Source organism: Thermococcus paralvinellae, from assembly GCF_000517445.1.
Lineage (GTDB): Archaea > Methanobacteriota_B > Thermococci > Thermococcales > Thermococcaceae > Thermococcus_B > Thermococcus_B paralvinellae.
Window position 1 is genome coordinate 223,694 of the sequence record NZ_CP006965.1, and the last position, 56,376, is coordinate 280,069.

The window sequence follows — 56,376 nt, forward strand, 5'->3', positions numbered from 1 at the left end:
CTCTGTTGTCTTTGATGCGGCAACAAAAGCTCCAGTCAGGGCAGAAAAGATCGTTGAAATTGTCAGAGCAATAGCAAGGGCAGGTATTGAGATATGTGAGGGACAGGCTCTTGATCTTGAGTTTGAGACAAGAGAAATAGTCACAATTGATGAGTATCTCAGAATGATTGACGGTAAAACAGCAGCTCTCTTTGATGCATCTGCAAAGATTGGAGGAATAATTGGAACAGACAACCAAGAATATATTCAGGCTCTGTCTAGATATGGAAGAAACGTAGGACTGGCATTCCAAGTTTGGGATGATGTCCTTGACTTAATTGCCGATGAGGAGAAGCTTGGAAAGCCAGTTGGAAGCGACATAAGGAAGGGGAAGAAAACGCTTATAGTTGCTCACTTCTTCCAGCATGCGAGCGAAGATGATAAAGCTGAATTCTTGAAGGTGTTCGGCAAATACGCTGGAGATGTTAAGGGCAGAGGTATAATCGAGGAAGACATCAGAGAAGAAGTCAGAAAGGCGATTGAACTGCTCAAGAAGTACGGGAGCATTGAATATGCCTCGAGATTTGCCAAAGACTTAGTAAAGGAAGCTAAAGAAGCTTTGAAAATCCTTCCAGAAAGTGAAGCAAGGAAAAATCTTGAGTTATTAGCTGATTTCGTAGTGGAGAGGGAGTATTAGTGGATGCTCCTTACTCCCTTCGCTTGAATGATTACGAGGGGGAAATAATTTCGCTGGCTTTCATTTTATTTGTTTTATCTGGTTTAGTTTTGAGTCCGCTGAATTTCAGCATTAACTTTGCATCTTTTTGGAGTGTTTTACACTATTTGCTCCTTCCGTTAATTTTTGTTGTTCTAGCTCATGAAGGACTTCATGCTCTAGCTGCAAAGCTCTTTGGAGCTAGGATTGGATTTGGTATTTCAGTTTTTGGAAAAATAAATTTGGCTCCATATACTGCCGTGAGAACTCCTCTAAGAAAGAGGGAGTGGATTTATACCATAGTTTCACCTATTTTGCTGTCTATCATCGCTTACATTCTCGCCTTCACCTTGCAAAGCTCATGGTGGGGAATTGTTTTTGTTTTTAACACCTCTGGCCTAGCTGGTGATTTGTTAGTTTTGCTAATTATTAGTAAAATGCCTGATGACGCTTTAATTGTTGATGAAGGAGTCGTGATGAGGTCCACACATGAATTCCCAAGAATTTCGAGGAGAGTTTCCATGATTATCAAGATTTTTGCTTTAGCTTTGCTGCTCTATATCATTTTGAACTTTAGGGTTGAGGTTGTTGTGGAAAAGTGAATTAGTAGTGTGTTATTTAATATTGCGTTATTAACTGCTGAGTATCTTGCATCCAAGTTAATGATTCTTGGTTTTATCTCCCCAATAATTTGGGTCTCTAAATAAGAAAGAAAAGGATTGGTGTAAAGAACATAAAGCTCACTCAATAAACACCGCAGGCTTCATTGGCATTGCCTGTTTAGCTTTTCCACCTTTGTCTTCCTCTGGATTAATGATTATTTCTAAGCCAAGCTCCTTTTCGATGAAGTCTTTTGCTTCTCTCAATGCTTTCTCCTCATCAATGCGCTTTATCTCAAAAGCCCTCTCTTTTATCAGCTTGTTCACTAAGTTTGCCACTTCTTTGCCCTTCTTTCTCATCTCTGGGTCTTTCATAACTTCGCTCATTACGGCCTTAAAGTCTCTCTTCTCTGCGACAATCTCAGCAACTTTCCACTTCCACTCTGGGGCAGTGTAGATGTAAGCCCTCTCTGCATCTTCCAGCTTTGCAACCTTTATTATCTCCTTGATGTCCTCAATCAGCGACTTGATATACTCCTCTTCTAGCTCTATTATCTCGTTCCACCACTCTGGATTTGGCTCAGGCCATTTAGCCAAGCTGACAAATCCATCTCCACCTAGCTTTTCCCACAGCTCCTCACAGATGTGCGGTGTAAACGGTGCCATTAAGCGAACCCATATATCTGCTAGTGTTCTCAAGACATAGCGCTTTGCTTCGTCGTCTCTGCCTTCAGTTCTCCTCATGTACCATCTCAAGTCGTTCAATATGCTGTAGAATGCCCACTGCACTGCTGTTCTCGTCCTAAACTCTTCCAAGGCTTTAGTTGCTCCCTCAATTGCCTTATTTAGGCGGTGCAGCATCCACTTGTCAATGTCTTTCAGCTCGGCTGGCTTTGCCTCATATTCAGCAAATTCGCTTATTAGCTCATAGAATCTCTCTAGCTGTCCTCTTAGCTTAGATACTTCCTTACTTCTCCAGTCAAAGTCGCTGTCATGCTCGGCCAAGCTCATTATGTACAGCCTTACGACATCAGCTCCATTCTCGTTTATTGCATCAATGAAGTTCAGCACGTTTCCTTTGCTCTTGCTCATCTTCTTGCCTTCCAGCGTTCCATAGCCGTTGACGGCTATTCCCTTTGGCCAGTGCTCTCTTCTGAACAGTGCTACGTGGTTGAAGACGAAGAACGTCAGGTGGTTTGGAATCAGGTCTTTGGCAGAGCATCTCCAGTCCAGTGGATACCAGTACTCAAACTCATCTTTCATTTCCTTGATGACCTCTGTTGGAATTCCAGTCTTTTCGCTTAGCTCTCTCTCTTTCTTCTCGTTCCTCTCCTCTAGGAATATGTAATCGAATAGCTCTGGAATCAGCTGCTCCCCTTTGATGCCGTACTTGTTAATAGCTCTTGAGATTGTGTAGTATGCCATGTAAATCGTCGAATCGCTCAAGCTCTCAATTACCCATTCTGGGTCCCATGGCAGGGGAGTTCCTAACCCAATCTTTCTTGCACATGCTTTCTTCTCTATCCAATCAAACACCGCTCTAAACTGGGCTCTTCTTGACTCTGGAATTATCTTCATCTGCTCCAAGCACTCAAAAGCCTTGGCTTTCCACTCTGGGTTTCCATAGTCAATGAACCACTGGTCGTGGATTATCTTAACCACAGCTCTGTTTCCAAACCTTGAAATGACGTTCTTTTCAGCAAATTCATACATGATGTCGGCGATTCCTTTCTTCTTCATGTCTTCAGCGACTAAATCCTTAACTTTGCTCACTGGAATGCCCTTATATGGCTCAATCTTGAAGATTCCCTTGTGATACTCAGCTTTGTATATTGTCTTTGTTGCCTGTTCCAGCTTTTCTTTGTCATCTTGGCTCTTCACTCCCAACTTTTCTACTTCCTCAACTGCGGGGAACTCGCCGTAACCTTCTAGCTCAATCAGCGAGATATACGTAATGTTCTCGACGATTCTTGGGTCAATATCGTATTTCAGCAGAATCTCTGTGTTTCTCTTTAAATCTTCCAAAGCAGCATGATCAAATGGTGCATGCGCTGGAACACTCATAACAACACCGGTTGCGTTGTCTGGGTCAACGAAATCTGCTGGCAGAATTATTATCTCATCTCCAGTAACTGGGTTCTTTACGTATTTGCCTATTAGCTTCTCCCCCTTGAACTCCTCCAAGACTTCAATCTCTTTATCTTGGAAGCTCAGCTTATATGCTGCCTCTTTGCTGACTACCCATATCTCTTCCTTTCCTTTGTACCTAACCTTTGCTTTTACATATGTGGCGTTTGGATTCAGCCACATGTTAGTTACTCCATAAACTGTCTCTGGCCTTAGCGTTGCTGCTGGCAGGTAGATAATCTCTCCGTTCTCCTCCAAGATGAACTTAATCAGAATGTACTCTAAAATTGGAACATCTTCTCCATCCATCAAATCGTGGTCGCCAAGAGGTGTTCCGACAACTGGATCCCATCTAACCCTGTGGGCTCCTTTAACTATCAGCCCTTTCTCTTTTAGCCTCAAGAACTGCCAAGTTATAAAAGCATTGAACTGCGGATGCAGTGAAGTTGTGTGAAATTCTCTGCTCCAATCAACGCTGAATCCAGCCCTGATGAAGGTTTCTTTTGCTGCTTTCATGAAGTATTTGACGATGTTTATTGGATCTTCAAAAGTCCACAGAATTTCTTCTGGCACTTTGTAAACATCCCTGTAAACGAAAATCGTCTGAGGATCCCTATTCTTAATTCTTTCAGCAATTCCAACTATTGGAGAACCTGTGATGTGCCATGCCATTGGGAACAAAACATTGTAACCCTGCATTCTCTTGAATCTCGCTATAACATCTGGGATTGTGTACGTCCTTGCGTGTCCAACGTGCAGATGTCCTGATAGGTATGGGAAAGCAACTGTGATGTAGAACTTTGGCTTATTTTTATCTATCTTTGGCTCAAAGATTTTCTCTTCGTTCCACCTCTTCTGCCACTTTTCCTCAATAGTCCTAAAATCTACCATACTCTGACCTCCTTATGGTTGTTTGAACATCAAAAAGAGCATGCACAGAGAATTTTTGAGAATGCCAAATAGGGGGATTATCGAAGAAATACTCAGCCTTGATAGTTGAGAACTCGATCCCGTTCTGGAATTTTCCCTTCCAGCCTCCCGTCTTCATTGGCTGGCTTTCGGGGGGAACGGAGACTCCCCACATCTTCAGGGCTTTTAAACGAATATTCCAACTCCCAATAACATCTCTATTGGTTTTCAAACCACAATTTGAACACTCTAGAATACGGTGTCCTTTCGGGCTTAGTTTGTTCCCACATATCGGACACCGTGAGGAGGTGTAGGAAGGATTAACAAAGACGACTTTAATCCCATTTAGCTTGGCTTTATACTCAATGATTGATTGAAGTTTCCTAAAACTCCAGCGGTGAAGCCTGCCATTCATTTTAGCAGAATACATAATCGACTCCCTAATTTCAGTCAAATCCTCTAAGGTGATTCCACCATAACGTTTTGCAAATTCAACGATTACATTAGCAATTTTGTGGTAAAGGTCATTAAGCCTGTTCTTCTCCCGCTCTCCATATTTTTGCAGTAACGCTTTCCTTCTTTTACCTGTTCTAATCTTCTTTTGAATCTTTCTCCTCTTTACAAAGTAACCAGTCCTAATTTCTCTTTCGTGAGTTATTATTTGAACAAACTCCCCATTTGGAATGCTGAGTGTAACATTATTTTCGTTCAAATCAATACCAATGAAGGATTTAGGCTCTCCAATTTCAATCTCTTTGGAAAAAACTATGTTGATGAAAACACCCTTTGGCGTCCTAACCAGCCAAGCTTGACCAACTCTCCAATCCTTGAACTTCTCGTGGTATTTAGCTGGATAAAACTCTAAAGAAATCCTCCCATTTGGAGTAGACAGCCTTATTATTCCATTCTCAAGGTCGAGTTTGAACAAGTGATCGTCCAGCATTATAACATCTTTCTTGAAAACTGGTTTTCCCTTAGCTTTCCCTTTTCTTCTTTTCTTACGGTATGATTTAAAGATGGAAGTTGCCATCTGACATGCTGTGTAGATATAGTGTGATGGTAGATATAGGTATCTGTTTCTTAGCTCTTTATACTTCGCATTTTTAAGCCTATAAAAGCTTGTAATGTTCCTGTCATAAACGTACGATATCAACTCATTAACAATCTGCTTATAAATTAAGAAAAGCTCATCTAGCTCAATAGGGATTTCTTTTAACCTGAACTTCGACGTAATTTTTATTGTTTCTTGACTGGAGAAGGTACTCCCCCCTCATTGGCATCGCCATAGATTTGGAATTGGAGTATTTAAAAGTTGTGGTCGTTCTCAGTTTGAACAGAAGGAATCGCAACTTTTAAAAACTCAAACTCTAAACTCACCTCGACTAGGCGGGGGAACCCGCGGGATGTTCCGCTCTGCGGAGAACCACAAACAGCGAAAGCGAGGTGGAAAGAATGGGAATGTACAAATACATTAGGGAAGCTTGGAAAAGCCCAAAGAAGAGCTATGTTGGACAGCTTTTGAAGGTTAGAATGATTAAGTGGAGAAGGGAGCCAAGCGTTGTTAGGATTGAGAGACCAACAAGACTTGACAGAGCAAGGAGCTTGGGCTATCAGGCAAAGCAGGGTTATGTAATCGTTAGGGTTAGAGTTAGGAGAGGAGGAAGAAAGAGACCCAGGTGGAGGGGCGGTAGAAAGCCCTCAAAGATGGGTATGGTAAAGTACTCACCCAAAAAGAGCCTCCAGTGGATTGCCGAGGAAAAGGCAGCAAGAAAGTTCCCCAACCTTGAAGTTCTCAACTCCTACTGGGTTGGCGAGGATGGAATGTACAAGTGGTTTGAGGTTATAATGGTTGACCCACACCACCCAGTTATTAAGTCCGATCCTAAGATAGCTTGGATTGCAATGAAGGTTCACAAGGGTAGAGTCTTTAGAGGTCTCACAAGTGCGGGTAAGAAGTCAAGAGGACTTAGAAACAAAGGTAAGGGCGCTGAGAAAGTCAGACCAAGCATTAGAGCAAACAAGGGTAAGGGTAAGTGATTTGCTTTTCTTATTCTCTTTTACTTGGATTAGCCTCTTTTAGCGTGCATTTCTAATGATTTTTCTCCAATAGGTTCAAATTCGTGAATTTGACGATTTTGAGGAAAATGCTTAAATTTTATGACCAATATATTTTAAAGTGAGAGCGTGAAAAATGTTTGAGGTGAGAGCTATGGTAAAGCTTCAAGCTCATAGTGTAAAAATTAGGACATTCATTCACGCAACTGAAGACCCTGAGAAGGTGCTAGAGGCATTAGAAACCTTATTTCCTGAGGATTTATCTCCTCGAGATGTCGACTTCGAGATAATTGAGACAGAGGGTTACTTTGGAAATCCAATCCTTGTCATGGACGCAGAAATTAAGAGAAGCAAAAACGTAAGAAAATTCCTTGAGAACCTCAAAGCTCTGCTTAGTGAAGAGGATAAAGCCTATCTCATGGAGCATGCTGAAGAGAAAGTCGACGAGACTGGAACCTTCTATATCCGCTTTGATAAGCAGAGAGCATACTTAGGAGAAGTCAAGGTTACGGAAGGTGAAGATGTAATCCATGTAAGAATTAAGGTCAAGGCATTCCCAATGAAGAAAGAAAGCGTCGTAAAATCAGTTAAGGAGTGGCTGAGCGAATGAAGTTCATCGAGATGGATGTGAGAGATGAGAAGGCTTATGAATTAGCTGAGGAATGGTATGATGATATTGTCTTTACAAAAAAGCTCCCATTAGACGGCAGTCCAGATTATGAAAAGCTGAAAGAGGAAATCAGAGAGCTCAGAGAAAAGTATGGAAAAGTAGCCCTTCTCGTAATCACAAACAAACCCTCGCTAATCAGAGAACTCAAAAACCGGAACCTCAAGGCTTTAATTTATGTTCAGGGGGGCAATATGAAAGTTAACCGCTTTGCTCTTGAAATTGGAGTTGATGCTCTTATAAGCCCAGAATTTGGAAGGAGAGATAATGGATTTGACCATGTTCTTGCAAAAATTGCCGCAAAGAATGACGTTGCAATTGGCTTTTCTTTATCCCAGCTTTTGAGGGCAAACCCATATGAGAGAGCCAATATTTTGAAGTTCATGATGAAAAACTGGCAACTTGTTGAGAAGTATAAAGTGCCAAGATTTCTCACATCCTCGGCAGAAAGTAAGTGGGAAGTTAGAGCTCCGAGGGATTTAATGAGTTTAGGAATTGCCTTAGGAATGGAAATTCCTCAAGCAAAGGCTTCAGTTAGTTTTTATCCTGAAAAAATTCTCGATAAAAAGCTTTGATAGACTTGTAGGTTAATGAAGCTTACTTTATGTTGTTGGGTTTGTTATTTTTCAGGCTCATTTTTAGTTCTAGGGTTAGATTATATAATTTTCTTGGTTTTTTATGTTACTATCTCAAGTTTTATAACTACTGCGACTATTTAATACCAAAAAATATGTCGAAAAATATATAAACATTATATCCAAACCTTGGCGAGGAGGTGATTGAGCTTAGAGACGTCAACTTTAATGCTCTCCACATGCCAATTTATCAGACTGTCGTCTTCAGACAGCCGGGGATAACACAAACTTCTGATAGAGGATTTGAGCTAAAGTACTCTCGCGAAGAGAATCCAACAGTCAGAGAGCTGGAATTAATGTTAGCAGAGCTTGAAAAAGGCAAAGATGCTTTAGCCTTTAATAGTGGAATGGCTTCAATATCGGCTTTATACTTAAGCTTGCTAAGAGCAGGTGATGAAATTGTGCTCTCAATGGAGGGATATGGAACTACAATTCAGCTTGCCCAAGAGTTTAAAAAATTTGGCATCAGAGTAAAGCTCGCTTATCCTGATGCTGACAGTATTGTAGGGACAATAACAGAAAATACGAGGCTTGTTTTTCTTGAAACAATGACAAATCCAACCTTAAAAGTTATAGATGTTCCTGAAGTAATAAACCGGGCAAAGGAAACTGGTGCTCTTGTTGCTGTTGATAATACCTTTACAACACCACTCCTCTATAATCCCCTTGAAGATAAAGCTGACTTCGTAATTCACAGCCTCACAAAATACATAGCAGGTCATAATGACGTTCTTGGGGGTAGCATAATATGGAAAAAGAGCGAATTCAGCGAAATGCTGTGGCACTGGAGGAGAAGGCTTGGGGGGATAATACAACCTCTTGAGGCTTGGCTTATAAAGAGAGGGTTAAAAACCCTCGAAGTGCGTTTTGAAAAGCAGAGCAAAAGTGCCTTGGCTATAGCAGAATTTCTGTGTGAGCATCCAAAGGTTGAGCGTGTTATGTATCCTGGCTTAAAGAATGATCCCTATCACTCAACAGCAGTAAAACTCTTCAAAAGAAAACTCTTTGGAGGGGTAGTCACCTTTGAAATAAAGGGAGATACTAGAAAGTTCTTGTCATCTCTTCGCGTAATATTTCCATCTCCTTCTCTTGGAGGAACTGAGAGTCTTGCAAGTTGTCCAGTGATAAGCGCCGCCAAAACAATGAGTGAGGAGCAAAGAAAAATTCTAGGCATTACACCAAGGCTAATACGGCTGTCTGTTGGTTTGGAGGATGTTGATAAATTGATTGAAGATTTAGACAAAGCCCTAGGAGGTGGTTGAACTCAGGATTTTTGGGTGTCCTAAGTCACTCTTGAATGGTCCGTGTGGTGGAGCATTTAACGGAAAGTGTGAAGTAAATGAGAATCACTGTCCATGGCTGGGGGTACTTGAAAGAGTTCACTACCTCGATGGAGCAGTGTTATTCAATGAACATCCTATACTTATGGAAATAGAAAAGATACCCAGCAGAGACGTCAAGCCAAAGAATTCAAACTTCTGGAGTCAGGTCGAGAAAGGCAAAGCACTGAGCGTTGAATTTCCAATAGCGGCTGTTAGGGATGAAGTGGAGATAGCGAGGGTTATAGCAAAAACAAATTCAGATCTTTACACAATCCCCGATAATCCCCTCGGTTGTCCTCACTTCTCTTCAACAGCTTTTGCAACACATTTAAAGCACTTTGGAATTGAAGTTATGCCACATCTAACAGCAAAGGACAGAAATCTAACGGCCTTAACAGCAGAACTTAAAACAGCTGTCCTTTTCAACTTTGAGGTAGTTCTCTTGACTACAGGAGACTGGCCGAGTCTTGCTTTGCCTAGTAGGCCAGTATTTGACCTCGATTCTGCAAACATGATACGTCTAGCTAGACTCATTTTTAATGGAGTTTTACCAACAAAGGAAACTTTTGAAGTAGAGGAGAGGCCAAGAGTTGCAGGTGCAATGAATCCCCACTATAGACCTAGAGTGGAGGCACAAAGGATTGCTAGAAAGCTCATAGCTGGAGCTGAGCTGTTTTTTACCCAAGTGGTAGCAACCAAAGAAAGTGTCACTAGGATTAAAGAAACATTCATTGAGCTGAAAAAATACATTAATGCTGAGGTTCCAGTGATGGTTTCTCTCCTATATCCGATAAGTGACGATATTAAGCCTCTCCTCAGAAAAATGGGCACCCAAACTGGAGATGATACCTTTGAGGAAGTCCTTGAGGAAGTAAAAGCTCTTGATGTTGCTGGAGGTGTTAACTTAATCATCCTATCGAGAAATCTCGATGTTTGGTTAAAGCCTCTGGAGAGAAGCGTATGAAAAGATTAAGGAGGTGCTTAGATGAGAATTATTCCTGCTTTAATTGGAAGCTTGCCAAGACCACTTGGATTGGCAAAAAAGATTGAGCTATACAATATTGGAAGACTAAGTGAGGAAAAGCTTGAGGAGGCATATAGAGACTATACTAGAAAGGCATTTGGGAAATTAAAGAAGGCTGGAATCAAAGTAGTCACTGATGGTATGTATAGGTGGTGATGACATCTTTAATCCCCTAATAAGATATGTAGATGGGATTGAGGTGAATGGCCTCTTCAAGTTTTATGAAAACAACTTCTTCTACCGCTCACCTGTTGTTAAGGGTGAAGTTAACTTGCTTGATAATCCAATTCCAAAATGGGTAAGCATTGCAAAGGAAATCCTTGAGGAAGTCTACCCAGAGGCGACCTTAAAAGCTGTCCTTCCGGGCCCAGTAACTTTGGCATATCATTCTCTAAATGAGTACTACGAGAACCTTGAGGCACTTGCTAGAGATTATGCCGAGAGAGTTCTCACACCACTCATAAAGGAGCTTGAAGTTGAAATTGTAGAACTTCAAGAGCCAGCTTTGGCATCGGAGCTTTCAAGAGCAACGAGGGAAGATGAAGTTCATATACGTAGGGAAGTTGCAAAGGCTACTATTGAAGAATTAGGCAAAGTCAAGAAGCTGTGGGTAGTCACGTACTTTGGAACTCCACAAGTGATACCTGAAGGGGTAATTCTCAATGTAGATCTTGTGGAGGGTTCACTGCCTGATGGAGTGAGCGGTGGAATAGGTCTTGGTGTTGTTAACGCTAGAGAGACAAAAATGGAGAGGGCAGATAGGATTAGAGACAGACTTCTTAAATTCTCGGGGAATTTCTCGAGAATCTATGTAACTCCGAGTACTTTGCTTGATTTTCTCCCAGAAAGTGTAGCCTGGAGAAAGCTGAGACTTTTAGGGAGGTTAGGAGGTGAATAAAGTGGAACTTCCAATACTCCCTACAAGTGTTATCGGTAGTTATCCGAAGCCAAGATGGCTTCTAAGACAATACAAACTTTATGAGTTTGGAAAGATTCCCGAAGAAGATTTTAAAGAAGCCGTTAGGGATGCCAGCATTGCAGTGCTCAGGGAACATGAGAGAGCGGGAATCGATATCCCATGGGATGGAGAAATGGGCAGGAGTGAGATGACGGAATATTTTACATCTAAGATACATGGGTTTAGGTTCTATGGGCCAATTAGAGTTTGGGGTAACTTCTACTTCAACAAGGCATCTGCGGTTAGCAAACTTGAGTATAGAGAACCTCTTGTGCTCGATGAATTTAAATTTATCCAATCAGTTACAATAAAAGAAATAGTTAAAGTTCCCATTACCGGCCCATACACCCTGGCAGAATGGAGTTTCAACGAATATTATGACACCAAGGAAGATTTTGCCATGGACTTAGCAAAAATTCTCAACAAAGAATTCAAGCTTCTCGAGAAAGAAGGTGCGAAGTTCATTCAAATAGACGAACCAGCAATCCTAAATCACCCAGATGAAGTGGAATGGGCTGTTGACGTTGTAAATAGGGCAGTTAAGGGTCTGAAGATTAAAGTAGGTATGCACGTTTGTTATAGTAACTATTATCTTCTCGCGGATTACTTTGATGACCTTAATGTCACCCAGTTTGCCTTAGAGTTTGCTAACAGGAACTTCAGAGATATTGATTTCCTCAAAAAGCTTACTCATCAAGAGCTTGGCTTCGGTGTTGTGGATGTTCACAATCCACGCATTGAGAGCCCTGAGGAAGTTGCAAGAGCCATAAGGAAGGTCTTCAAGTACATAGAGCCTGAAAGACTTTACATAAATCCTGATTGTGGCTTAAAGTTGCTTTCGAGGGATATAGCATACAGAAAACTTGTCAATATGGTCAAGGGTGTCGAGATAGTGAGAAAGGAGCTTGAGAGGGAAGGGAAAACCAGCATACCCCTTAGAACCCTAAAGGACATTTGAGGTGTCATTAATGAGAGTTGTTGTAAAATTCGGAGGCAGTTCATTGAGATACGACTTTTATGATGCAGTTCAGTTTGTAAAGATGCTGGAAGATGAAAATGAGGTTGCAGTAGTTGTTTCAGCACTCAAGGGAGTCACAGACAAGCTTGAATTACTATATAAAACTGGGGACAAGAAGATTCTTGGAGATATATTGCTTGATTATATAAATTTTGCAAAAAAACACGGTATCAGCATAGATGCTATTAAACTACTAGCGGAGGAATTATCCTCCGCACTTAGCTTAAATTTTCCAAATGACAAAGTTAAGAGGGATTTTCTCCTGTCTTTTGGTGAGCTCTTTTCAGCTTCCATTTTTGCCCAAGCCATAGATGGTGTATTGATAGAACCCTGGGATATTATAGTAACTGATGGGAACTTTGGGAACGCAGAAGTTGACATTACCAAAACAAGAAACCTTTTTGCCTGCGTTAGAGACCTTATGGAAGATGGAAAGGTTCCAGTAATTCCAGGATTTATTGGAGGTTTTCGAGGCTTTAGAACAACTCTTGGTAGAGGTGGGAGTGACTATACAGCAGTTGTAGCGGGAATTTGTATTAAAGCAAAAGCTGTATTGATAATGAGTGACGTTGAGGGGATATACACTGCAGACCCGAAGGTAGTCAGAGAGGCAAAGCCAATTCCCTTTGTTTCTTACGATGAGGCTCTAATTGCCTCAAAGTTTGGCATGAGAGCAATACAATGGAAGGCTGTTAAACTGGCAAGTGAGAATGAAGTTCCCCTTCTTTTTGGCAAGACAAAAGGGTGGTGGATGGGGACATTAGTTTCCAAAGAGAGTTCTGGAATGCCAATAATTGCCTATAGACTTAGGGACACTCATGGCATAGTCGGTGTGGTAAATGCATATCCAAGAGTTCCTTACGAGAGAATTTCTGAAGGAGAAAACTGGGTTGCTTTTAAGGTACCAAAAGATGAAACTGAAAAAGCTGTTAGGGAAATACATAGAGAAATTATGGAAAAGTATTTGCCATTTACTAAAGTTATCAGTGTAATTGGGACTTGATTCTGAGTTTGGATAATGTATATGATTAATAAGGAGCAAATAAGATAAGGCTGAAAAAGTAAAAAGCAAAACTAAATGCTCTTCAAAATTGAAAACTCCTTAGGTTCGTAGTCCTTAAGTCTCCCTTCAAGGAAGTCTTCATATCCTTTAAGGTCAAGCAATCCGTGTCCACTTAAGTTGAAGAGTATAACTTTTTCCTCTCCCTTCTCCTTTGCCTCCAAAGCCAAATCTATTGCCCCTTTAATTGCGTGAGCACTCTCTGGTGCTGGAACGATACCTTCGGTTCTTGCAAATAGAACTGCCGCCTCAAACACTTCTGTCTGGTGATATGCCCTAGGCTTAACTATACCATGGTTTATTAAAATGCTCAGTGTTGGAGCTAAGCCGTGATACCTCAAGCCACCAGCGTGGATTGGGGGGACATAATAGGTGTGCCCTAATGTGTGCATCTTTATCTTTGGCGTTAGCCTTCCGCTGTCTCCGTAGTCATAAGTGTAAACTCCTCTCGTCATTGATGGTGCTGCTCTCGGCTCTATCGCATAGAACTCATATTCTGTTTTGCCCTTCAAAACATCTCTAACGAACGGATAAGCTAAGCCACCAAAGTTGCTTCCACCTCCAACACAGCCAATGATTGTTGTTGGCTCTTCACCAAGCAGCTCCATTTGAAGCCTTGCTTCCTCTCCGATAATTGTCTGATGCATTAAAACGTGATTTAAAACACTACCCAATGAATAGCGGGCATTTTCATCATTCAAAACATCTTCTATAGCTTCACTTATTGCTATTCCTAATCCTCCTGGATGGTTGGGGTCTTGAGCTAAAAACTTCCTTCCGACGTTTGTTCTATCACTTGGCGATGGAAAGATTTCGGCTCCATAAGTCTGCATTAGTATTTTTCTGTAAGGCTTCTGCTGGTAGCTTGCCCTTGCCATGTACACCCTAATCTTCAGTCCAAACAAAGCCCCTGCTAAGGATAAAGCTGTTCCCCACTGACCTGCGCCAGTTTCGGTGACTAATCTTTCAATACCCTGATTTTTAGCGTAATAAGCCTGAGCTAAAGCTGTGTTTATTTTGTGGCTTCCTGTTATCGTTGCTCCTTCATACTTGAAGTAAATCTTTGCTGGTGTTTTGAGAGCTTTTTCCAAGTGTGTTGCTCTAAATAGTGGTGTTGGTCTTCCAATCTTGGCATACATCTCTAAAATTTCCTCTGGTATTTCAATGAACCTTTTACTGCTTATCTCTTGCTTAACTAGCTCTTCAGCAAAAATTCTCTTCAGCTTCTCTGGATTTATTGGCTCGTCTGTCTCTGGGTCTAATGGGGGTGCCAACGGCTCTGGCAAATCGGGCAAAATGTTGTACCACTTCTTTGGCATTTCTTCTGGCTTCAAAACGGCTTTAACTTTCTCCATTTAAAACCACCTCCGTAGTTTTTGTTCAAAAAAAGTCCCAAAAGTGAGGGAATAAGAGTTAGAAAAACTAATCCCGTTAATTGTGTAGGAACGGATAGAGCAAACTAACCTTAAGTTGTTAGATCCAAATAAAAGCTTTCCAAAAACACTCCCTCCAGACTACACTAAAAGACGAGCCAAAAACAATCCCGCTCTTCAGCTATAAAGCTAACCGAGAAACCTAAGAAGCCTTCATTCTCAGCTCCAAAAACAATCACTCCTGACTATCATGGTGCATCGAAGTTTGTAAATGTGTCCCAACTTTAAAAGGTTTTTGGGACCAATTTTGACAGACTGTCCTCTTGATGAGGAGAATATTAGTGCCTTTTTGGCATTTTGCCAAGGACAAAAGCTTTAATATGGTTCTCCCAACTTTCTAACATGAAAGAGAGACCAAAAACTTTACCTCCAACGCTTCGCGACAAACACCGCTACATCGCTTTTCAAGTAATTGGGGAAAGGAATTTCAAAAAAGATGAAATTAAAAAAGCAATTTGGGACGCTTCTCTTAGAGTTCTTGGAGAATTAGGAACTGCAAGGGCAAAGCCTTGGTTCATTAAGTTCAACGAAAAAACTCAAACCGGAATTGTTAGATGTGATAGAAAGTATGTGGAAGAAGTTCGTTTTGCTTTAGCTATGTTAACTGAAATTAGCGGTTCAAAGGCCATAATAAGGACTCTTGGAGTTTCCGGGACAATAAAGCGTTTAAGGATGAAGTTTTTGAAGGAGTTTGGGTGGTAAGACGACAAAGGAGAAAGAACTCCTCTTTCTTGTCCGCATAGAAAAGCTTAATTATCAACTCCAATAACTTATCAATCGGAGAGTATATAAAGCAAAGAGCGGAAGTTTAACTTAATTAAAAGTTACGATAACTCAAGAGGTGATGTAAAATGGCGTTTGTGCCACCGCAGGCTGGGTATGATAGGGCTATAACTGTTTTCAGCCCTGATGGAAGACTTTTCCAGGTACAATACGCAAGAGAAGCTGTTAAAAGAGGTGCAACAGCTGTAGGAGTAAAGTGCAAAGATGGTGTTGTTTTAGCTGTAGAAAAAAGAGTAACAAGCAGATTAATTGAGCCTGAGAGTTATGAAAAGATTTTCCAGATTGATGACCACATTGCAGCTGCTTCAAGTGGTATAATAGCAGATGCGAGGGTGTTGGTTGATAGGGCCCGTTTGGAAGCTCAGATTTACCGCTTAACATATGGTGAGCCAGTTCCACTTACTGTTTTGGTAAAGAAGATTTGTGACCTTAAACAAATGCACACCCAATATGGTGGTGTTAGACCATTTGGTGCTGCTCTTTTAATGGCAGGGGTTAATGAAAAGCCAGAGCTTTTTGAAACAGACCCAAGTGGTGCATACTTTGAATGGAAGGCAGTGGCAATTGGAAGTGGAAGGAACACGGCCATGGCAATCTTTGAAGAAAAATACAGAGATGATATGACACTTGAGGATGCAATAAAGCTAGCTATCTTAGCTTTGGCAAAGACGATGGAAGAACCTTCACCAGATAACATAGAGATTGCAGTGATTACAGTTAAAGAAAAGAAGTTTAAGAAGATAAGTAAAGAGAAAGTGGCAAAGTGCCTTGAGGAGGCTTTGAAAGAAGCTGAAGAAGAGGAGGTTGCAGAGAAGGAGGAAGATTACACTGAATTAGACAGCAACTACTGAGGTGGTGGCTATGCCAATAAGCATTGATAAAGCAGTGATTGCAAGGTTAAAGACACATGGAGAAACATTTGAGATTTTGGTTGACCCTTACCTTGCCAGAGATTTCAAGGAGGGCAAAGATGTTCCAATAGAGGAAATTCTTGCTACTCCCTATGTTTTTAAAGATGCACATAAGGGAGACAAAGCGAGCGAGCATGAAATGGAAAAAATCTTTGGAACAAGCGATCCATATGAGGTTGCAAAGATAATCCTTAAGAAGGGAGAAGTTCAGCTCACAGCCCAGCAGAGGAGAGAAATGTTAGAAGAAAAGAAAAGGCAAATAGCTACAATAATTCACAGGCATGCAGTTGACCCAAGAACAGGATATCCTCACCCAGTTGAAAGAATACTTAAAGCCATGGAAGAGGCTGGGGTTAGGGTAGATATCTTTAAAGATGCTGAAGCCCAGGTTCCAGATGTTATAAAAGCTATTCGCAGATTTTTACCTCTTAAGATTGAGGTCAAAATTATAGCCGTAAAAATACCTGCAGATTACGTAGGAAAAGCTTATGGAGAAGTTAGAAAATTTGGAACAATCAAGAGAGAAGAGTGGGCAAGTGACGGTTCATGGATGTTCCTTATTGAAATCCCCGGTGGAGTTGAAGGGGAATTTTATGAAAAGCTCAATGCCCTTACAAAGGGCAATGTTATAACTAAACTTATAGAGAGGAAGGGACTATGAGAAGGGTTTTTGTACAAAATAGGGAATTAGTGGTTCCAGGAACGCTATTGGCACAGGGACCGTTCAAGAACGGCAGAGGGACTTTTAAAGAGGGGAACAGAATCTACTCAACAGTTGTTGGACTCGTGGACATAAGAAATGACTTCATAAGGGTTATTCCCCTTGAAGGGCCATACATTCCAGAAGTCGGAGACAATGTTATAGGAAAGATAATTGATGTTAAGTTTTCAAGCTGGACTGTAGACATCGGAGCACCTTATCAAGCAACACTAAGAATACAGGATGCTGTTGAAGAGAAAATTGATCTCTTGAAGACAGATTTAAGGAAAATATTCGATATTGGAGACATAATTTATGCGAAAGTGAAAGCTTTCAATGAAGTGAACCAAATTGACCTAACAACTAAGGGAATGCCCTTTAACGGCGGTCCATTAAAGGGTGGACAGATTGTAAAAATAACCCCATCTAAAGTGCCCCGTTTGATTGGTAAGGGCGGTTCTATGATAAATCTAATCAAAAAAATGACCCAGACAAGGATTATTGTTGGACAAAACGGATGGGTATGGGTCAGCGGAAGAAAAGAGGAGCTTGAGAGAGTAGCAATTGAAGCAATACTGAAAGTTGATAGAGAAAGCCATACACAAGGGCTGACTGATAGAGTAAAAGAGCTGCTTTTGACAAGATTGAAAGAGCTCAAAGACCAGGGAATTATTGAGGAAATACCCCAAATAGAAGAGGGTGAAGAAAATGATGGGAAAGCCTGAGAATATAAAGCTTATTGATGAGAATGGAAGGAGAATTGATGGCAGAAAAAAGTATGAGCTCAGACCAATTAAAATGGAAGTTGGTGTTTTGAAAAATGCTGATGGTTCTGCTTATATAGAATGGGGTAAGAATAAAATTCTCGCTGCGGTTTATGGACCAAGAGAAATTCATCCAAAGCACTTACAGAGGCCAGATAGAGCAATATTGAGAGTTAGATACAACATGGCTCCTTTCAGTGTCGAAGAAAGGAAAAAACCCGGACCGGACAGGAGAAGTGTTGAGATAAGTAAGGTCATCAGAGGGGCCCTGGAGCCAGCAATCATACTTGAATTATTCCCAAGGACTGCGATTGATGTTTTTATTGAGGTTCTTCAAGCAGATGCTGGAACAAGAGTTGCTGGAATTACTGCTGCTTCTCTGGCATTGGCAGATGCAGGAATTCCCATGAAAGACTTAGTCTCAGCATGTGCTGCTGGAAAGATTGAAGGGCAGATTGTTCTTGATTTGAACAAGGAGGAGGACAACTATGGAGAAGCAGACGTCCCAGTTGCAATAATGCCAATAAAGAACGACATAACCCTTCTGCAGATGGATGGCTACTTGACAAAAGATGAGTTCCTTGAAGCTGTGAGATTAGCGATAAAGGGAGCAAAAGCAGTCTACCAGAAACAAAGGGAGGCATTGAAGGAGAAATACCTCAAAATAGCTCAAGAGGTAGGTGAGTAAAATGGAAGTTATGGCTTCGATTATGAAAGACCACATCATTGAACTCCTAAAAGAGAAGAAGAGAATTGATGGGAGAGGCTTGGAGGATTTAAGACCTCTTGAAATAAAAGTTAATGTCATTGAAAAGGCTGAGGGCTCAGCATGGGTTAAGCTCGGTAACACTCAAGTTCTCGTTGGAATTAAGCTTGATTTGGGTGAGCCTTTTCCAGACTTGCCAGATAAGGGTGTTATGACAACAAACGTTGAGCTTGTTCCATTGGCTTCACCGACCTTTGAACCGGGCCCTCCAGATGAGAGGGCAATTGAACTGGCTAGAGTTGTTGACAGGGGAATAAGAGAAAGTCAAGCAATTGATCTAGAAAAGCTCGTCATTGTTCCAGGAAAGCTCGTTAGGGTGGTTTTCATTGACGTCCACGTCCTTGACCACGATGGAAATCTTGTAGATGCTGCAGGAATTGGGGCAATTGCAGCTCTGCTTTCAACAAAGATGCCAAAAATTGAATACAACGAAGAGACTGGCGAAGTTGTGATGCTTGATGAGTATGAGCCACTGCCTGTGACTAAGATTCCAATTCCAGTGAGCTTTGCTAAGATTGGAGGAACAATAGTTGTTGACCCAAATCTTGAAGAAGAGCAGGTAATGGATGGAAAATTAACAATAACAACAGACGAGAATGGCCATATCTCAGCAGTGCAGAAGAGCGAAGGTGGAAGCTTCAAGCTTGAGGAAGTCATGTATGCAGTTGATGTTGCATTCAAAAGAGCCCAAGAGATTAGAGAGAAGATTCTTGAAGCTGTAGGAAAGAAGGAGTAGTATTTTTTTGTCTTCTTTTTCTTTTCAGACAAGGAATGCAAGAAAGATTTATAAACTAAATTTTTGTTCTTTAGTTAGGTTTTAGGAAAAGCCTTTTAAATAAAACTCCGCTATACCCTTCAGCTTAAGATCATTAGAGGTGATGCTCATGGCAACTAAAAAGGTTGGTTCGGCTGGAAGATTTGGTCCTAGATATGGTCTCAAGATTAGAAGAAGGGTAGCAGCTGTAGAAGCAAAGATGAAGCAGAAGCACACCTGCCCAGTTTGTGGAAGAAAAGCAGTTAGAAGAATAAGCACTGGAATCTGGCAGTGCCAAAAGTGTGGGGCAACCTTTGCTGGCGGAGCTTATTTGCCAGTCACACCAGCTGGGAAAGTCGCTAAGAGAGTAGTTTCAAGGGCTTGAGCCCTAATAACCCTTTTTTGGTGGGAAAAATGGTTGAAGTTGTTTATAGATGCGCAAAGTGTGGGAAGGAAGTTAAGCTTGATTTGGCTATTACAAGGGAAGTTCGCTGTACATACTGCGGAAGCAAGATACTTTACAAGCCGAGACCTAAAGTTGCAAGAAGAGTAAAAGCAATCTGAACTTTTTTGAAAGTTTCGATTTTTCAAAAAGCTTTTAATTGCTTTGTATTACTTATGAGTGATAGCGATGATGCTGATAACAACCTCACACAGACCTACAAGAAGAACGAGGAGTTTTGGGCATGATTTAGAGAGAGTGTTCCCTAATTCCACCTACCTAACTAGAGGAAAGAAGACAATCCAAGATTTGCTTATGGAGGCTTATGACAGAGGTTATGAGAGACTTTTAATAATAAATGTCTGGAAAGGAAATCCGCTTAAAATGACCTTCATCAAAGTTTCTCCTGACGATTGGGGATATCTCGGCTATCTCTACCTTCATGGAATTAAACTTCAGAGAGAGATTGGTTTTAGAAACATAAGACCAATCCGTGAGGAAATGCCGTTTATTGTTACAACTGCTAAGAGAGTTGGCCTTGACCATATAGCCTTTGCTCAGGCTTTTGCTGAACTTACAAATGGAAAATTCATTCCAAGAGGGGATAAAAGCCTGACTTACATAGCGGACAAATACAACACGGATGTTCTTGGTGTTGTTGAGAGACATCCAAGAGGAATGGCAATCAACTTCTATCGCTTGGATATAACAAAAGAAAGACCAGTTGGACCACTGATTAGTGTGAAAATCTGGATTATGGAAGATGGGAGGAGATGGGATTACAAGGAGGCGTTGGGCATTAAAGTTAAGAGGAGAGAGCGTGAATGAATAGAATAAAGGGAACCATAGAGATTGAGTTCCCAAGTGAAGAAATTGCGAAAATTGTTTACGAGAGCGTTCTTTTTGAGCATTTAAGTGTTCCTTATCGGAGAAGCAAAATTGAATTTAAAAGGGAAGGGAATAGAATTGTTTTACAATTTGTGGCTAAGGATAACTCAGCTCTAAGGGGAACTCTCAATTCCTATTTAAGATGGATTAAAGTTGCTATGGACATTGCTGAGATATAAGTCATATAGTATACCCTTTTTCCTCCAATTCCTTCATTCTCTTAATAACTTCATTCTTCATTTTCAAAAGCTTCTCTTTTAGTTCTTCAATTTCCTGTTCTTCTCTTTCTAACCTTTTCTCCTTTTCATCGAGTTCTTCTTTTTTTCGAAGATATTCCCTAATGAGAGTATTCAAATAGCGTTCTTGGCTCATTAATTCTATCAGCTTCTTGTTTATTTTATCTTCCTCCTCTTTGAGTTTTTTATACTCTTCCTCTATTTTCCTTCTTTCAACTTGTATTTCCTCTAATTTACTATTCAACAACTCTTCTTTTTCACGAAGCACGTTTTCTTTTAGCTTCAATCTTCTAGCCTGCTCTTCTAGTTCTTTTTGAAGCTCTGCTAGCTTTTCTTCTTGGGCTTTTAATTTTTGTTCCATAACCTTTATTTGTTGTTCTTTTTCAGTTATTTCTTCTTTTTTGGCTTGAAGCTCATTCAATTCAACTAATATGGTTTTAACTGTATTTTCAAGCTCGCTTTTTTCCTTGTTTAGTTTTTCGATCTCTGAAATTAGAGCATTTAATTCCTCTTCTTTTTTTATTTTTTCTTTCTTTAACCTCTCTATTTCTTCTTTTAATTTCTCGAATTCCTCTTTTAATGCGTTTTCTTTTTCAATAAGACGCATTCTTTCCTCTTTTAACATGTTCACAACACTCATAAGTTCTTGAGTTGCTTTAATTATTTCAGTATTTGTTGGTTCCAAAGTAGTGGCCATTAAAGCTTCGAGCCTTTCTCTAAGTTTTTCAGCTTGTTTTACATCTTTTTCAATTACATCTATTAAGTTTTCAACCCCTAAGATTGTTTTCTTAAATAGAGTTGACAACTTTCGCTGATTTTCGGAAATCTCAGGTAATAATACTAGGGTTAATTCTTCTTTTGAAAGCTTTTTGCCTTTCTTTATTTTTTCCACAATTTTCTTTATGTCATCTGAATATTCCCCGTATTCTCCTATAAGTTCAATATCAATTTTTTTCATTCTTAACATCCTCCTTACTTCCAACTTTAAGACTGAATTTCAGTGCAGACACTTTACTATCTAGCTCACCAATAAGGCTTAGGAAGTCTGAATATTGTTTTTCAAGAAAACTAGTTAAAAAAAGTAGTTTGTCTAGTTGGATCTCCAAAACCTGCCTCTCTTTTTTAATTTCCTCGGATATTGTGTTAACCATCCTTCTTAAGTCTTGTATTTCAGACCTTAGCTGGGTAATTTCTTTTTGCAGTGTATATATGGTCACTTCATAATTTTCACTTTTTTCTTTAAGCTTATCTTCGGACATGATTTGCTTGGTTTCTGTACTTTCTTTCCTCATTAATTATCACCACACTGGAAAAATATTCCTAGTAAATTTTGGAAGTTTTCTCATTTATGTTTTTTGCTGTTGAGCTAAAGTGGAAAAACTATTTAAATAGTCCAAAAGAGTATAAAGCGAAAATTACGATTATGGAGGTGTTGAAATGCAAAATGTTCCCCCACAAGTTCAGGCTTTATTAGGGCAGCTTGAGAGTTATCAACAGCAGTTACAACTTGTTATCCAGCAAAAGCAGAAAGTTCAGGTTGATTTAAATGATGCCAAGAAAGCTCTTGAGGAGATTGAAAAAGTTGAGGAGAATACTCCGATTTACAAGACTGTTGGAACTCTAATAGTGAAAACCAGCAAGGCTAAAGCTGTTGAAGAACTCAAGGAGAAGATTGAGACCCTTGAGGTTAGGCTAAACGCTCTTACAAGACAAGAACAAAAGCTTAATGAGAAAATCAAAGAACTGACCCAAAAAATACAGTCAATGCTTAGACCAACAGCTGGCTGATTTTCTGCTTAATTTTAATCTTTGTTTGGTGGGTGAGATGACAAAGAGAGTTATTCACATTGGACTACCAGAGCTTAGTGAAGATGAGCTCATCGCTTTAGGAGAGTTAGCTCAAGAGACTGCAATTGAATACATATTTGAGCATCTAACAAGGAGTGAAGTGAAGGACATAGAAGTTACAGCGAGGATAAATAAGGAAGAAACCCTCGATTTGGAACTTGAGATATACCTTGAGGTGCCGATATTTGTGAAGGTTGATGTTGATAAGCTAGTTGAGGAGGCTTTGGAATTAGCCTATGAAAAAGTTGAGGAAAGGTTGAGGGAAATTGCGGGGCAAGATAAAACTTAAGCGATTTTTGGAAGAAGCAAAAGAGAGAAAGTACTCTTTTCTGCTCTTATGTCATCATAATGCTGATCCAGATTCATTGGGTAGTGCAATTGCTTTCTCTAGATATCTCAGCACTATAGGTTTAGATAATCGAATTGGTGTTGCCCAAAGTGTCTCTTCTTATGCCAAGCGTTTGTTATCTTTTGCAGAAGTAGAAAAAGACCCCCAAGTTAAAGAAGACGTGGTTGTTATATTTGATACTTCATCAATTGAACAGCTTGAACCTGTTGAAATTCCAAATGATAAGTTTGTAATTGTAATTGACCATCACATTGAGAAGAAGAATCCAATAAAAGCTCACATAAGAATTGTTGATTCTTCAAGAACATCAACAGCTGAAATAGTGTGGGAGCTCTTAAAATATTTTGACTTTTATGATGAAATTGCAGCAAAAGCAATACTTGCAGGAATAGCGACAGATACGGCTAGTTTTAGATATGCAAATGCAAGGACATTCAAGACTGTAAGCGAAATTCTTGAGCGATTCCCAATCCAAATGGGAGAAATATACAACTTAACAGCTCCAGTAAATGATGAGAACATTGACCAAGCGAAGAGGATGGCCATTTTAAAAGCATGCCAGAGGATGGAAATTAAAAAATTCAGAAAATACGTAATCGTGACATCCAAAGTCTCTGCTTATGAATCTTTAGCATGTAAAGTCTTTCTCCAGCTCGGTGCAGATGTTGCGATAGTGGGGAGTGAGAAAAAGGGTGTTAGGATTTCTGCAAGAGCAAAGGAGCATTTAGTGAAGAAAGGACTCCACTTAGGCAAAATAATGGAAAAAGTTGGCCCAATCATTGAAGGCTCAGGCGGAGGACATGCTGGAGCTGCCGGAGCAAATGGTAAGAGAAATCTTGATGAAGCCATTAAGTTTTTAGTGAAAGAAATTGAGAAATTTTTGAGGGGGATTTAGATGGCGAGATGTCCAATTTGTGGAGAAGCATTAAAATGGGAAGAACTAATTGAGCAGATGCTCGAACTTGAGAACTTTAGTGAGCTGTTGGCTGATAAGGAAGCATTTATTTCTGCATTTGAAGGATTTGTTTTCACATGTCCATATTGTAAGGAGGAATTTTATGGGAAACATCTTGAAATTAAAGAGGCAGAAAAAGTCTTTGAGTTGTTAAATGATTTTAAAGGTGGAATAGATTATGAGAACAGGAAAGTTAAGTTGAAGCTTACCAATCTGCTTGCTCTTGACGTAATGCTTGAGGAGTGGGATAGAAGAGTTAAGCGGTGAATGGAATGGGTGATGTTAGAAAACTCCTTAAAGAGAATAAAATAAAAGATGCTGTAGAAGTCGCTCTTAAGATGGAAAACACTATTTTAAAACTTGAAGTCTTGGCTTATATTCTAAGGTCTGTTGATAACAGAGATTACCAAGAGTTTATTTTTTCTCAAATGTTCGAGGCTGCTGAATCCATGGATAACCTCCAGGATAAAGCAGTTGCCTATGCTATACTGGCGTATTCCGCGTATATCATGGGAAAGGGAAAAGTTGATGAGTCCCTCTTCCAAAAGGCGCTTGATCTTGCTAAGTCTTTGCCTTATCATTCGTGGAGAGCTGAAACTTTAGCTGATATAGCATATTATATGGCAAAAGCAGATTTATTTGAAGAAAGCCTCAGGACATTTCTCTTGGCTTACAATACAATACGAGACTCAAAGGAGCCATATTCCATTGTGGTATCAGTTCTTTCAAATATTGCAAAGCGATTGGTTAGAGTAGGGGATAGTATTTCAAATAGGGTTGCTGTTCAATTCTACAATCTTGCAAAAGAGATTTACTTGTCAATTCGCTTTAGGACTCAGGCAAAGCTAGTTGATGAAAAAATAAAATTCGTTCAGAAGGTTCTTAAACAAAAAAACCTGGCTGTATTAGAATTTCTTGGACAGGGGGATATTGATAAAGCTATTGCTTCAATAAGATATCTCGAACCAAAAGAGAGAACATTGGCTCTTTTAGAAATCTCTCATTGGCTATTTTTGCATGAAAAAGAAAAATTAGCCAGGAGAATATTGTCGGACGCTTTTGAAATGATGCTAACTGGAAAGTTTAAACCCGATGATAGAGAGCTAGTGAAAATTGCTCAGAAATTTATAAGAATAGGACTTTTTGATGATGCATTGATATTAGCCAAAATCATTGAAGATAAAGAGAAAGCTTCAGAAGTTTTGGGTAATATAGCCTTGGCATATGCTCGCTTTGGAAAGAAGGAGAAGGCCCTTTCAATAGCTGAGGGCATTCAAAACGAAATCGTTAAGAACAAAGTCCTAAAAGCTCTGAAAGGTGAAGAAGATGTGGGACACAAGTAAGGATTATCGTTTACTTGTTTCAGAAAAAGCTGTCGAGCTATTCTTAAAGACAATTGAGCATGCTAAATTTAAAGGCAGATGGGATAAGAAGAAGGCAATAAGATTAGCCAAGGAAATGCTCCCTGAACTGCAGGCTATGAGATATTCATACCTTGATCCCAAGGAGCTCATTGATACTCCACAAATGAAGGCCCTTAAAGAGAAAGCTCAGGGGATAATTGAGGCACTTGGCGGTGAAGACTGGCATCACAAGTTCTTAAGCTTAGCTGACAAGAGCGAAAAAGAGAAAGTAGAGGAAGCAGTTGCTAAAGTTAGATTTTTCCTTAACACAATACTCAACTTGGACAAGAGGTTGGCTTTAGGAAAAATCAATGACCCAGTAATTGCTGTAGATATAAAAGTCGGTGAGGTCATGAGCGTTGGAAAGCATCCAAATGCTGACAGGCTTTTGGTTTGTAATGTAAACATTGGTGATAGAGCAATAACAGTTGTTACGAATGATTTGACAGTTAAAGAAGGGAACAGGGTGGCTGTTGCTTTGTTGCCACCAGCAAACTTCAGAGGAATTATCAGCGAAGGAATGTTCCTTGGCGCTGGAGAAGGAGTACTGAAAGATGTAAAAGGAGAAATTGGGGGATTACCTAAGGGAATTCCGCTCGATGCCTTGAAGGAGACGAGGAACTTGGTGGAGGCATTCTTGAAAAGCTAAACACACTCTCTTGCTTTCTTTAAATCTTCTCCACTTAAACGCCATCCCATAGCACCAAAGTTCTCCCTTAGATGTTCCTTATTGCTGGCCTTTGGTATTGCAATTACATTTTCGTGCCAAATTAAATAGTTCAGTGCAACTTGAGTTGCTGTTTTATTGTACTTCTCCCCTATTTTAGCTAAACATCGGTTATATGCTAACCTTCCCTTTTCTAAGGGCGTGTATGCTATCAGAGCTATTTTTTCTTTTTTCATATACTCGAGAAGTCCCGTCTTTTCAACCCACCTGTCCATCAGTGAGTACTTCACTTCATTTGCCACTATCTCGTACTTTCTCATAACCTCTTGACTTCTCTTTAAGAGCTCTAAGTCAAAGTTGCTGACACCGATGTATCGTATGAGACCTTCATCAACCAAATCTTCCAATGCCCAAAGTGTCTCTTTAATTCTCTCAAAATCCTCAATTGGCCAGTGAAGTAAATAGAGGTCAATATATGTTCCAAGTCTCTTTATGCTGTTCTGAGCAGCTTTCTTTGCTTTTTCATAACCAAAATTGGTGGGCCAGACTTTGCTAATTATAAAAATACTCTCCCTTTCATATTTCCTAATGGTCTCTCCAACTATTTCTTCGCTATGTCCAGCACCATAGAATTCGGCAGTGTCGATTAGGTTAATGCCTAAATCCAAACCGTAGCGTAAAGCTTCGACATTTTCTTTGTCTTTTGAATAATCAGCTCTCTCCCTTCCACCTATGCCCCATGTGCCCATTCCTATTGCTGTAACCTTGTCATCTACTATTTTCTTTAAGTCATTAAATGGAATCACTCTCTTCACAATATTCACCTGAAATTAATTTTGTATCAAAGCCTTATTAATCCAATGCTAAAGGTTATATTGAATGATGAATACGGGGCCGTCTGAGTGGTGATGAGATTTCCCCAATGCTGATATTCCAAAATCTATATATTCCTTCATCTTTAACTTTACTGTGGGATGAAAATGGTAAGCTTGTACTTCAAACACATTCTCCTCAAGCTTGGACTTGATGAAGAGAGAATAGAGACTCTAGAAATGAAAGGTGGCATAGTTGAGGATGAATTTGAGGGTTTACGCTATCTTAGGTTTAAAGACTCAGCCAAAGGTCTGAGAAGAGGAACGGTTGTCTTTAACGAATCTGACATTGTTCTTGGATTTCCCCATATAAAGAGAGTTGTCCATCTAAGAAATGGTGTAAAAAGAGTTTTCAAAAGCAAGCCGTTCTATGTGGAGGAGAAAGTTGATGGTTACAACGTTAGAGTCGCTAAGATTGGAGAAAAGATTTTGGCTTTAACAAGAGGTGGTTTTGTTTGTCCGTTCACTACTGAAAGGATTGGGGACTTCATAAACGAGCAATTCTTTAGGGATTACCCTGATTTAGTTCTATGTGGAGAGATGGCTGGTCCAGAGAGTCCATATTTAGTCGAAGGTCCGCCATATGTTGAGGAAGATATTCAGTTTTTCCTCTTTGATATCCAAGAAAAGAGAACTGGAAGGAGCTTACCAGTTGGGGAAAGGTTAAAGCTGGCTGAAGAATACGGCATTCAGAGCGTTGAAGTCTTCGGTCTCTATAGCTATGAAAAGATTGATGAACTTTACGAATTGATTGAGAGACTCAGCAGGGAGGGACGAGAAGGCATAGTCATGAAAAGTCCGGATATGAAGAAAATCGTGAAGTATGTAACGCCCTATGCAAATGTTAACGACATAAAGATTGGCTCAAGGATTTTCTTTGATTTGCCTCACGGCTACTTCATGCAGCGCATAAAGAGGTTAGCATTTTATATTGCAGAGAAGCGCATAAGGGGAGAGGACTTTGATGATTATGCAAAAGCCCTTGGAAAAGCTTTGCTCCAGCCGTTTGTGGAGTCAATATGGGATGTTGCGGCTGGCGAGATGATTGCTGAGATTTTCACGGTTAGGGTAAAAAGAATTGAGACCGCTTATAAGATGATATCTCATTTTGAGAGAATGGGGCTTAACATTCACATTGATGACATTGAGGAACTTGGCAACGGCTACTGGAAAATTACATTCAAGAGGGTTTATGACGACGCAACTAAGGAAATCAGAGAGCTTTGGAATGGACATACTTTTGTGGATTAATGATGAGAAGAGGGGAAGTTTCCATCCTTTTTAACTCTTCCCAACCTTCTCCACAAGCTCATCTAATACCTCCTTGAACTTGGCGGCATCTACCCATTTAATCCCCATTTTTTCAGCCCACGTTAAAATGCCAACATCAGCTGAAACTATTATCGCATCAAGCTCCTTAGCCAACAAAATTAACTCAAAATCCTCCTTACTGTCAACTATCCCCTCACGTAGCGCCTTCCGATAATTTCTGCGAAGTTTTTGGATAATCTTATCAACATTATCTGTATCAAGGACACTTTCTCTTACGGCTTTCTCCGCAACTCTTAATCCCTTATCAATCCTCCTCCGTATATCTTCAATCAGCTCATAGACTACAAAAGCTGGGATTTTAATATCGTGAACATTTGGAGGCTTCTTTACTATGTAAAGCTCAACATCGGGAGAAACTTCACTCTCATCAACAAAGTGCATAACCTCTCTATAAATCCCAGGAGACATATAAAATTCTACTCTACCAAACAGCTTTTCAGCATATTCTAAAAACTTCTTCATAGCTTCAGTTGGTGTTTTGCCAAATTTTGCCCTGACATCTGGGTTGACAAAGATACTTGTATCAAGGACAAATCGAATCATTGCAACCACAAGTTTATTTAGTCCTTTTTGGTTTAAAATCCTTAGGTGATAAAATGAAAGTTGGAGTTATCTTTGGGGTTAGCGAAATTGCAGATCCAAAAAAGTTTGAGAAAAAAGCGTCGCAGTTTTTAACAAAGCTTTCTGAGGAGTTTGAAGTTGTTGGTGGGGCATTTATTTCAACGAAAAAAGAGTTCAAAGACCTCAAGGGGGAAATAGATTTCAATAAAGTCGATGCAATTGTGTTATATCCCTTAACTGGTGGAACTGAGAATCCACTAAAGGAGTTTGCAATTTACAGAAAGCCAGTAATACTCTTTGGAGATTCTTTCAACAACTCAATAGCAGCTGCCGTAGAGATTAGGGAGTATCTCAGGGATAGGCTTATACCTTCAACACTAGTTACGAGCTATGAAGAGCTTAAAGCTGCTCTTCTTGGCTATGAGGACATGAAAGAGATACTAGACAAGTTCCTAAACTTGAGACTAGGTTTGATTGGTAGAATTTCTCCATGGCTTATCAACGAGAAGTTTGAGCTGCCTTATATCCATATAAGCTTAAAGAAGTTCTATGAGTATTACGAAGCCACAACAGAAGCGGAAGGGTGGAAAGCTGTTGAGGACATTATTGCAAAAGCGAGAGAAATTAAAGAGCCTAACAGAGAAGATCTTGTGAAAGCTGGCAGAATTTATGTTGCACTGAAAAGAATTATCGAAGATTACAAGCTTGATGGATTTACTATAGGTTGCTTTGATTTAATCGGGAAGATTAAGGCAACACCCTGCCTAGCATTAGCAATGTTCAATGCCGAAGGAATACCAGCAGCTTGTGAAGGAGAGCTCAATTCTCTACTTGGCATGACAATAGTGAGAAAATTCTTCAATAAACCAGCTTTCATGGGCAACATAGCTGATTATGGGGAGGATTATATAATCCTAGCCCACTGTACAGCCCCTCTAATTGCAGGCTATATATTAAGGTCTCACTTTGAGAGCGGTATGGGAGTTGGTGTTGAAGTTGATCTTCCCAGGAAAAAAGCATCTCTTCTCAAGATACGAGGAAGAAAAGCTGTTGTAGCTAGTGTCACAGTAGCTGAAAGGGAAAGGAGCGAGCAGAGATGTAGAACTCAGCTTAAGCTTAAGATTGAGGATGCTAAAGACTTCGTTGATGGTACATTAGGAAATCATCATCTTTTGGTTTATGTTGACAGTGAAGAACTGGCTGATTTATTAAGTGAGCTTGGCTTTGAAGTCATGCTCTACTGATCTTCTTTTTTTAATTGATCTTTTAGAATTCTTCTTATGTTTGGTGAACTTTATGTTCATTAAAACATGAAAAAAGAGAAAACTAAGAGACAAAATTACGAGGAACTAAAACTTCCTCGCATATATTATGACTCCAACAAGTGAAAGGACTACTAAGGCTACTGGAATTGGATGAAGGGTTGCTCCAATGAGTCCTAATGCACCAAGTATAACTCTTATCTCCTTTCTTATTGGTTTCTTGTAGTAGCCTGTGATTGCTATTGCTAGGAGATACATAATGAGTATTGTTGCTATGAAGTAGTAGAGGACTCTAAGTGCAACTTCAGGTGTCCATTGTTGAACTGTAATAAGGAACATCTCTGGGTGGCTGAAGTATATATATGGTCCAACATAACCTGCTAAAGCATATTTAACTGAATTAGTTGCTGTCTTCCAGAAGTCTCCTCCAGCTAGTGCCGAACCTGCATAAGCTGCCAGAGCAACTGGCGGCGTCAGGTCTGCAAGTATTCCAAAGTAAAACACGAAGAAGTGTGCTGCTAAGAGAGCGATTGGTGTTCCATAGCCCGGGACTGATGCAGAGTAAATTGGATTGTTCGCTACAGCGTTAAAGACTGCTGGAGCTGCAACTAATGATGTAATGACGTAATTTGCCGTTGTTGGCACACCCATACCAAGGATGAGGCTGAATATCATTGCCATCATTAAGAGCAACAGCAGATTTCCTCCTGCCAAATCAACAAGCTTGTATCCGAGAGATGTAACCAATCCAGTCATTGTGAGAACTCCTTGAATCAAACCAGCACTTGCTGCTGCGAGCATGACTGTTGTACTTGTTTTACCAGCGCTTATCATTGATTCATAAGTTGCTGAATACATTGCTTTACCGCCTTCTGTCTTGGATTTGTATCCGACTATAAGGGAGAATATTATTCCAAAGACACCACTCATTAGGAGAATTTCTTCCTTTCTCATGTAGAGAATCTTTCCAAGAGCAATGAGAAAGATAAACAGCATGCTGATATAGAACTTTTCATTGAAGTGCACCATGTCAGTTGCAACTGCCATAATTATGAGAACTAGACCGAGTAGTAGCAATACTATACCGACAGGCTTTGCTATTTCCTTCCCAGTAAACATTAGGAGAGTTGTGATAAGAACTGTTGCTACATAAAGGGACTCATGTCCAGGAATTTCGTCTTTTGAAATCCATGCGACCCAGATTGCAATACCCAATGAAGAAACTGCTGCAATGTGTGGAGCAATTCCCCATACTAACGCAACGGTAATCACAACGATTGGTAACAGTATATATAGTTTCCTTAGGAAGTATTTAATAGGTTTAAACTGGTCTCTTGGCATTCCTTTCAAACCTAAGCGTTTGGTTTCAAGGTCAATAAACAGATAGACACCAGAGTAGTAAATCAACGCTGGTAGTACTGCTGCAATAATCAGCTTGTTATATGGAACTCCCAAGAACTGGGCCATAATGAACGCAGCAGCACCCATGACTGGAGGCATCAGCTGACCTCCTGTTGAAGCCACAGGCTCAACAGCACCAGCTATCTCGGGTGGATAACCAGCCTTTTTCATCAGCGGGATTGTGAATGTTCCTGTTGTTAAAACGTTAGCAACTGAACTTCCACTTACTGTTCCCATCATACCACTTGAAATAACTGCTGCTTTTGCTGGACCACCTGGTCGAGGTCCAAAGATTGATATCATGAACTCCGTAATGTAATCACTCACTCCAATTTTCAGTAAGAATGCGCCAAAGAACACGAATGCAAAGACATAAATTGTCATAACGTAGAAGGGGATTCCGAAAATACCTTGGTCAAGATAAAGATACTGAGCTATACGAGTCCAATTAAATCCAGCATCTTTAATTCCATAAAGCAGGAATACTGTGACTATTGTTGGCAAAATCCATCCAATAGCTCTTCTTGTAGCTTCTAAGACTAGGATTATAGCCAAGAAACCAAATATAACGTCAGTCTGATTGACATCATAGTAGACCATGTAGGTAGGCCATCGCCAGAACTTATAAAAGGCCGCTGCTAGTCCAAGAATTATCAGTATATAATCTATGAGCTGCACTTTTTTGAGATATTTGTCCTTCTTGATGATTGGGTATCTTAGGAAGGCTATGACAAATATCATACCTAAGACAAATGCCATTATCTGCTGATCTTGGAAGTCCAACTTAAGAGCCTCTATTTTGATGCCCAATTTATCAAACAAGGAGTACACTGAAAATGTAAAGTTAAATATAAACAGAATCTCAAAGAGACCAATTAGTATTGCTGCAGCTTTTACAATATTTTCTAACTTTGGGGGTAGTGTTCTTGTTTTTTCTAGCACAATTTTTTTCCCGTTCTTCTCAATTTCTTCTCCCATAATTAACACCTCCTACTTATTATCAAAAAAATTGGAACCTTCTTAACTTCAATCTTCATGATGCCCTCCTCTTTAGGCTGTACGAACACAATTTTCTCATCAATTTTTACGGTAACATTATTAACTGGAATAAACCAGTATTCCCATGATTTGCCAAGAAATGTATTCAAGTTCTTCACATAGAAACTACCAGCTCGATAATCGAAATCTATAGGTTGTCCTGCAAGGAATTCCTGCCATCTTTCTTGGAGAGCGTATATACCATCCTTTGAAATTCGATATGTATCTATAACCCTAGTTAATGAAACACTATGAGTGTAACTAATTTCCAGTGTGGAATTTGAGCTGAGAGGGTAATAACATACGTTCCCATTAAATTCTATCCCAATTACGGAGACAGGAAAAAGCAGTATGAAGAGAAGCAAGAAAAAAAGAAAAGATTTCTTCAAGAATTTCACCTCATCATCCTTTAAGTTCGTCAGGTACTTTGATTCCATGCTCTTCGTAGTATTTAACTGCTCCTGGGTGGAGTGGAACCATGAGACCCTCAAATGCATGCTTCATGTCAATCTGCTTTGCAACTTGATGAGCCTTGGCTAGCTCGTCAATGTTTTCGTAGAGAATCTTGGTAATCTCGTAAACGACTTCATCTGGTAAGTCCTTGTGAACAACAAGGGTTGATTTAACTGCTATTGTTTGTGTGTCTTCAGTCATTCCCTTGTATGTGCCAGCTGGGATTATTACCTTGACATAGAATGGATATCCCTGATCATGGAGCTTCTTGATGACGTCATCTGGAATTGGGATTAATCTGACTGGAACTTTAACTGCAATCTGATCAATAGCTGGAGCCGGATAAGCGATAACGGTAAACTCAGCGTCAACTTGGCCGAGAACTAAGCTCTGTGCTGCCTCTTCGAAGGTTTGGTAAACTGGCTCAATCTTGTCCCAGACTCCAGCAGCTTTGAGCACTCTCTCGGCTGTGGCAGCAACACCACTACCAGCGGCACCTACGACAACCTTCTTACCAGCTAGGTCTTGAAGGGTCTTTATATCGCTGTCTGCTCTAACGACTATTTGAACTGGCTCGGGGTATAGTGTTCCGATACCTCTGAGAACCTTAATTGGGTTGCCCTCAAACTGGTATTTTCCTTCCCAGGCATACCAAGTAACGTCGTTCTGAGCTATAGCTACTTGAGCTTCCCCTTTCCCTATAGCCTTACAGTTGGCAACGCTTGCACCACTTGTGACAGCTTTGGCAGCAATTAAGTTGCTCTTTTTGTTTATGACTTTTGCAAGCATTGAACCAATGGCAAAATAGACGCTACCAGGACCAGAGCCAGTATAGATAGTGATTTCATACTTTCCTTCGTCGTTCTTTGTTACAATTGGAGCCTGTGTTTGTGTGCCTGTTGTAGTTTCTTTTTGGGTACATCCAGCGGCAACTAAAGCCAACACCAAAACAAAAACTACACCCAAAGCTTTCCACTTTCTCATTTTTAACCACCTCATAGGGAATGGGGGACTAAGCCCCCAACATCCTAAGTATTTACAAAGTTAAACATTATATATTTTTTGTTTTTTTGGAGGATTTACATGTAAGTAAACAAATGAAAGAGTGAAAGAGCGAAAATTTTTCAGTAGTAATACCAGATTGTCCAGTAGTCATTGGGATCTTCGCCAATGCTCTCAAGGTATTCGAGGTATTCCTTGATTGGTACATCTGGATATGTATAAAGCTTAGTTTCGCTGATACCCTTCTCCCATGGGTGCATCAAGTATATTCTGCTTCCATCTGGTCTAATTCCAACTAATTCCCTATCCTGCCATGCTCTCAAGTGGTTCTTACCCATTCTCGGGACGTTAAAGACAGGTTCGTCTGGTCTGAATTGTCCAGGCAATAATCTTGCTTCTTCTTTTCTTTCTTGGACAACTCTGGCTATTGGGACGAGATAATCTTTCTGCTCAATCTTACCCTTTGGATAGAAGGTGTAGTATGGATCAATTCCTACTTTTCTTAGTGCAATTCTCAATGCTACATTTTCGAATCTTCTGCTAACATTTCTCTGGTAAACCAGCTGATTGTAGATGTAAATTCCTTGCCTTCTAATCTTATATGCTGCTTCTGCTACTTCTGGTGTTACTTCATAAGCAGTCTCGAAGTGGGTTGAAATTGAGACATTCCTCTTTCCTGGCTCAATATAGCTTCCGAGAATTTCTGCCAAACTGTCGGTGATTCTCATTGGAACTGTTACAAAGATTCTGCTTCCCCATCTGATGTTAACAACATGATCAAACTCTGAAAGTCTGCTCATAATTTTATCAATTATCTTGTCACTTAGAGCTAAGGGATCTCCACCGGTAATGAGGACATCAAGCATTGATTCGTGTTCTCCAAACCACTCTATTGCTGCTTCAATTTTGTCCCATCCTGGGAATGAGCCGGCCATAAATGGCTCAAGGACTTCCCAGTTTCTCTGACAGTAAACACATATCTGTGGGCATGTGTCATAGGCTTTGAGAATTGCTATCGTAACATATCTCCTTGTAACAAGGTCAATTGGTGAAGTGTCGTGCTCACCCATGAAGTCGAAGTAATATTCTCTATCTTCCCTGTGCTGGAGCATGTTTGAGACGTACCATGTGGGTGGCATGACTTGTCTTCTTACGTGCCTGTCTTCCTTGTATGGATTTTCAAAGTCCCAGAGGTGCAAGTAGTGTGGGGTTATACCCCACGGGATACCATATTTTACGGCTAGTTCTACTTGCTTTAAATCCTCCTCAGGGACTTTAACGATTCCAAGTTCGTTAAGCTCTCTGAGAGTCTCAAGACCTTTCTCTCTCTTTAGTACATGAGAGAACTGCCATCTATAGTCGAACCATTCATCTTCTGTTATGCCCCAGTATTCCATCAGCTTCTCTCTCTGTTTCTTCCTCTTTTCGATGATATGCTTATCAAGACCGCTTGGGTACTTCTTGAGGTATCCTTTTATGTATTCCCACACCTTGTCAAGGTATTCTGATCTCATTAGTGCAGCTTTTCTACCCTTAATCTTGCTGAAATCAACGAACTTAACTCCAGCAGCTTCAAGCTTTGGTCCAAGCCAGCCCTTTGAGTATCCAGCTACTCCAGCCATAGCTTTGAAGAGATGCTTAAACTCTTCAACAAAGCCCTCTGTTATAATGCTTAGAACTCTTTTATCGCCTTTTGCTGCTTTCCAGAGATATTCAAGGGTTGAGAATCCAGCAGCTTTTTCACCATATTCAGAGATTATGTTTAAGAATACATTGATAGCTTCAATTGCAAGCCATCTGTCCATGGCATCAACTTTAATTTCTCCGTTCTTGTACTTCCACAGCAAATCTTCAGCAAACTTTCTGAGCTTGTCTCTTGCCTCTTCAAGTGTTTCGCTGGTGAGCAGGATCTCTTTAATTTCGGGAAGAGGTTCAAAAATTTTCAAAAAATCTTCATGATTGACTCCTTGTTTTAGACCCCATGGAGATTCTTCAACATTAAATGTCGAAATAGCACTCTCCATTTGTTTTTCCATATGGATCACCTCATGCCCACGTATGGGCATTAATGCCTCTCAGGTAATCATTGTACATATTCCATCATTGAGGCAGTTTTACAGATGTTAGTGGATATGTGTGGTATTATATATTTTGCGTTTACAAGCTTGTAAAACATTACAAATTTCAAGTTTGAGATTTAATATAACGAAAAAATTTTACATATTTGCTTATTTTTCCTTAAAAATTTGCTGAACTTTTCTAGATACATAGGCTATGAGCTAGTTAAACTTTATAAATGTAAACCTCATCAAGCTTAGAGGATTTTATTGAGTGTGGTATATTTTCACAAAATCCTTTTAATGTCTGAACATTTGCAGTTTTTTGGAGGTGTTAAAATGGAAATCATAATGACAACTAAGATTGACTTAGCATCAATGAATATAAAACAAAAACTAATTGAGAACTTTGGGTTTGGGGAGAGTGAAGATAAGTTTGACGGAAACATTGTATATAGGAAGAACAACATTCTAATTCTCACAACAAATCAGGAAATGATATATTATGATCATTTAGATAAAGAAATTGAAAAACAACTAAATATAAAACCAGAGCTCATTATTTTTGCTTCAAGGCATTCCAGCAAACAGAAATTACCTGCTTTAACTACTCATGTTACTGGGAACTGGGGAGAAGCTATGTATGGAGGGAAAGACAACAGCTTGGCTATAGCCCAACCGAGTGCAATGAAATTGGCTTTGATGAAGATGAGTGAGCTGAATGACTTGGGATGGACGGTATGTTATGAAGCAACACATCACGGACCAAGTGAAGTTGATGTTCCTTCACTCTTCATTGAAATTGGTTCAAGTGAAGAAGAGTGGGTTAATGATAGAGCCGGAGAAATTCTGGCAGAAACAATAATGCATGTTATCAAAAATTACCAAAAGACGAACTTTAAAGTTGCTATTGGGATTGGTGGAGGACACTATGCTCCAAAACAAACAAAAGTTGCTCTGAACTCAGACATAGCGTTCTCTCACATAGTACCAAAGTATGCTCATCCCGTATCTAAAGACATGCTGCTAAAAGCTATTGAAAGAACGGCTGAAAAAGTTGAAGCAATATATGTGGATTGGAAAGGGAGTAAAGGAGAAACGAGGCAACTAGCAAAGTCTTTGGCAGAAGAACTTGGATTGGAGTTTATCAGAGATTAGCCAGACAAAACCTTTAAAGTCTCTCATCTTCAAACTTAAGAATTAGCTGTGCAATCTTAGCTAAAATTTATATATTGCTTTAAACTACAGAATTTACCAGGTGCTAAATTGTTTCCCTGGGAGGGTGAAAAGATGCTAAAGTTAATTGAAAATGCAATAGAAAGAACTTCCCAAGAAGTGGGCAAGGTAAATGAAGTACAAGTTCCTCAAAGCGATGTTGATGAGGAGCTTAGAAAGATTTTGGAACAGATACAGGCAAAAATATATGTGGTCGGTGTCGGTGGCGCTGGTTGTAACACAGTTAATAGAATGATGGAAGTTGGTGTGCAAGGAGCCAAGATTATAGCAATAAACACTGATGCTCAAGATTTGCTTAAAGTTAAAGCTCACAAGAAAATACTCATTGGTAAGGATTTAACAAGGGGACTAGGTGCTGGAAACAATCCTAAGATTGGTGAAGAAGCAGCAAAAGAAAGTGAGAAAGACATCAGAGATGCTCTTGAAGGAGCGGATATGGTTTTCATTACTTGTGGTCTTGGTGGTGGTACTGGAACTGGCGCAGCTCCAATAGTCGCTGAGCTGGCAAAGAAGATGGGGGCCCTAACAGTTTCCGTCGTTACATTACCGTTCACAGTTGAGGGTATTAGAAGAATCAAGAATGCTGAATACGGTCTTGAGAGGCTCAGAAAGAACAGCGATACTGTGATTGTTATCCCAAATGACAAGCTCATGGAAGTTGCGCCAAACTTGCCAATTCACTTAGCCTTTAAAGTTGCTGATGAAATTCTTGTCCAAGCCGTTAAGGGTATCACAGAGCTCATTACAAAGCCTGGCTTAGTTAACCTTGACTTTGCTGACGTCAGAGCTGTTATGAAAGATGGCGGTGTTGCAATGATTGGTATCGGTGAAAGCGACAGCGAGAAGAGAGCACTTGAAGCTGCAACACAGGCTTTGAACAGCCCATTGCTAGATGTTGACATCAGTGGAGCCAAAGGTGCTTTGATAAGTATTGCTGGAAGTGATGTCAAGCTTGAGGAAGCACAGCAGATAATTGAACTAGTCACAAGCAAGCTTGATCCAGAGGCACAAGTAATCTGGGGAATCCAACTTGATGAGGAGCTCGGCAAGACCATAAGGGTTATGGTTGTTGTTACGGGTGTAAGCTCTCCATATGCTGTTGTAGAAGAGGAAACATCATATTCTTTTGAGGAGGATGAGAAGAGGGTTATTCACCTTGATTTAGAGGAGCTCTAGTCTCTCTTTTTACCCCAAACTTTTAAAACCTTAACCCCCACCTAAGATTAAACAAGATTTAAAAACCCAATGAGGTGTTAGATGTGCCAGTAGAAGAATACATGGAAAAGCTTAAAAACTTCTTATCAGAGTCCAAAAGGGTCTTATTAGTCACAAAAAAACCGAGCAGCAGAGAGTATAAAATGGCCGCAAAAATTACTGGTCTTGGAATAATCCTAATTGGCTTAATAGGCATGATTATTCGTATTATAGGCATCTTGATAACAGGCCAATGACTTTTTGGTGATAAAGATGAGCGACAGCAAAATATTCGCAGTAAGGGTTACAGTAGGGCAGGAAGAAACAACAGCTAGGTTAGTTTACAGTAAAGCAAGAACATATAATTTACCAATTTATGCAATATTAACCCCTTCAAAGGTTAAGGGATACATTTTTATTGAAGCGCCAAGCAAGAGTGCAGTTGATGAGGCAATAAGAGGAATAAGACATGCAAGAGGAACTCTCCCTGGAGAAGTTGCGTTTAGTGAGATTGAACACTTCCTTGAGGAGAAGCCAGCTGTCAGTGGCTTCGAGCCAGGAGACATAGTTGAGCTCATTGCTGGTCCATTTAAAGGAGAAAAGGCCAAGGTCGTTAGGGTTGATGAGGCAAAGGATGAAATTGTAGTTGAGCTCATCGGTGCAATAGTTCCAATCCCTGTTACAGTTAGGGGTGAATACGTTAGACTTATAAGCAAACGGTCAAAGGAGTAGAGGGGTGAAGAGAATGCCAAAGCAAGTTGTTGAGGTTTTAGTTGAGGGTGGTAAAGCTACTCCTGGTCCTCCACTTGGTCCGGCTATCGGCCCACTTGGGTTAAATGTTAAGCTCGTCGTTGACAAAATTAACGAGGCAACAAAGGACTTTGCAGGGATGCAAGTGCCAGTGAAGATTATCGTTGACCCAGCAACAAAGCAGTTTGAAATTGAAGTCGGTACACCACCAGTTAGCCAGCTTATTAAAAAAGAGCTTGGACTCGAAAAAGGTTCAAGTGAGCCAGTAAGAAACATTGTTGGTAACCTAACAATGGAGCAAGTGATAAAGATAGCAAAGGCTAAGAAACACCAAATGCTTGCTGCCGACCTTAAAGCAGCGGCAAAAGAGGTTATTGGGACAGCTTTAAGCATGGGAGTTACAGTTGAGGGCAAAGACCCAAGAGTTGTGCAGAAGGAGATTGATGAAGGGCTTTACGACGAGATATTTGCAAAGGCTGAGGAGAGCTGATTTAGGGAAAAGTTTAAAAGCTCCTCTTTTTACGAAATTTTGATTTTTCAATTCAGCTTAAATAAAAAAAGATTGGAGGTCAGAAAAATGGCCTTTGACAGGCAAAAAATCGTGGAAGCGGTGAAGGAGGCTAAAGCCCGGGCTAAGCCGCGTAACTTCACACAGACTGTCGAAGTGGCAGTAAACCTCAAGGATATTGATCTTAGGAAGCCTGAGAATAGGTTTAAGCTTGAGGTTGTTCTGCCACACGGTAGAGGGAAGGACGTGAAGATTGCGGTCATCGCTGATGGTGCCGTTGCCGAGGCGGCTAAAAAGCTCGGGCTTGATGTTATTAGTGGTGAGCAGCTCGAGGAAATAGCTAAGAGTCCAAGGGAAGCAAGAAAGTTGGCTAGAAAGTACGACTTCTTCATTGCTGCAGCACCATTAATGCCAAAGATTGGTAGGTATTTGGGTAGATACTTAGGTCCAAGAAACAAGATGCCCGTGGTTGTTCCTCCAACAATGACAAACTTAGAGCCAATTGTCAACAAGCTCAAGAAAACTGTAAGAATACAGCTCAAGAACAATCCAGTCGTTCACGCACCTGTTGGAACTGAAAAGATGAGCGACGAGGAATTGGCAGAGAACATTGAAACAGTCCTCAATGCAATCATTGGTAAGCTTGAGAGGGGAGAGAACCAAGTCAAGTCAGTGTACGTTAAGACAACAATGGGCCCAGCTGTAAAGGTGGAGGGGTGAGGTAAATGGCTCACGTCGCTGAATGGAAGAAAAAGGAAGTAGAAAGACTTGCTGAGATCATCAAGAGCCATCCAGTAGTAGCATTAGTTGACGTCGCTGGAGTACCAGCTTATCCTCTCTCAAAGATGAGAGAAAAGCTTAGAGGAAAAGCGTTGCTTAGGGTCTCAAGAAACACACTCATTGAGCTTGCAATCAAGAAGGCAGCAAAAGAACTTGGAAAGCCAGAGCTGGAAAAGCTTGCTGATTACATCGAAGGAGGAGCTGCAATCCTTGCAACTGATATGAACCCATTCAAGCTCTACAAGCTCCTTGAGGAGAGCAAGACCCCAGCTCCTGCCAAGCCTGGCGTCCCAGTTCCGAGAGATGTTGTTGTCCCAGCTGGTCCAACCCCACTATCACCAGGTCCAGTTGTCGGTGAGATGCAGGCTTTGGGAATTCCAGCCAGGATTGAGAGAGGTAAGGTTACAATCCAAAAGGACACAGTTGTTTTAAAGGCCGGGGAGATTATCACTCCACAACTTGCAAACATCCTTAACAAGCTTGGCATTGAGCCCCTTGAAGTTGGTCTTAACTTGCTTGCAGCTTATGAGGATGGAATCATTTACACACCAGAAGTCCTTGCAATTGATGAAGAAGAATACATAAACATGCTCCAACAAGCTTACATGCATGCATTTAACCTGTCAGTCAACATAGCATATCCAACAGCCCAGACAATCGAGGCAATCATTCAGAAAGCATTCCTCAACGCAAAGAGCGTTGCTGTGGAGGCTGGATACATCACAAAAGAAACCGCTGGAGACATATTTGGCAAGGCATTCAGAGTTGCTCTGCTCATAGCACAGCAGTTGCCAGAGGAGTTACTTGATGAGAAGACCAAAGAGCTTTTAAACCAACAAGCTCAATTAGCAGTTGCCGCTCAACCTCAACCACAAGAGGAGAAAGTTGAAGAGGTTGAGGAGGAAGAAGAGGAAGAACCATCTGAGGAAGAGGCCCTCGCTGGATTGGGGGCATTATTTGGTTGACGCGCATCTAATAATTGAAAACTAAAGCTAATTTGGAGGTGTAAGGAGATGGAGTATGTATACGCTGCTTTATTGTTACACGCCGCTGGAAAGGAAATAACTGAGGAGAACCTTAAGGCTGTGTTGGAAGCTGCAGGAGTTACTCCAGACGAGGCAAGAATCAAGGCATTAGTTGCTGCACTTGAGGGAGTTAACATCGATGAGGTCATCGAGAAGGCTGCAATGCCGGTTGCAGTTGCTGCTGCCCCAGCTGCCGCCCCTGCCGCCGCTGAGGAAGCACCAGCTCAGGAAGAGGAGGAAGAGGAAGAAGAGGAAGTAAGCGAGGAAGAGGCTCTCGCAGGACTTGGAGCTCTCTTCGGCTGAAGTCTCTCTTTTTCCTTCATTCTATTCCTTCATTTCAAATTTTCTCTTCAGCATAAAACTGATTTTCTTGAAATGGGTCTTTTTTATGGTGGAGTAGTTATGGATGAAATTCTGCCCCCAGATATTCGAAAGGAAGAAGAGAAAGGTATTGATGAGTATCTTTCAGAAGGGTTTAATTTAATCCTCTCGAATCCTAAACTCTTAATTCCATTCATTGTCCCCTTGCTGGTTAACATTATCTATGGAATTTATCTTCTTGAGCATTTCTTTGTAGGATGGCCCCTTGTTTCAATAAAGCTCTCAGAGACTTCTATCTTGAATTGGAAACAATTTTTGATAGTGTCAATATTCGTGGTCATCATAATCATGGTGTTTATGCTATGGGGAGTTGAGGTAATTGCTTATTTTGTAGTAAAAGAGCGAAACATTTCTAAAGCGTTGTTTTTTGGAGCAAAAAAGTTGCCAGTAACTTTTGTGAATTACATAATTCTCTTGGTAATTGTCTTTGTTTTCTTTACTCCTATTGTCGTTGTTCACTCTCTATGGTTTATTCTTGTCTATAGCTTTTTAATCGCTGTCCTTGTATCTCCTTTAGTCTTTCTCTTACCGCCAATAATAGTGGAGAAGAACTTTGCAGTGATCGAAACCTTTGTACTCTATAAGAAAATCTTCAAAAAGAGCTTAATTCTGGGACTTCTTTACTCTCTTGTCTCATCCGCAGTTAGTTCTTTAATTCCAATAATTGGGGGAATATTAAACACCGCCATTGTTATTCCAGGATTCGTTGCTGTATATTCACTCCTCTATAGGGATTATAAGGAAAAAGAATCAGGGTTTCTTCCTTCTCTTTGATAAGGCTAAATGTTGGCTTCCTTGATAGTTCCCTCTGTAAGGACTTGATGTCGGTGCCTCCAATCGGTGAAACACTATTTGGACGAATCTCTCGCCATATTCAAGTTCAATTTCTTCATTTGAACCATTAAAAATCCCTAAAGTCAAATTCCCATCCCAGCCGGGATCTACCCATGCAAAGCTTCCAATCAGCCCTTCTCGTGCTAATGAGCTTCTTAGCCTCATCTCACCCATAATATCATCTGGTAGTCTAACTCTCTCAAGAGTCAGAATTAGAGCATATTCTTTAGGTGGAATAATGACTTTTCCTTCTTTTTTGACGTCAATGAACTTTCCATTTACTATGGCTTCATTACCTACTCTTAGGTCATATCCCGCGGGCTGAAGGGATTTTTCACTAAATGGTTCAATTAAAATTTCTTTTCTGATTTTCCAATCTGGCAGTATCATTTGATCACCGTAAGCTTTATGTAAAGCGCAAATTAAAATCTTTTTGTGGGCCCGTGGCCTAGTGGATAGGGCGTCGGCCTTCGGAGCCGAAGGTCGCGGGTTCGAATCCCGCCGGGCCCGCCATTCTAGCAATAAACGAATAGAAATCGTCCTTCGAACGGAAAGGTGAAAACTATTTTAAAAGAGTTTAAACATCTAGCTAAATTTTCAAAAGCTTGGAAAACTACATTTTTCCATGCCTTTTCTTACTCTTCCTAGTTACTGGAGTTCTATGCTCTCTGCATCCCTTTTAGCTTATCTACCATCACAACCACTGTTATGGCTCTATTTCCGAAATCTGCCACTGTTATATGAGTAATTTCCATTAAACAGTATTCTTATACTTTTGTTGCTTAATACTGTCGCTAAGTATCCAAAAGTAGTTTCCTATCTTATGGTGATGCCGGTAGTCATGACTCTTTTTGAAGAATGAGAGTTGAGACTTATGTGCTCATATATACCTCTGTACCAGAATAGGAGCCTCTACCCAGGTGGTGCCTCTTATTTCGCTGATTGTCTATATGGGCAAATATATTAAACTCAACATACCTAAAAATTTTCAATTGGGCATTTACATGAGATTTATTAGCGTACAGCTGATTAAAAGCCATGAGAGTGCTTTATTTACCGAAAGGTTTATATATCTTTAAACGCAAAAAGAATATTGAAAAACCCTTTAAGGAGGTGTTATGAATGGCTGAGTTGCCAATTGCCCCAATTGACAGATTGATTAGAAAGGCTGGTGCTGAGAGAGTTAGCGAGGAGGCAGCCAAGGTTCTCGCTGAGTACCTTGAGGAGTATGCAATTGAGCTTTCAAAGAAGGCTGTTGAGTTTGCCAGACACGCTGGCAGAAAGACAGTCAAGGCCGAGGACATCAAGCTCGCTATCAAGGCTTGAGGGTATTATCCTCTGCTTCTTAGCTTTTTTATTTTGATTTTTGGGCAATTTTTAAAAATACATTCTGAAAGTTTTTACCATGCATGAGATAGCAATCCGCATGACAAAAAGGAACCACAATGCTTTTGTCCACCTTCTCGGAGCATTAGAGAGTCAAGGATTTGACATTGGTGAGCTTTTGATAACTAAGGACTTCAACGAAATCCTCAAAGCAAAGCCTAAGGTTGTTCTGTATTCATTCTTCACTGAGGAAATTTGGGAAGTTGGGGATGAGGGTAAAATTCTGAGAGAGAAATTTAATCCTCTCTTAGTTGCTGGTGGTTATCACCCAACTGCAATGCCAAAGCACACTTTAAATGTTTTAGGCTTTGATATTGCTGTAATTGGAGAAGGGGAAGAAGTTATCTATCAGCTTTTGACAACTCTAAAACGAACCAAATTTAAAATTACAAAGGAGCTATTGTCTATTCGCGGTCTGGCATTCTATTTGAATGGAGAATTTGTGTTTACGGGCTTTGCTAAAGTTGATGACTTTACTAAATTTCCTCCTTTTGCGGAGAGTTCTCTTTTAATTGCACCCATTGAGATAAGCAGGGGCTGTCCTTTTGGTTGCTACTACTGCCAGACACCTTACGTCAAAGGTTTTCGCATGAGGCACAGACCGATAGATCAGATTGTGAGGTATTCAAGAAGAATGAAGGATATGCGTTACATCACTCCAAACGCCTTTGCCTACGGAAGTCCGGGAGCAATTTTAAAACTTGATAAACTTGAAGCCCTTCTAAAAGCTCTGCAACCGTTAAGAAAAGAAGGACGGCGTTTATTTTACGGAACGTTCCCGAGTGAAGTGAGGCCAGAATTTGTAAAGCCCGAAACCCTTGAGCTTCTCATAAAGTATGCAGACAACAGAAGACTAGCCATTGGAGCGCAGAGCGGGGATGATGCCATGCTTAAGGCTATGCACCGCTTACATACAGTTCGCCATGTGATGGAAGCTGTTGAATATATGGTTGAATACGGCATTGAGCCGATTGTTGATTTCATTGTCGGCTTGCCAAATGAAAGCGAAGAGAGTCAAAGAAAAAGCATTGAGCTAATGAAGTGGATTATGCGTAAGGGTGGAAAAGTCAGGGCTCACTACTTCATGCCCCTACCGGGAACCCCTTGGGCTAGATGTAAACCTTCACCATTAAGCGAGGAGATGAAAAAGTTTTTGGGCAGAATGGCCGCTAAAGGCTACATTGAAGGTTCATGGGGCATTCAGATTCAGCTTTCTAAAAAACTGCAAAGATTGATTGAGGAATTTTGTGAAGAGCCTATGAGCTACATTGGGAAAGTTAAGGAGGTTTGCTGAGTAAAATTGTCATATTTATGTCAAATTATCCTCCCAAAAATTTATAACCTCATAAACTTCTCATCAACACGACGGCAAAATGTATGCCGAAAACTATAAAAGATTCGAACTGCTGATAGATAAATTGCGAGAGTTTGATGGTGTTATCATCGTGGAAGGTTTGCGAGACGAGGTGGCTTTAAGAAAGTTGGGGGTCAGAGCGGAGATAATAAGGCTCTCACGCTTACCGCTCTCAGAAGTGGCTTTAATTGCTTCACAGTATCATGAGGTCATGATATTAACTGATTTGGACAGAAAAGGTGAAGAGTTGGCGAAAAAGCTGACTCAATATTTGGAAGGCTATAAATGCAGAGTGGATACAGAGACTAGAAAAGAGCTCAAAATGATTGCAAAAAAGGACATTAAGGGCATTGAAGATCTGTACGGGCTTTACCTAAAAGTCCATCTCCGTTTCTGACCCCCTTGAGGAGGGGATTTCCTTGAAAAGAAAGAGGACAGTGCTCCAACACATTTTATCGGAAAAGCAAAAGTTTGAAAAAAGAAAAGAAGGTGGGAACATGTCAGCAAAGGATGATTTTGGAACAACTAAATATGTAATCTACGCTGAATTTGAGGCAAACGGCGTTGTTGAAAGACCGGATGTTGTTGGTGCTATTTTTGGTCAAACCGAAGGCTTACTCGGAGACGATTTAGATTTAAGAGAGCTCCAAAAGACTGGTAGAATTGGAAGAATAAAAGTTGAGGTTCACACAAAGGCTGGAAAAACGTATGGAACAATTACAGTGCCATCAAGCCTTGATAGAGTAGAGACAGCAATTCTAGCAGCTGCTCTGGAAACAATAGACAGAGTTGGACCATGTGAGGCGAGGATTAAAGTAATCAAAATTGAAGACGTCAGGGCAACAAAGAGGAAATACATCATTGAGAGAGCTAAGGAGATACTTGAGACACTTATGGAGGAGGAAATTCCAGAAAGTCAAGAGCTCACTGAAGAAGTTAAAAAGGCAGTCAGAGCAAAAGAGCTTATTGAATATGGTCCAGAAAAATTGCCTGCTGGACCTCATGTGCCGTTCTCAGATTCAATTATCGTGGTTGAAGGAAGAGCCGATGTGCTTAACCTTCTCAAGCACGGAATAAAGAACGCCATAGCCGTTGAGGGAACTTCAGTCCCAGAGACCATTATCAGATTAAGCAAGGAAAGAATTGTAACAGCATTCACAGATGGGGACAGAGGTGGAGAGCTTATCCTTAAGGAGTTGCTACAAGTTGCTGACATTGATTATGTAGCAAGAGCGCCAGAAGGAAAGGAAGTTGAAGAACTTACAAAGAAGGAAATAATAAAGGCTTTAAGAAGCAAGGTACCAGCAGAGCAGGTTATAAATGAGCTGTTCTACAAAGGTAAAAGCTTCTATGATTTAATCAAGGAAAAAGAGAGAGAAAAAGAAAGGATTGAGGAAGCAAAGAAAGAGGAGCCAAAAGTTGAAAGGCCAGTAGTTGCTAAGGAAGAGCCAAGGGAAGTGAAAGTTGAACCAAAGAAGGAGGAGAAATATATAAAACCAATTCAAGTGCCAAAATCAGCTGAGTTAGAGAAGTTTAAAGATTTCATTGAAAAAGTTAAAAACAACTCAACAGCAATCCTTTTAGATGAGAACAAGAACGTCATTGCAGAAATCCCGGTTAGAGACTTGCTTAGCTCACTGAATGACAAGGAAGGTGTGTATGCTGTAATCTTCAACGGGATAATAACACAGAGGTTAATTGACATTGTCAGTGAAAAAGGGGTTAAATACCTTATTGGAGCAAGAAAGGCAAATGTAGTTAGAAGACCTATTGATTTGAAGATTCTTACATTTGCTGAGTGATTTTTTCCTTCTTTTTAACTTAAACGGCCTCAGCTAACCCTCTTTTCTTCACCGCTCAGAGTGGCTAACGCTCATCATTGGCTAAGAGTTTTTAAAGAAAAGAGGATTAAAAGCTTTGGGATGATGTGCGTTTACCGGTCTGATAGATGATGACATCGGCACTATCTGACCTATTCCTTTTTGCTTAAAATTTCGTGTTCCACTAATGCAACTATGTCGTTGTGTACATCTTCAATTGAAGCAAGAGCATTTACGATTTTCATTTCTGGGAACATCTCAACAAGTTTCAGATAATTTTCTCTAACCTTTTTTTGGAGCTCCGCTATTTTGTCAAACTCGGACTTAAGCTTTCTACCATTTATCCTTTTCATGCTTTCCTTAACAGGTAAGTCAAGCAGAATCACTAACTCAGGTCTAATTGCAAACTTGTTCAGATTTATGAGCCACTCCAAATCTAAACCGCGGGCCCATTGGTAGGCGAGAGATGAATAGAAATACCTATCAGAGATAACAACTTTTCCGGCCTTGAGAGAAGGTTCTATCAATTTTTTCACGTGCTCAGCCCTATCTGCAGCGAAGAGAAGAGCTTCGGCTTCATGGCTTATTTTTGCTCCATCAATAATCCCTTCTCTGCCCCCTGTTAAAACTAGCCTTCGTATGAGCTTACCAAAAGCTGTATCTGTTGGTTCTTTTGTTAACACAACTTCATATCCTCTTTTTTCAAACCATTTTGCTAGCAGTTTTGCCTGTGTAGATTTACCAGCACCATCGATGCCTTCCAAGACAATAAAAATACCCACAGTTGACACCTCCGAAATTGAGAACTATGTAGTAAGGTGGCAGAGCAGCTTTTAATTCTTTTTGCTTAAAATTTTCAGAAAATTTTAAAAAGGCATGAAAAGATTTACAGTCTCTTTAGGTAGTCTAAAAGCTTCCACATGCTTCCAAAGGATTTTTCTTCTCCCTCTTTGTAAATCTCTACAATCCCCTCTGGTCTGAAGCGCAATCCAAAATCATATTCTCCTTTCTTGAGCTTTTGCAAGAAAACTTCTTTTGGCTTTGGTGGCAAATAGCTTGTCATCATGTCGTTTATGAAGTCAGCATCAAAGCCAAAGTGCTCATTGAAACGTGGGAACAAAAGCACTGCTGGGGTATTCATACAGTCTACCAGCGCTTTTCCTTTGATCTTAAAATTGTAGTGCTTAAATACTTCGTGGAGAAAGTCGTCCAGGGCGTTTGGATAGTAAACAGTTGCCCCTATGTCATTTGGTGGCGCTTCAATGAAGTTTCTACTTTCTACTATGGCTTCAATCTCATCGCTGTCAAGTCCACTAATTTCAACCCTTACTCCTCCGTGATAATAAACATAAGCTAAGGGTAGTCCTTTCCTATGGGCAAAGTCCTTCAATGCAATTAGAGGAATAAGCCTGACATCCATGATTGTTGAGCCTGTGCTTACTATACCAACAACAAGAGCTCTCTTTCCATATCTTGATATTGCTCTTCCATCTCTTCCTACTATTATGGTCCCCTGAGAGACAGTTCCAATTGCTCTACCAAGTAAGGCCAATTCCTCAGGATTGAACTTTTCCGAACGATAAATCTCCATTTTGTATCACCTCAGTCAGGTAAAATTATACTTTCTTTTCCAATTCTGGACTCAACCCAAATCTTAACGTTAGCACCAATCTTGCTGAATTCTTCGATTACGGTATTATCACCAATAACGCTTCCGGCCTCTATCTCAACGCCTTTGCCTATGTATACATTTTCTCCAATTATTGCCTCTCGTATTTCAGCCCCTTCCTCAATTGTAACATTGGAAAATATTACCGAACGTTCTATTTTAACATTTCTGCCAATCTCTACATTGTCTCCCAATACCGCAAATCCTCTAATCTCAAATTTTCTAAGCTTGCATCTCTCCCCAGTAACTATTGCTCCTCCGTATTCCAAGTTACCCTTTAGGGTGTCAACTCTGATTTCTGGTAGTTTTAGTTTTCCAAGAAAGACATCTTCTGTTGCTTGCAGATAACTTGAGGGCCTTCCAACATCATTCCAGTACTCTTTGAAGGGGAATCCATAGAGAGGTAAATTCTCTTCAAGCATTTTTGGAAATAAATGGAGGGAATAGTCAAATTTTTGACCTTTGGGGACTAGATCAAAAACCTCTGGTTCAAATACGTAAATTCCAGCATTTACAAGGTTGCTGAATGCCTCTTCTGGTCTTGGTTTTTCTTTAAAGCGAATTATTCTATTTTCGCTGTCAATAATTGCAATTCCATATTGTGTTGGATCTTCAACCTCGCTTAGTGCTATAGTTGCGAGTGCTTTCTTCTTTTTATGATACTCGTAAAGTGCTCGGATATCTAAATTAGTGAGGACATCACTTGATGCGACTATGAACGTATCTTCAATTTTATTAGCTACTTTTTTTGTGGCTCCAGCAGTTCCAAGTTTTACATTCTCTCCATTTGAATAATGAATTTCAATCCCAAAATCGCTCCCATCACCAAAATATTCCATAATTCTCTCCTTGAGATAACCTACAAGAACAAATACTTCATCAACACCAGCATCTATTAGGCTCTTGAGAATATACTCCATTAGCGGCTTATTAAAGAATGGTATCATTGGCTTTGGTCTGTAGACAGTTAGCGGTAAGAGACGAGTTCCCTTGCCCCCTGCCATTATTACTGCTTGCATCTTTAACACCAAGAATTAGTTAAGGGAAAGATATTTAATATACTTTTTGCTGGTTTTTCCATAAGCCTGAAACTTTTATGGTAAATCTTGGTTTTTGAAGAAAAAGCTTTTGTGAAACTTTTTAAGATGCTCATCTAAACTTATGATGGTGGTATTAATGAACATTACAGCCCTCGAATATTTGAAAGAAAGACTTGAACCCGAGCAATTTGAGAAAATTGCTGCAATAGACAATCCTGAACTTCATGAGTTTCTTGCAAAGTACATAAAGCTCCTCAATCCATCAAAAATCTTCGTTGCTACGGATTCTCCTGAAGATGAAGAATATATACGGAAGAAAGCAATTGAATATGGGGAAGAGAGGCCGTTAGCAACTCCGGGACATACGGTTCATTTTGATAATTATTACGACCAAGCAAGAGATAAGGCAAACACAAAAATTCTCGTACCAAAAGGTGCCGATTTGGGACCCTTCATCAATACTAAAGACAGAGAGGAAGGTCTCAGGGAAATTCACGAACTTATGAAGGATATAATGATTGGAAAAGAGCTCTTCATATGCTTCTTTGTTCTCGGTCCAAAGAACTCGGTTTTCACGATTCCGGCTGTTCAGCTTACAGACTCAGCTTATGTAGCTCACAGCGAGTTTCTCCTTTATAGAAAAGGATATGAAGAGTTTAGGCGCTTGGGAAGAGAAGCTAAGTTCCTCAAGTTTGTTCACTCAGCTGGTGAGCTTGATGAGAGAAAAACAAGCAAGAATCTTGACAAGAGGAGAATTTACATTGATTTAGAAAGTGAGACGGTTTATTCCGTAAATACACAATATGGTGGAAACACAATCGGTTTGAAGAAGTTGGCCTTCCGTTTAACCATTAGGAGAGCAGTCAAAGAGGGTTGGCTTTCAGAGCACATGTTCCTTATGAGAGTGAACGGTCCAGAGGGAAGAAAAACCTACTTCACCGGTGCATTCCCATCAATGTGTGGCAAAACATCAACGAGTATGATTCCATGGGAGAACATTGTTGGTGATGATTTGGTCTTTATAGTTGACATGAAAGGTGAAGCAAGGGGGACAAACGTTGAGGCTGGGGTTTTTGGAATAATTCACGGAATAAACAAGGAAGATGACCCAATAATATGGGAAGTCCTCCATTCGCCTAACGAGATAATATTTTCAAATGTTCTAATCAAGGATGGAAAGCCATACTGGACAGGAATGGGCGAGGAAATTCCAAATGATGGGGAAAATCATAGTGGAAAATGGTGGAAAGGGAAGAGAGATGCTGAAGGGAATGAGATTCCACCAAGTCACAAGAATGCACGTTTTACAGTTAGACTTGATGCTTTTCCAAATCTTGATAGAGAAGCTTTAGATGCTCCATGTGGTGTTAAAATAGGTGGAATGATTTACGGGGGAAGGGATAAAGACACGTGGCCTCCAGTGAGAGAGGCATTTGACTGGACGCATGGGGTAATAACTATGGGGGCCGCACTTGAAAGTGAAACAACTGCCGCAACCCTTGGCAAAGAGGGCGTCAGACAGTTTAATCCAATGTCGATTCTTGACTTCCTTTCAGTTCCAATTGGCGAATACATACAAAATTACATCCGCTTTGGAGAGAGACTTAGAGAGAAGCCAAAGATATTTGCAGTAAACTACTTCCTTAGAGATGAGAACGGAAACTGGTTGAACGACAAGCTTGACAAAGCTGTCTGGCTTAAGTGGATGGAGCTTAGGGTTCATGGAGATGTAGATGCTATTGAAACACCAATCGGGTATATTCCAAAGTACGAAGACCTCAAGCGATTATTTAAACAGGTTCTCAACAGAGAATATAAGAAGGAGGACTATGAGAAGCAGTTCATGATAAGAGTTCCAGAGCTTCTTGCAAAGATTGACAGGATAGAGAAAATCTACCGCGAAAAAGTTAAAGATACTCCAGAAATCCTTTTCAAAGTGCTTGAAGAAGAAAAGCAAAGACTTCTTGAGGCAAGGGAAAAATACGGGGATTACATATCTCCATTCCAGTTTGAGAGGGCTTAGCGTCTTTAACATTTTTTCAACCTTTTTTATGGAAAAACCTAAAAACGAAATATACATACTGACCCTTGGTGAGGAGAGGGGATGGAAGATATAGAGGAATTTGAATATCAGCCAAGAAGCGTTAAAGATCTCTTTATTGAGATGAAAAACATTGCTGAGCTTATGGTTGATCTGGCATATACTTCTATTCTGTTCGGTGATAAGGAAATTGCTGAGGAAGTCCTAGATCTAGAAGAGCGAATGGACTTGCTCAACTATCAGATGACTCTCCATGCAGTTTTAGCAGCAAGGAACGTTAAAGAGGCCGAAAAGGTCACTTCGATTCTCCAAATGGCAAATGCTATAGAAGATATCTCCAATGCCGCTGGAGACTTAGCAAAGATGGTGCTTGAAGGACTTGAACCGCACCCGGTTATAAAGGAGGCAATTCTTGAAAGTGAAGAGGTCATAGCAAAAATTGTCGTCAGTCCGGATTCAATTCTTGTTGGGAAGACTCTTGGAGAACTCGATTTAGCAACAAACACTGGAGTATGGATAATAGCGGTGAGAAGAGGTAAGAGGTGGATTTTTGGCCCAGATAAGGATTTCAAGATAAAACCTCACGATGTACTTATAGGTAGAGGGACACATACTTCAGTCGAGCATTTGAAAGAGATAGCGAGAGGAGTTATTAGGGTGGTTGGCAATGAAAGAGCTTGAGGAGATTAAAGATTGTTTAGTTGAAATGAAGAACCTATCATCCCTGATGGTTGATTTAGCGTTTTCATCTGTCATGTATAACAGTGAGGATATAGCCGATGAAGTTTACATTCTTGAGGAAAAAATGGATGAGCTGACTTTAAAAGTTAAAAAACTTGCTTTAAAAGCTGCAAAACATGAAGATAATCCAGAGAAACTTTTGAGTATCATAGAGATGGCAACAATAAATGAGCAGATATCAGATTCCGCTTATGAGATAGCTGATTTGGTTTTAAGGGATGTTGAGCCCCATCCTATAATCAGAAAGATTATGCATGATGTAGAAGAGGAAATTGGAAGAGTTAAGGTGAATAAAGGTTCTATCCTTATTGGAAAGAGCCTTAAGCAGCTCAAATTGCCAACAAAAATTGGTGTTCGCTTAATAGCAATAAAGCGTGGAAGCAAATACATATACAATCCCACTAAGGATGAAGAAATAAAAGAAGGGGACATCCTTATAGCGGTTGGTTCGGGAATTGATCGCTTGAGAGAACTTTCTAATGAAAAAGGTGAAGAGGGAGAGAGGATAGAGGAGGAGTAAATTTTCTTTTACTTTTTATGCTGTTCTATTTTATTAAACCTTTTGCCAAAACCCTTTTATGTATCACTGCCAATGAGTATAGTAAGTTGACCAACGATCATTGGGGTGTTGTACATGGATGTGGAATTAATTATCAAGAAAAAGTTGCCTGAAAATATTAGAGGCTTAGTGAAGCTTGCCTATAATTATTGGTGGAGTTGGAGTCACAAAGCCACTAAAATGTGGATGTATATTGATGAAGAGCATTGGAGGGAATACAAAAATCCTGTGAAGCTTCTCCTTGATGTGAGCGATGAAAGATTAAAAGAGCTTGCAAGGAATGATGATTTCCTTGATTTATATGAGCTCGTCATGAATAATTTTGAAAAATACATGAGTGAGGAAAACACCTGGTTTTCAGTTAACTATCCCAAATGGGATAAACCAATAGTTTACCTATGTATGGAGTATGGTATCAGTAAGAGCCTTCCAATTTATTCGGGTGGTCTTGGAATTCTTGCTGGTGATCACATAAAAACGGCAAGCGACTTAGGTTTGCCTTTCATCGCAATTGGTCTCCTCTACAAGCATGGCTACTTTAAGCAGGAGATAGATGAAAACGGTAGACAGATTGAGATATTCCCCAGCTACAATCCCAAAGAAATGCCAATGAAGCAGATTTTTAAAGAAAACGGTGAGCCCCTTTTAATTGAAGTTCCAATTGAAGACAGAATAGTTTATGCGAGAGTTTTTGAAGTAAATGTTGGAAGAGTTAAGCTATACCTCCTTGATACGGACGTTGAGGAGAACAGCGAAGAAGACAGAAAAATATGTGATTACCTTTACAACGCTGAGCTTGACAAGAGAATTAAGCAAGAGATTCTGCTTGGAATTGGTGGAATGCGTCTTTTGAAAGCACTCAAGATTGAGCCTGGTGTAATTCATCTCAATGAAGGCCATCCAGCATTTGCGAACTTTGAGAGAATTGTATGGTATATGCAAGAAGGTCTCAGTTTTGAAGAAGCTTTAGAGGTAGTTAGAGGAACAAGTGTTTTCACAACTCATACACCAGTTCCAGCAGGTCATGATGTTTTCCCAGTATGGTTTGTTGAAGAAAAGCTCACAAAGTTCTTTGAAGGTTTACCCAAAGAGAAGTTCTTGGCATTGGGCAAGGTTGAGGAGGAAGACCCGAACTTTAACATGAGCCTTTTAGCTATAAAAACTTCAAACTTCGTAAATGGGGTCAGCAAACTTCACGCTGAAGTTACAAAGAAAATGTGGTTGAATCTCTGGAAAGGAGTTCCGCTCGATGAAATTCCAGTTGAGGGCATAACAAATGGAATCCACACATCCACGTGGGTTCACGAAAAGTTGGCTCGCCTATATGACAGATATATGGGAAAGGTCTGGAGAGAACATGTAAACTTGGAAGGCATTTGGTATGCAATTGAAAGAATTCCAGATGAGGAGCTTTGGGAAGCACATCTAAAAGCCAAGAGGGATTTAATTGAACTTATCAAGAGGAAGATTAGGGAAAGGAATGCTCGCTTAGGCATTGATGAACCAGCTCCAGAAATTGATGAGAATGCTTTAATAATAGGATTTGCAAGGAGATTTGCAACGTATAAAAGAGCAACCTTAATTTTGACTGACCTTGAGCGCTTAAAGAGGATAGTGAACAATCCAGAGAGACCCGTTTATATAATCTTTGCAGGAAAAGCTCATCCAAGAGATGAAGCTGGAAAGGAGTTCTTGAGGAGAGTTTACGAAGTTTCCCAGATGCCTGAATTTAGAGGCAAGATAATTGTTATAGAAAACTATGACATGGGTTCTGCTCGTTTGATGGTTGCCGGCGTTGATGTATGGCTCAACAATCCAAGGAGACCTCTTGAAGCTAGTGGAACAAGCGGTATGAAAGCTGGACTTAACGGCGTCTTAAACTTGAGCATCTATGATGGCTGGTGGGTTGAGGGCTACAACGGAAGAAACGGCTGGGTTATAGGAGAAGAAACAACAGAACCAGAGACTGAAGAAGACGATATAAAGGATGCTCAAAGCTTGTATGATATCCTTGAGAATGAGGTAATTCCACTCTATTATGAAAATAAGGAAGCATGGATCGGCATGATGAAAGAGAGCATAAAAAGCATAGCACCGAGATTCAGCACCCACAGAATGGTTAAGGAATACATGACAAAGTTCTATACAAAGGCTATGGAGCACGGTATCTGGCTTATTAGAGACAACTTCCGTTGGGCAAGGGAGATAGCAGCCTGGAAGAAGAAAGTGCTCGAAAATTGGGACAAGGTGAGCATTGAAAAAATACTTACAGAAGATGCCAAAGCAGTGGAAGCTATTGTAAACCTTGGAAATCTAAGTCCTGAGGATGTGAAAGTTGAACTTTATTATGGAGTGAAAGCCAAGGACTACATCATTGAGAAGCCATATATAGTTGAACTCAAAAGACCAGAGCATCTGGGCAATGGAAGATACAAATACAAATACGAGGGCAATGCTTTGCGGAATATAGTTAACCCATGCTGGCATTATGCAGTGAGAGTTTACCCCTACCACCCAAAGCTGCCATACAAATTCCTTCTTGGCGGCTTGATCAGGTGGCGTGGACTGCTTGAATGATTCTTTATCTTTTTGCTTTTATCCAACCTACTGGTGGGTGTTCCTCTCCGTATTTTTGGAGTTTCTCATAAGCGTTCTCCCACTTTTTGAGCAATTTTTTCCGTTTTTCAGTGTCTCTGATTTTCTCAACGTATTCTCTCGGAATGTAGGCTAAGAAGTGTGGTAAATTAGGTTCAAAAGTTCCATATCCTTTAATTTCTCCACCTGCTTTTTCTATAAACTCCATTAGCTTTTCAAGTGGGAAATAATGCAGATCATCTTTTCTGCCATAGAGAGCTTCGAATATCTCCTCTCTGAGGTTGTACATCTCAAGATGGACTTCTTGCCTCTTTGTTTTAGCTATTGGCAAACTTTCAGCAATAAAAATTTCATCAGCAACGCGGAGCATCTCGCTAATTATTTTAACAATTGTCTCCTCATTCCTTAAGCTTCTAATTCCATGAATTAAAACTGCTAAATCAAAGCTCTTGAAGGGAAATGGTAAATTTTGGGCATCAATTTTCATAGGAATGACTCTCCTCCAAAGCCCAGCGTTC

The 56,376-nt window shown here is 40.2% G+C and carries 61 protein-coding genes, 1 tRNA gene and 1 pseudogene (2 of these 63 only partly in view); 47 read left to right on the top strand and 16 right to left on the bottom strand.

What is annotated here, in order from left to right; all coding sequences use genetic code 11:
• Positions 1-676: the 3' portion of a polyprenyl synthetase family protein gene (locus tag TES1_RS01235; protein ID WP_042679500.1), read on the top strand. The gene continues 353 nt to the left of window position 1, outside the view; 676 of the gene's 1,029 nt are visible here — the last part of the coding sequence; the start codon falls outside the window, past its left edge; it ends in the stop codon at positions 674-676.
• Positions 676-1,296, top strand: a complete 621-nt coding sequence (locus tag TES1_RS01240) for a DUF3267 domain-containing protein (protein WP_051408154.1) — start codon at positions 676-678, stop codon at positions 1,294-1,296. Before TES1_RS01235 ends, TES1_RS01240 begins: the two co-directional genes overlap by 1 nt.
• A 138-nt stretch (positions 1,297-1,434) precedes the next feature.
• Here TES1_RS01240 and leuS read toward each other — a convergent pair whose 3' ends face one another.
• Together leuS and TES1_RS01250 are read right to left on the bottom strand one after the other, a co-directional pair.
• Complete coding sequence (gene leuS, locus TES1_RS01245; protein ID WP_042679502.1) at positions 1,435-4,311, bottom strand: leucine--tRNA ligase; 2,877 nt, start codon at positions 4,309-4,311, stop codon at positions 1,435-1,437.
• Positions 4,298-5,563 carry an RNA-guided endonuclease InsQ/TnpB family protein gene (locus TES1_RS01250; RefSeq protein ID WP_265100811.1) on the bottom strand — a complete coding sequence of 422 codons (1,266 nt, stop codon included), beginning with the start codon at positions 5,561-5,563 and terminating at the stop codon, positions 4,298-4,300. Before TES1_RS01250 ends, leuS begins: the two co-directional genes overlap by 14 nt.
• 218 nt (positions 5,564-5,781) lie before the next feature.
• Here TES1_RS01250 and TES1_RS01255 point away from each other — a divergent pair, with 218 nt between their 5' ends.
• The 9 genes from TES1_RS01255 (at position 5,782) to TES1_RS01290 (ending at position 13,011) form a co-directional block, all read left to right on the top strand.
• Positions 5,782-6,366, top strand: a complete 585-nt coding sequence (locus tag TES1_RS01255) for a 50S ribosomal protein L15e (protein WP_013466427.1) — start codon at positions 5,782-5,784, stop codon at positions 6,364-6,366.
• A gap of 172 nt (positions 6,367-6,538) precedes the next feature.
• Positions 6,539-6,994 carry an RNA-binding protein gene (locus TES1_RS01260; protein ID WP_042679505.1) on the top strand — a complete coding sequence of 152 codons (456 nt, stop codon included), beginning with the start codon at positions 6,539-6,541 and terminating at the stop codon, positions 6,992-6,994.
• Positions 6,991-7,626, top strand: a complete 636-nt coding sequence (locus tag TES1_RS01265; protein WP_042679507.1) for a Ribonuclease P protein component 3 — start codon at positions 6,991-6,993, stop codon at positions 7,624-7,626. The genes TES1_RS01260 and TES1_RS01265 overlap by 4 nt, the downstream gene beginning before the upstream one ends.
• 200 nt (positions 7,627-7,826) lie before the next feature.
• Positions 7,827-8,948 (top strand): cystathionine gamma-synthase family protein, encoded by a 1,122-nt coding sequence (locus TES1_RS01270; protein ID WP_227738497.1) that lies wholly within the window; start codon positions 7,827-7,829, stop codon positions 8,946-8,948.
• Positions 8,941-9,972, top strand: coding sequence for a methylenetetrahydrofolate reductase C-terminal domain-containing protein (locus tag TES1_RS01275; protein ID WP_173391282.1), 1,032 nt, complete (start codon positions 8,941-8,943; stop codon positions 9,970-9,972). Before TES1_RS01270 ends, TES1_RS01275 begins: the two co-directional genes overlap by 8 nt.
• 21 nt (positions 9,973-9,993) lie before the next feature.
• Positions 9,994-10,188, top strand: coding sequence for a hypothetical protein (locus tag TES1_RS11065; protein ID WP_227738498.1), 195 nt, complete (start codon positions 9,994-9,996; stop codon positions 10,186-10,188).
• Positions 10,169-10,930: a 5-methyltetrahydropteroyltriglutamate--homocysteine methyltransferase gene (locus tag TES1_RS01280; RefSeq protein WP_227738499.1), complete on the top strand. Its 762-nt coding sequence runs from the start codon at positions 10,169-10,171 to the stop codon at positions 10,928-10,930. The genes TES1_RS11065 and TES1_RS01280 overlap by 20 nt, the downstream gene beginning before the upstream one ends.
• Position 10,931: 1 nt before the next feature.
• Positions 10,932-11,948 carry a methionine synthase gene (locus TES1_RS01285; protein ID WP_042679509.1) on the top strand — a complete coding sequence of 339 codons (1,017 nt, stop codon included), beginning with the start codon at positions 10,932-10,934 and terminating at the stop codon, positions 11,946-11,948.
• A 10-nt stretch (positions 11,949-11,958) separates the two neighbouring features.
• Positions 11,959-13,011: an aspartate kinase gene (locus TES1_RS01290; protein ID WP_042679511.1), complete on the top strand. Its 1,053-nt coding sequence runs from the start codon at positions 11,959-11,961 to the stop codon at positions 13,009-13,011.
• 71 nt (positions 13,012-13,082) lie between these two features.
• Here TES1_RS01290 and TES1_RS01295 read toward each other — a convergent pair whose 3' ends face one another.
• A complete protein-coding gene (locus TES1_RS01295; RefSeq protein WP_042679513.1) occupies positions 13,083-14,423 on the bottom strand; it encodes a TrpB-like pyridoxal phosphate-dependent enzyme in 1,341 nt (446 codons plus the stop codon).
• A 420-nt stretch (positions 14,424-14,843) separates the two neighbouring features.
• On the opposite strand from TES1_RS01295, the gene TES1_RS01300 reads away from it, so the two are divergent.
• The 10 genes from TES1_RS01300 (at position 14,844) to pcc1 (ending at position 20,688) form a co-directional block, all read left to right on the top strand.
• Positions 14,844-15,203 (top strand): ribonuclease P protein component 2, encoded by a 360-nt coding sequence (locus TES1_RS01300; RefSeq protein WP_042682637.1) that lies wholly within the window; start codon positions 14,844-14,846, stop codon positions 15,201-15,203.
• 149 nt (positions 15,204-15,352) lie between these two features.
• Entirely contained in the window at positions 15,353-16,135 is a 783-nt protein-coding gene (psmA, locus tag TES1_RS01305; RefSeq protein WP_042679515.1) for an archaeal proteasome endopeptidase complex subunit alpha, read from the top strand.
• Positions 16,136-16,145: 10 nt separating this feature from the next.
• On the top strand, positions 16,146-16,856 hold the full coding sequence (locus TES1_RS01310; protein ID WP_042679517.1) for a ribosome assembly factor SBDS: 711 nt from the start codon (positions 16,146-16,148) through the stop codon (positions 16,854-16,856).
• Positions 16,853-17,620 (top strand): exosome complex RNA-binding protein Rrp4, encoded by a 768-nt coding sequence (gene rrp4, locus TES1_RS01315; RefSeq protein WP_042679519.1) that lies wholly within the window; start codon positions 16,853-16,855, stop codon positions 17,618-17,620. Before TES1_RS01310 ends, rrp4 begins: the two co-directional genes overlap by 4 nt.
• The gene (gene rrp41 / locus TES1_RS01320) at positions 17,604-18,347 is read left to right on the top strand and encodes an exosome complex exonuclease Rrp41 (RefSeq protein ID WP_042679520.1); all 744 of its coding nucleotides are present in this window, start codon (positions 17,604-17,606) and stop codon (positions 18,345-18,347) included. Before rrp4 ends, rrp41 begins: the two co-directional genes overlap by 17 nt.
• Before the next feature lies 1 nt (position 18,348).
• A complete protein-coding gene (rrp42, locus tag TES1_RS01325; protein WP_042679522.1) occupies positions 18,349-19,161 on the top strand; it encodes an exosome complex protein Rrp42 in 813 nt (270 codons plus the stop codon).
• A 142-nt stretch (positions 19,162-19,303) separates the two neighbouring features.
• A complete protein-coding gene (locus TES1_RS01330) occupies positions 19,304-19,564 on the top strand; it encodes a 50S ribosomal protein L37ae (RefSeq protein WP_096325220.1) in 261 nt (86 codons plus the stop codon).
• A gap of 29 nt (positions 19,565-19,593) precedes the next feature.
• Positions 19,594-19,743 carry a DNA-directed RNA polymerase subunit P gene (locus tag TES1_RS01335; RefSeq protein ID WP_013466441.1) on the top strand — a complete coding sequence of 50 codons (150 nt, stop codon included), beginning with the start codon at positions 19,594-19,596 and terminating at the stop codon, positions 19,741-19,743.
• Positions 19,744-19,810: 67 nt separating this feature from the next.
• The gene (locus TES1_RS01340) at positions 19,811-20,449 is read left to right on the top strand and encodes a ribosomal biogenesis protein (protein ID WP_042679527.1); all 639 of its coding nucleotides are present in this window, start codon (positions 19,811-19,813) and stop codon (positions 20,447-20,449) included.
• Entirely contained in the window at positions 20,446-20,688 is a 243-nt protein-coding gene (gene pcc1, locus TES1_RS01345; protein WP_042679529.1) for a KEOPS complex subunit Pcc1, read from the top strand. The genes TES1_RS01340 and pcc1 overlap by 4 nt, the downstream gene beginning before the upstream one ends.
• Position 20,689: 1 nt before the next feature.
• Here the strand turns inward: pcc1 and TES1_RS01350 are convergent, their stop codons facing one another.
• Together TES1_RS01350 and TES1_RS01355 are read right to left on the bottom strand one after the other, a co-directional pair.
• Complete coding sequence (locus TES1_RS01350) at positions 20,690-21,703, bottom strand: coiled-coil domain-containing protein (protein WP_042679530.1); 1,014 nt, start codon at positions 21,701-21,703, stop codon at positions 20,690-20,692.
• Entirely contained in the window at positions 21,690-22,037 is a 348-nt protein-coding gene (locus TES1_RS01355; protein WP_042679533.1) for a hypothetical protein, read from the bottom strand. The genes TES1_RS01350 and TES1_RS01355 overlap by 14 nt, the downstream gene beginning before the upstream one ends.
• 145 nt (positions 22,038-22,182) lie before the next feature.
• Here TES1_RS01355 and TES1_RS01360 point away from each other — a divergent pair, with 145 nt between their 5' ends.
• Genes TES1_RS01360 through TES1_RS01385 form a run of 6 tightly spaced genes read left to right on the top strand, consistent with a single transcriptional unit; the run spans position 22,183 to position 25,949 of the window.
• Positions 22,183-22,533: a prefoldin subunit beta gene (locus TES1_RS01360; protein WP_042679537.1), complete on the top strand. Its 351-nt coding sequence runs from the start codon at positions 22,183-22,185 to the stop codon at positions 22,531-22,533.
• 37 nt (positions 22,534-22,570) lie between these two features.
• Positions 22,571-22,882 carry a DUF3194 domain-containing protein gene (locus tag TES1_RS01365; protein WP_042679541.1) on the top strand — a complete coding sequence of 104 codons (312 nt, stop codon included), beginning with the start codon at positions 22,571-22,573 and terminating at the stop codon, positions 22,880-22,882.
• Entirely contained in the window at positions 22,860-23,837 is a 978-nt protein-coding gene (locus TES1_RS01370) for a DHH family phosphoesterase (RefSeq protein ID WP_042679543.1), read from the top strand. Before TES1_RS01365 ends, TES1_RS01370 begins: the two co-directional genes overlap by 23 nt.
• Complete coding sequence (locus TES1_RS01375) at positions 23,838-24,164, top strand: hypothetical protein (protein ID WP_042679545.1); 327 nt, start codon at positions 23,838-23,840, stop codon at positions 24,162-24,164.
• A 5-nt stretch (positions 24,165-24,169) separates the two neighbouring features.
• Positions 24,170-25,240: a hypothetical protein gene (locus TES1_RS01380; protein WP_042679547.1), complete on the top strand. Its 1,071-nt coding sequence runs from the start codon at positions 24,170-24,172 to the stop codon at positions 25,238-25,240.
• On the top strand, positions 25,224-25,949 hold the full coding sequence (locus TES1_RS01385) for a tRNA-binding protein (protein ID WP_042679549.1): 726 nt from the start codon (positions 25,224-25,226) through the stop codon (positions 25,947-25,949). The genes TES1_RS01380 and TES1_RS01385 overlap by 17 nt, the downstream gene beginning before the upstream one ends.
• On the opposite strand, the gene TES1_RS01390 is transcribed toward TES1_RS01385, so the two are convergent.
• Positions 25,946-26,782 (bottom strand): aldo/keto reductase, encoded by an 837-nt coding sequence (locus tag TES1_RS01390; RefSeq protein ID WP_042679551.1) that lies wholly within the window; start codon positions 26,780-26,782, stop codon positions 25,946-25,948. The genes TES1_RS01385 and TES1_RS01390 overlap by 4 nt on opposite strands.
• A 165-nt stretch (positions 26,783-26,947) precedes the next feature.
• Here TES1_RS01390 and TES1_RS01395 point away from each other — a divergent pair, with 165 nt between their 5' ends.
• Positions 26,948-28,090 carry an RNA ligase gene (locus tag TES1_RS01395; protein ID WP_042679553.1) on the top strand — a complete coding sequence of 381 codons (1,143 nt, stop codon included), beginning with the start codon at positions 26,948-26,950 and terminating at the stop codon, positions 28,088-28,090.
• Positions 28,091-28,120: 30 nt separating this feature from the next.
• Here TES1_RS01395 and TES1_RS01400 read toward each other — a convergent pair whose 3' ends face one another.
• Positions 28,121-28,714 (bottom strand): RNA ligase partner protein, encoded by a 594-nt coding sequence (locus tag TES1_RS01400; RefSeq protein WP_042679555.1) that lies wholly within the window; start codon positions 28,712-28,714, stop codon positions 28,121-28,123.
• A 53-nt stretch (positions 28,715-28,767) separates the two neighbouring features.
• On the opposite strand from TES1_RS01400, the gene TES1_RS01405 reads away from it, so the two are divergent.
• Positions 28,768-29,976 carry a hypothetical protein gene (locus tag TES1_RS01405; RefSeq protein WP_042679557.1) on the top strand — a complete coding sequence of 403 codons (1,209 nt, stop codon included), beginning with the start codon at positions 28,768-28,770 and terminating at the stop codon, positions 29,974-29,976.
• Positions 29,977-30,081: 105 nt separating this feature from the next.
• Here the strand turns inward: TES1_RS01405 and TES1_RS01410 are convergent, their stop codons facing one another.
• The 4 genes from TES1_RS01410 to TES1_RS01425 form a co-directional block, all read right to left on the bottom strand.
• The gene (locus TES1_RS01410; RefSeq protein WP_042679559.1) at positions 30,082-32,373 is read right to left on the bottom strand and encodes a TRAP transporter permease; all 2,292 of its coding nucleotides are present in this window, start codon (positions 32,371-32,373) and stop codon (positions 30,082-30,084) included.
• 2 nt (positions 32,374-32,375) lie between these two features.
• Complete coding sequence (locus TES1_RS01415) at positions 32,376-32,822, bottom strand: DUF1850 domain-containing protein (protein ID WP_042679560.1); 447 nt, start codon at positions 32,820-32,822, stop codon at positions 32,376-32,378.
• A 13-nt stretch (positions 32,823-32,835) separates the two neighbouring features.
• Complete coding sequence (locus tag TES1_RS01420) at positions 32,836-33,870, bottom strand: TAXI family TRAP transporter solute-binding subunit (RefSeq protein WP_042679562.1); 1,035 nt, start codon at positions 33,868-33,870, stop codon at positions 32,836-32,838.
• Between the two features lie 140 nt (positions 33,871-34,010).
• Positions 34,011-35,924, bottom strand: a complete 1,914-nt coding sequence (locus tag TES1_RS01425) for a KamA family radical SAM protein (RefSeq protein ID WP_227738500.1) — start codon at positions 35,922-35,924, stop codon at positions 34,011-34,013.
• A gap of 360 nt (positions 35,925-36,284) precedes the next feature.
• Here TES1_RS01425 and TES1_RS01430 point away from each other — a divergent pair, with 360 nt between their 5' ends.
• The 9 genes from TES1_RS01430 to TES1_RS01470 all read left to right on the top strand — a co-directional run bounded on the left by TES1_RS01430 (position 36,285) and on the right by TES1_RS01470 (position 42,593).
• Entirely contained in the window at positions 36,285-37,103 is an 819-nt protein-coding gene (locus TES1_RS01430) for a D-aminoacyl-tRNA deacylase (protein WP_042679564.1), read from the top strand.
• A 132-nt stretch (positions 37,104-37,235) separates the two neighbouring features.
• Positions 37,236-38,357 (top strand): cell division protein FtsZ, encoded by a 1,122-nt coding sequence (gene ftsZ / locus TES1_RS01435; protein WP_042679567.1) that lies wholly within the window; start codon positions 37,236-37,238, stop codon positions 38,355-38,357.
• Between the two features lie 101 nt (positions 38,358-38,458).
• Positions 38,459-38,632 (top strand): protein translocase SEC61 complex subunit gamma, encoded by a 174-nt coding sequence (locus TES1_RS01440; protein ID WP_042682640.1) that lies wholly within the window; start codon positions 38,459-38,461, stop codon positions 38,630-38,632.
• A 16-nt stretch (positions 38,633-38,648) separates the two neighbouring features.
• Positions 38,649-39,107, top strand: a complete 459-nt coding sequence (locus TES1_RS01445; protein ID WP_042679569.1) for a transcription elongation factor Spt5 — start codon at positions 38,649-38,651, stop codon at positions 39,105-39,107.
• Positions 39,108-39,120: 13 nt separating this feature from the next.
• Entirely contained in the window at positions 39,121-39,615 is a 495-nt protein-coding gene (locus TES1_RS01450; RefSeq protein WP_042679571.1) for a 50S ribosomal protein L11, read from the top strand.
• Positions 39,616-39,702: 87 nt separating this feature from the next.
• Positions 39,703-40,353 carry a 50S ribosomal protein L1 gene (locus TES1_RS01455; protein ID WP_042679573.1) on the top strand — a complete coding sequence of 217 codons (651 nt, stop codon included), beginning with the start codon at positions 39,703-39,705 and terminating at the stop codon, positions 40,351-40,353.
• Between the two features lie 5 nt (positions 40,354-40,358).
• Positions 40,359-41,378 (top strand): 50S ribosomal protein L10, encoded by a 1,020-nt coding sequence (locus TES1_RS01460; protein WP_042679575.1) that lies wholly within the window; start codon positions 40,359-40,361, stop codon positions 41,376-41,378.
• A gap of 48 nt (positions 41,379-41,426) precedes the next feature.
• Positions 41,427-41,741 (top strand): 50S ribosomal protein P1, encoded by a 315-nt coding sequence (gene rpl12p, locus TES1_RS01465; RefSeq protein WP_042679577.1) that lies wholly within the window; start codon positions 41,427-41,429, stop codon positions 41,739-41,741.
• A gap of 99 nt (positions 41,742-41,840) precedes the next feature.
• Positions 41,841-42,593, top strand: a complete 753-nt coding sequence (locus TES1_RS01470; RefSeq protein WP_042679579.1) for a hypothetical protein — start codon at positions 41,841-41,843, stop codon at positions 42,591-42,593.
• Here TES1_RS01470 and dcd read toward each other — a convergent pair.
• A complete protein-coding gene (dcd, locus tag TES1_RS01475; protein ID WP_042679581.1) occupies positions 42,570-43,043 on the bottom strand; it encodes a dCTP deaminase in 474 nt (157 codons plus the stop codon). The two genes, TES1_RS01470 and dcd, sit on opposite strands and share 24 nt — an antisense overlap.
• A gap of 47 nt (positions 43,044-43,090) precedes the next feature.
• On the opposite strand from dcd, the gene TES1_RS01480 reads away from it, so the two are divergent.
• The 5 genes and pseudogenes from TES1_RS01480 to dnaG all read left to right on the top strand — a co-directional run bounded on the left by TES1_RS01480 (position 43,091) and on the right by dnaG (position 47,195).
• Positions 43,091-43,166 (top strand) — tRNA-Arg (locus TES1_RS01480).
• A gap of 609 nt (positions 43,167-43,775) precedes the next feature.
• Positions 43,776-43,979: an archaeal histone HpkA gene (gene hpkA, locus TES1_RS01485; protein ID WP_013466475.1), complete on the top strand. Its 204-nt coding sequence runs from the start codon at positions 43,776-43,778 to the stop codon at positions 43,977-43,979.
• 79 nt (positions 43,980-44,058) lie between these two features.
• Complete coding sequence (locus TES1_RS01490) at positions 44,059-45,333, top strand: TIGR04013 family B12-binding domain/radical SAM domain-containing protein (protein WP_042679582.1); 1,275 nt, start codon at positions 44,059-44,061, stop codon at positions 45,331-45,333.
• A gap of 79 nt (positions 45,334-45,412) precedes the next feature.
• Positions 45,413-45,809, top strand: a pseudogene (locus TES1_RS01495) (toprim domain-containing protein); the annotation flags it as partial.
• 3 nt (positions 45,810-45,812) lie between these two features.
• Positions 45,813-47,195, top strand: a complete 1,383-nt coding sequence (gene dnaG / locus TES1_RS01500) for a DNA primase DnaG (protein ID WP_042679585.1) — start codon at positions 45,813-45,815, stop codon at positions 47,193-47,195.
• Positions 47,196-47,365: 170 nt separating this feature from the next.
• Here the strand turns inward: dnaG and tmk are convergent, their stop codons facing one another.
• From tmk to TES1_RS01515, 3 genes are all read right to left on the bottom strand, one after another.
• Positions 47,366-47,995: a dTMP kinase gene (gene tmk / locus TES1_RS01505; RefSeq protein WP_042679587.1), complete on the bottom strand. Its 630-nt coding sequence runs from the start codon at positions 47,993-47,995 to the stop codon at positions 47,366-47,368.
• A gap of 104 nt (positions 47,996-48,099) precedes the next feature.
• The gene (locus TES1_RS01510) at positions 48,100-48,804 is read right to left on the bottom strand and encodes a phosphohexomutase domain-containing protein (RefSeq protein ID WP_042679589.1); all 705 of its coding nucleotides are present in this window, start codon (positions 48,802-48,804) and stop codon (positions 48,100-48,102) included.
• Positions 48,805-48,815: 11 nt separating this feature from the next.
• Positions 48,816-49,901, bottom strand: a complete 1,086-nt coding sequence (locus TES1_RS01515) for a nucleotidyltransferase family protein (protein WP_042679591.1) — start codon at positions 49,899-49,901, stop codon at positions 48,816-48,818.
• A 163-nt stretch (positions 49,902-50,064) separates the two neighbouring features.
• On the opposite strand from TES1_RS01515, the gene TES1_RS01520 reads away from it, so the two are divergent.
• From TES1_RS01520 to malP, 4 genes are all read left to right on the top strand, one after another.
• Positions 50,065-51,945 (top strand): phosphoenolpyruvate carboxykinase (GTP), encoded by a 1,881-nt coding sequence (locus tag TES1_RS01520; protein ID WP_042682642.1) that lies wholly within the window; start codon positions 50,065-50,067, stop codon positions 51,943-51,945.
• A gap of 81 nt (positions 51,946-52,026) precedes the next feature.
• Positions 52,027-52,644, top strand: a complete 618-nt coding sequence (locus tag TES1_RS01525) for a potassium channel family protein (RefSeq protein WP_042679593.1) — start codon at positions 52,027-52,029, stop codon at positions 52,642-52,644.
• Complete coding sequence (locus TES1_RS01530; protein WP_042679595.1) at positions 52,631-53,224, top strand: potassium channel family protein; 594 nt, start codon at positions 52,631-52,633, stop codon at positions 53,222-53,224. The genes TES1_RS01525 and TES1_RS01530 overlap by 14 nt, the downstream gene beginning before the upstream one ends.
• A gap of 114 nt (positions 53,225-53,338) precedes the next feature.
• Positions 53,339-55,840, top strand: coding sequence for a maltodextrin phosphorylase (gene malP, locus TES1_RS01535; RefSeq protein ID WP_042679596.1), 2,502 nt, complete (start codon positions 53,339-53,341; stop codon positions 55,838-55,840).
• 4 nt (positions 55,841-55,844) lie between these two features.
• On the opposite strand, the gene TES1_RS01540 is transcribed toward malP, so the two are convergent.
• On the bottom strand, positions 55,845-56,376 hold the 3' portion of the coding sequence (locus TES1_RS01540; protein WP_042679599.1) for a class I SAM-dependent methyltransferase. The gene runs 272 nt beyond the window's last position; the window shows 532 of its 804 coding nt (coding positions 273-804); the start codon falls outside the window, past its right edge; the stop codon is at positions 55,845-55,847.

What these genes read in the sequence shown, in the direction of transcription:
- TES1_RS01525 (WP_042679593.1), top strand. Translation starts at nt 52,027, where the DNA reads ATGGAAGATATAGAGGAATTTGAATATCAGCCAAGAAGCGTTAAAGAT.
- rrp41 (WP_042679520.1), top strand. Translation starts at nt 17,604, where the DNA reads ATGATGGGAAAGCCTGAGAATATAAAGCTTATTGATGAGAATGGAAGG.
- TES1_RS01265 (WP_042679507.1), top strand. Translation starts at nt 6,991, where the DNA reads ATGAAGTTCATCGAGATGGATGTGAGAGATGAGAAGGCTTATGAATTA.
- TES1_RS01440 (WP_042682640.1), top strand. Translation starts at nt 38,459, where the DNA reads ATGGAAAAGCTTAAAAACTTCTTATCAGAGTCCAAAAGGGTCTTATTA.
- TES1_RS01400 (WP_042679555.1), bottom strand. Translation starts at nt 28,714, where the DNA reads ATGATTCGATTTGTCCTTGATACAAGTATCTTTGTCAACCCAGATGTC.
- TES1_RS01385 (WP_042679549.1), top strand. Translation starts at nt 25,224, where the DNA reads ATGTGGGACACAAGTAAGGATTATCGTTTACTTGTTTCAGAAAAAGCT.
- TES1_RS01395 (WP_042679553.1), top strand. Translation starts at nt 26,948, where the DNA reads ATGGTAAGCTTGTACTTCAAACACATTCTCCTCAAGCTTGGACTTGAT.
- TES1_RS01295 (WP_042679513.1), bottom strand. Translation starts at nt 14,423, where the DNA reads ATGGAGAAAGTTAAAGCCGTTTTGAAGCCAGAAGAAATGCCAAAGAAG.
- TES1_RS01515 (WP_042679591.1), bottom strand. Translation starts at nt 49,901, where the DNA reads ATGCAAGCAGTAATAATGGCAGGGGGCAAGGGAACTCGTCTCTTACCG.
- leuS (WP_042679502.1), bottom strand. Translation starts at nt 4,311, where the DNA reads ATGGTAGATTTTAGGACTATTGAGGAAAAGTGGCAGAAGAGGTGGAAC.
- TES1_RS01470 (WP_042679579.1), top strand. Translation starts at nt 41,841, where the DNA reads ATGGATGAAATTCTGCCCCCAGATATTCGAAAGGAAGAAGAGAAAGGT.
- TES1_RS01340 (WP_042679527.1), top strand. Translation starts at nt 19,811, where the DNA reads ATGATGCTGATAACAACCTCACACAGACCTACAAGAAGAACGAGGAGT.
- TES1_RS01280 (WP_227738499.1), top strand. Translation starts at nt 10,169, where the DNA reads ATGGTATGTATAGGTGGTGATGACATCTTTAATCCCCTAATAAGATAT.
- TES1_RS01290 (WP_042679511.1), top strand. Translation starts at nt 11,959, where the DNA reads ATGAGAGTTGTTGTAAAATTCGGAGGCAGTTCATTGAGATACGACTTT.
- TES1_RS01330 (WP_096325220.1), top strand. Translation starts at nt 19,304, where the DNA reads ATGCTCATGGCAACTAAAAAGGTTGGTTCGGCTGGAAGATTTGGTCCT.
- TES1_RS01335 (WP_013466441.1), top strand. Translation starts at nt 19,594, where the DNA reads ATGGTTGAAGTTGTTTATAGATGCGCAAAGTGTGGGAAGGAAGTTAAG.
- TES1_RS01420 (WP_042679562.1), bottom strand. Translation starts at nt 33,870, where the DNA reads ATGAGAAAGTGGAAAGCTTTGGGTGTAGTTTTTGTTTTGGTGTTGGCT.
- TES1_RS01455 (WP_042679573.1), top strand. Translation starts at nt 39,703, where the DNA reads ATGGCCTTTGACAGGCAAAAAATCGTGGAAGCGGTGAAGGAGGCTAAA.
- TES1_RS01310 (WP_042679517.1), top strand. Translation starts at nt 16,146, where the DNA reads ATGCCAATAAGCATTGATAAAGCAGTGATTGCAAGGTTAAAGACACAT.
- TES1_RS01510 (WP_042679589.1), bottom strand. Translation starts at nt 48,804, where the DNA reads ATGGAGATTTATCGTTCGGAAAAGTTCAATCCTGAGGAATTGGCCTTA.
- TES1_RS01255 (WP_013466427.1), top strand. Translation starts at nt 5,782, where the DNA reads ATGGGAATGTACAAATACATTAGGGAAGCTTGGAAAAGCCCAAAGAAG.
- psmA (WP_042679515.1), top strand. Translation starts at nt 15,353, where the DNA reads ATGGCGTTTGTGCCACCGCAGGCTGGGTATGATAGGGCTATAACTGTT.
- ftsZ (WP_042679567.1), top strand. Translation starts at nt 37,236, where the DNA reads ATGCTAAAGTTAATTGAAAATGCAATAGAAAGAACTTCCCAAGAAGTG.
- rrp4 (WP_042679519.1), top strand. Translation starts at nt 16,853, where the DNA reads ATGAGAAGGGTTTTTGTACAAAATAGGGAATTAGTGGTTCCAGGAACG.
- TES1_RS01380 (WP_042679547.1), top strand. Translation starts at nt 24,170, where the DNA reads ATGGGTGATGTTAGAAAACTCCTTAAAGAGAATAAAATAAAAGATGCT.
- hpkA (WP_013466475.1), top strand. Translation starts at nt 43,776, where the DNA reads ATGGCTGAGTTGCCAATTGCCCCAATTGACAGATTGATTAGAAAGGCT.
- TES1_RS01410 (WP_042679559.1), bottom strand. Translation starts at nt 32,373, where the DNA reads ATGGGAGAAGAAATTGAGAAGAACGGGAAAAAAATTGTGCTAGAAAAA.
- dcd (WP_042679581.1), bottom strand. Translation starts at nt 43,043, where the DNA reads ATGATACTGCCAGATTGGAAAATCAGAAAAGAAATTTTAATTGAACCA.
- TES1_RS01430 (WP_042679564.1), top strand. Translation starts at nt 36,285, where the DNA reads ATGGAAATCATAATGACAACTAAGATTGACTTAGCATCAATGAATATA.
- TES1_RS11065 (WP_227738498.1), top strand. Translation starts at nt 9,994, where the DNA reads ATGAGAATTATTCCTGCTTTAATTGGAAGCTTGCCAAGACCACTTGGA.
- TES1_RS01260 (WP_042679505.1), top strand. Translation starts at nt 6,539, where the DNA reads ATGGTAAAGCTTCAAGCTCATAGTGTAAAAATTAGGACATTCATTCAC.
- TES1_RS01375 (WP_042679545.1), top strand. Translation starts at nt 23,838, where the DNA reads ATGGCGAGATGTCCAATTTGTGGAGAAGCATTAAAATGGGAAGAACTA.
- pcc1 (WP_042679529.1), top strand. Translation starts at nt 20,446, where the DNA reads ATGAATAGAATAAAGGGAACCATAGAGATTGAGTTCCCAAGTGAAGAA.
- TES1_RS01300 (WP_042682637.1), top strand. Translation starts at nt 14,844, where the DNA reads ATGAAAGAGAGACCAAAAACTTTACCTCCAACGCTTCGCGACAAACAC.
- TES1_RS01460 (WP_042679575.1), top strand. Translation starts at nt 40,359, where the DNA reads ATGGCTCACGTCGCTGAATGGAAGAAAAAGGAAGTAGAAAGACTTGCT.
- rrp42 (WP_042679522.1), top strand. Translation starts at nt 18,349, where the DNA reads ATGGAAGTTATGGCTTCGATTATGAAAGACCACATCATTGAACTCCTA.
- rpl12p (WP_042679577.1), top strand. Translation starts at nt 41,427, where the DNA reads ATGGAGTATGTATACGCTGCTTTATTGTTACACGCCGCTGGAAAGGAA.
- TES1_RS01425 (WP_227738500.1), bottom strand. Translation starts at nt 35,924, where the DNA reads ATGGAAAAACAAATGGAGAGTGCTATTTCGACATTTAATGTTGAAGAA.
- TES1_RS01360 (WP_042679537.1), top strand. Translation starts at nt 22,183, where the DNA reads ATGCAAAATGTTCCCCCACAAGTTCAGGCTTTATTAGGGCAGCTTGAG.
- TES1_RS01350 (WP_042679530.1), bottom strand. Translation starts at nt 21,703, where the DNA reads ATGAAAAAAATTGATATTGAACTTATAGGAGAATACGGGGAATATTCA.
- malP (WP_042679596.1), top strand. Translation starts at nt 53,339, where the DNA reads ATGGATGTGGAATTAATTATCAAGAAAAAGTTGCCTGAAAATATTAGA.
- TES1_RS01365 (WP_042679541.1), top strand. Translation starts at nt 22,571, where the DNA reads ATGACAAAGAGAGTTATTCACATTGGACTACCAGAGCTTAGTGAAGAT.
- TES1_RS01355 (WP_042679533.1), bottom strand. Translation starts at nt 22,037, where the DNA reads ATGAGGAAAGAAAGTACAGAAACCAAGCAAATCATGTCCGAAGATAAG.
- TES1_RS01445 (WP_042679569.1), top strand. Translation starts at nt 38,649, where the DNA reads ATGAGCGACAGCAAAATATTCGCAGTAAGGGTTACAGTAGGGCAGGAA.
- TES1_RS01450 (WP_042679571.1), top strand. Translation starts at nt 39,121, where the DNA reads ATGCCAAAGCAAGTTGTTGAGGTTTTAGTTGAGGGTGGTAAAGCTACT.
- TES1_RS01405 (WP_042679557.1), top strand. Translation starts at nt 28,768, where the DNA reads ATGAAAGTTGGAGTTATCTTTGGGGTTAGCGAAATTGCAGATCCAAAA.
- TES1_RS01530 (WP_042679595.1), top strand. Translation starts at nt 52,631, where the DNA reads ATGAAAGAGCTTGAGGAGATTAAAGATTGTTTAGTTGAAATGAAGAAC.
- TES1_RS01490 (WP_042679582.1), top strand. Translation starts at nt 44,059, where the DNA reads ATGCATGAGATAGCAATCCGCATGACAAAAAGGAACCACAATGCTTTT.